Genomic DNA, 57,671 nt, shown 5'->3' with positions numbered 1-57,671 from the left:
ACTAGCAGAAAAAACGAAATCATTTGCTGTGAGGCTAGTTGATGTAATTCCTAGTAATGAAGCCAACTCTGTAGTTCCAATTTTTACTAAGGTGTCACGACCCTGTTGTAACAGTGTTAAAGCAGTAAACTGAGTAACACCAATCCCACCCAGTCCGATTTTATCAATGCCGATCGCAAAATCAGTCACAATATTCTTGCTAGTTGGCAGATTGGCGTTAGCAATCCAGAATTGATCGGCACCAGTACCACCACTGAGGCGATTACCGCCCTGTTGACCAGCAAATAGCACATCATCGCCATCGCCACCAAACAGGGAATCATTCACACTAGAGAAGAGTTTATCATCGCCAGAACCACCGTTGAGACGGTTATTGCTACCGCTACTGCTAAGGGTATCATTACCTGAGCCACCAAATAATGATTGACGAGAACCTTCAATTACTGAGAGAGTATCATCACCTGCCGCTCCAAGTAAATTATTACTACCACTGGCTTCCACTACGGTAATAAGATCATTACCATTGCCACCATCGGCAGTAGTATTTTGAACCGGGCCGTTTTGACCAATAAATATCTGATCGTTACCCTCTCCGCTGGACACTGAAGAGTCACTGCCGATTAGCACCGTGTCTTCACCGTTTCCAGTCTGGATTGTGTTACCCTTAGTACCCTCTACAAAATCTGCTCCGTCACCTGTAAATAGGGTTTGATTGGGCTGAACGGTAATATCATCGGTGCTAGTGGAGCCAAAATTAATTTCTTCAGCTTGAGGTTGACCTAAGCCAGGAGCAAGGTTAAGGGGCTTCTCCAACTTCAGTTGTAGAATTTCGTTGTTGTCTATGACTGGATTTTGAGGATCATTCCCAGGACGACCTGTAGAGAAGGGATAATTGTTGTCATTAGCTACCAAAATGGTATTTTTGTCAACAACTAGAACATTTTCAATGGTTTGGAATGGGAAGTCGAAGGTGGTCTTACCGTCCCCATTCAAGTCCTTGGGGTCTTGGATATTTAACAAGTCTGCAACTTCTTCTTTAGCTACATAGCCATTAGAATCTGTCTTAGACAAGTCTATTTTGTAAATCCTCTTAAATTTAGCCGCCGCCCCTTGATTGTTATCCCGTTCAATGACTAGGTACTCATTATCATTAATCACTGCTAAATCCCCGATGGAATTTGACGGATTATCCAATCTGTAGTAGCGTAGTTGGTCGCTGTATTTGTGGCTGGCTAAATCAAATTCGTTAATTCGCAAAGCACCGGGAGTATCGCCTTGAACCGTACCTTCTAGGAGGAAATAAAGCTTGGTTTTGCTGGCGTTAATTGCTCCACCTTCAAAACCTTTGGAACTACCCAAGTTAGCAAAAGCATCACCTGAAAGCACATCGGGATTTTGTGGCGATCGCACTACATTATACTGAGGATCATCTCTAAGTTGATCCCGTACTTTATCCGCGATATCTGGGAAATCACTAAATAGCGCGTCTACACCTAATTGATAGAATTGCTGAATTTCTAGCTCTAGCTTGCCTTTATAATCTGCCGCTAAGTATTGATCTTCCGCCCGGAAGGTGTAAGGATGAACCTGCAACCCGGCGTTATGAGCATCTTGAATTAAGGTAGTGGGAGGTAATGTTGTCTTATCAGCATCATTAACTACTCCATCCCCATTCACATCATCAGCTTTGCCATCACCATTAGCATCAGTACCTTTGACACTAACAATCATCCGTTTCCAAGGGCCAATGCCATCAGCATAAGTGGCAACTTCAGCCAAGCCTTCTGGAGTTCGCAAATCGCCATAAGTACGAGTGTCACCACTTACCTTCAGGTCATAAGGCTGACTTTCGATGATCTTGCCGTTAATATCAATGTCACTTGCATCTAGAAGTTGAACTAGGGGAATATCTACCCCTGCCGCCGGCATGATGGTATCATGCAGTTCTTTGAGGTTGCCCACTTCAAAGGACTGGATGAAGATGCGACTAGGGTCAGTGAAGTTATTTGCCTTCAGCGCATCAATTAGTAACTGACTGATGTTTCTGTTTATTTTGTCCGTGGTGCCGACATAAGTGGCTTCATCAGCCAAATAGGTCGGGTGCTTAGTTTCAGGATAGATACCAATCTTTTTACCTGTATCGGCTTCTACTTGCTTAACCAGGTTGATGATTTCCGTGAAGGTAGGAATTTCAAATTGATCGTCAAAGGAATGATCTCGGAAAGGTAGACGTTCTTCTGCGCGTAAAGTCTTGATTTCAGCTAAAGTAAAGTCTTCAGCAAACCAACCTGTAAGTTGGTTTCCATCTAAACTTACTGTTTTCTTGCGATCGGCAAACTCTGGATGCTTGTAAACATCTGTGGTTGTATTGTTAAAATTGACAGTGCCATCAGCGTTCAAAACTGCTAAAGCTGGCTCATGGCGAGCAATTAGCACACCATCTTTTGTAACTACCAAGTCAGGCTCAATAAAGTCAGCGCCTCGCTCAATTGCTTGCTTATAAGACTCTAAGGTATGTTCTGGACGATAGCCACTTGCCCCTCTGTGACCAATAACTTTAGGTGCTTCTCCATTTAAAGTTTTGAATTGGTCGGGTGTAGCAATGGGAGCCTCTAATAACTTACCAGTGGCATCAAAATGCAGCAGGTAAGGGCCAAACTCGTCTCCAACCCAGATTGTCCCGTCTTTATCAAAGACGAATGACTCGACATCAAAGTCTGCACCAGTCAGTAATCTTCCAGTAGTTTCCTCATTCACAATTTCAAAAGGAACTTTGTTGTTAGGGTCAGACAGTTGGATGTAGTCTAAAACTTTAACGCTACCGTCTCCATTCTCTGTTCCTTTAAAATTCGGGTCTAGACGATTGATTCTCAGTAGAAAGTCTGCACTATTATCTTTGCTACCGTAACCATTGTCTGACAGAAAGTACAAAGAGTTGCTGTTAGCAAATTGAACACCGCTAAAGCCTTGTATTGGCTGTCCTGGGAAAGGCCCGGTTCTGCCATTCGCTGAAACGTCTGCACCAGAAGCTGGCCCATCACTAAAGGTATCAGCAGGTAACGAGGCAAAACCGACTAACTCAACTTTTGGCACTATTGAAGCAAACATCGTTTGGTAGATGGACGCAGCAGGAGCCATTTGCCAGCCCATACCATCCCCAATCATAATCATGACGTTCTTAGCCATAAAAGAGAATCTCCCTGTGTTTAATTGTTGAGATGGTCTTCGCTCCAGTGGAATCAAAAAAGTAATATGGTGAGGAAAAACTGATAGTTTTAGGCTTCAAAGATGTAATTGACTTGTCAGATTGTTGAGTCGGAACTATTAAATATTAACCACCACTAAAATTGACATCTCACCAGAGCATTTTTGATACAAAAATAACGATGAAAATTGCATATTAATTAACATACATAGCCAAAGTTGTGAAAAAATTGTGGACTGGTTAAGAAATCTTGTATTGCCATCTTTTAGTTAATGTGTTATGTACAAAAGTATGCATATTTTTGATAATCTAAAAAAGTTTTTTCGCATCAGAAAAGAATTTTTTTCTAACCCTTATCTTTAGACGCTTTCGCAAGAATTAAGTACAGCTTCATTAACTTTGACTGTGTAATGAAGCTGTAAAAATCACGTTATACAAACAGGCTAAACCACACTAGCAGAGAAAAGGAAATCATTGGCTGTGAGGTTAGTTGATGTAATTCCAACTAATAAAGCCAATTCTGTATTTCCAGTTTTGACTAAGGTGTCACTACCCTGTTGCAATAGGGTTAAAGCAGTAAATTGAGTCACGCCAATACCACCCAGCCCGATTTTATCAATGCCGATCGCAAAATCAGTCACAATGTTCTTGCTAGTTGGCAGACTGCCGTTAGCAAGAAAGAATTGGTCAGCACCAGTACCACCACTGAGGCGTTGGCACAGCCCCCCGTAGGGATCGCCACCTCTTTGACTAGCAAATAGCACATCATCACCATCGCCACCAAACAGGGAGTCATTGACATTAGAGAAGAGTTTGTCATCTCCAGAACCACCGTAGAGACGGTTATTGCTGCCGCCATTTCTGAGGTTGTCGTTACCTGAGCCACCAAATAATGATTGACGAGAACCTTCAACTACAGAGAGAGTATCATCACCTGCCGCTCCAAACAAATTATTACTACCACTGGCTTCCACCACGGTAATAACATCATCACCATTGCCACCATCGGCACTGGTATTTTCAGCCGCGCCATTTTGACCAATTACAACTTGATCGTCACCGTTTCCCCCGGATACTGAAGAGTTACTGCCTAGAAGCACAGTGTCATCACCGTTCCCAGCCTCGATTGTGTTGCCTTCAGTACCCTCTACAAAATCTGCCCCGTCACCTGCGAAGAATGTTTGTCCTGGCTGAACTGTAACATTATCGCTGTTGCTAGAACCAAAGCGATCGCGGAAAGTAGGCTGTACAGTTGTCAGGTTATTGGGTAGTTCGAGAATACCGAGTTTTTCAGCACCCGTATTACCCGTAATGTTGAAGTCGTTGTCGTTAATCAAGGCTAGAGTGTTGGGTGCTACTAGTGCCAAACCTTCTAATTTTTCCACTCCGGTGTAGCCCAACTGAGCAGCATTAGCAATTAGGCTTTTGGTGACAGGGGTAATATTGGCAGCAGCTAACTCCGCAGAGGTAAGTTGTTCAATAGTCTTACCAACAGGCAAGGTAAAGTTAGCAGGGTTATTGATGTTGGTCGCCCCAGCTAAATCAATTTGGTAAATTAGTTTATTGCCAGCAGACGTACCATTGTCATCTCGCTCAACTACTGCAAATTTGCCGTTACCCAAAGAGACTGCATCGCCAAGCTTATCGGTTCCTGGTAGACCTTCTAGGCGATATAAATACTCTCCTGTTACCTGCTTGGTGACAATATCAAACTCCAGAATTCGGAGGTTGACAGAAGCTTTGGATGTCGCATCATTGGCGACATCTGGATTATCGATCGCACTCTGAATAAAGGCATATAATTTATTACCTTGGAGTGCTACAGCTTCAAATCCTCGGTTATTGCGGCGTTGGGCATAAACTGCTGGCAAGACCTCAGTCCCAAAAGTTCCCGCTGGTTGATCTGGGTTGGGTGCTGTGGCAGTTCCTTGAGGGATAAAGCGCTCAATCAGCTTTCCATTAGTATCAACGTGGTAAATGGAAGGACGATACTCATCTACCAGCCAGTAATCACCATTTTCCGCAACTACAATTCCTTCTAAGTCAGCACCCAAAGGATCGTTAGCTAGAACCTTGTTGTCTAAGTCAACGGCAATTTCATCTGTGTAGGCTAAACCGTTTGCTACACCTTGCAAGTTAGGCAGTCCTGTTAATGCCGTCGTTCCATCTTGGCAAAATAGTCCGGTTCTGTTGGTAATGCTGATTTCACCGGTGGTGCGGTTGAGTTCAAAGCTAACTATTTCTGGCTGGAAATCGGGTAATAAAAATGGTCTTTTGACACCATCAGGTTCTCCATTGGGGCCACGGTCTGTGTTGGTGACAAATTTCAGGTTGCCATTGGCTGCAAACCCTTGGAAATACAACCCAGAAAAACCACCCAAGAAAATATCTTGATTTTCAGAGGTTGTACCTAGTTTGGGTAGGTTTTCAAATTCATAGATAGTCAGCTTGGGTTGGGCGACTGGATTACGAGGCTCGTAACTAGTGGTGTCGATATTTAGAGAATTGGGGAAGGAATTGGCTATATTTTCCCAAGGCACCAGCTTAAAGTTAGAACTAACATTTTCGCCATCGATGGTCTTGGCAGGTTCATTAGAGCCGTCTTGGGTGACAAATAAACCAAATGGGAAGTTAGGCCCCAGTGGCACGTTAATGACATCAGCACCATCTGACTCTTGCACGCTGTCAATTGACCCATTGTTACCAATGGCAAAGTTACCCACGTATTCGTTGTTACCTTCACGTGTGTAGGCAACAAAGGTGCTATCGCCTTGGCTGGATGCTAGCAGGTAGCCTGTGCCGTTTTTGCCGTAGTAGATGGTCAACCCTTCGGCGTCGTCGGTGAGGTGAGAACCACCCTCAAAACGAACGCGATCGATCAGCTTGCCTGTTGTGCCTCCGTCCGGTTCTGCGTCGAATTTCCAGATACCTACATCTTCTTGGGCGATGTAGAGAAAGCCGGTTTCTTGGTCAACTACCATACCCTCTGTTTGGGAAGAACGCCCTGCTGTGGTGGGCGAGGGGATGGTGAACTCCCGCACTAGTTCAGATCCAATTTTGCCATTACCTTTGTCAATCAATTTGAACTGAGCTATATCTCCAGTTTGGCGGCGACTGGTAAAGACATAGTAATCATTAGTTACGGGACTACGGTATAAGGTAAGTCCGTAAGAACTGCGAGTTGATGCGGAATAGGGAGGTTCAAAAGGTGATGCTTGGAAGATTGTACCAATATTGCTATCAGTGATATCTTCCAAGTATTGTCCGGTGGGGTTGGGGTTAATTTTGAAGATTGCTAGTTGATCATTTTGGCGATCGCTAGCTACGGCAATATCAACAGATTGATCGCCTAATTTAAAACCGTATTGTAGGTCAATGTTGTTGTAGCGAATATTACCAGGATTAACTGTTTGCAACAAATTACCAGACAAGTCATAAACCCGCAGTCCGGCATTTTTGACTGAGGTTAGTACTAAACTATCGGCAGAATTTGTGCCATTAACATAGATGGCAGGGTCATCAGCATCAGCATTTTGATCTACAGCAGGTAGTGCTGGATCTTCATCGTCAAATAATTCGGGGCGGGTTTCTACTGTGGGTGCAGCAGTGGGAACTAAGTCTGCATCTAAGGTGAGGATTTGGGTAAATTGGCTTTGGTTGAAGTTGTTATCACTTACCAGCACAATCGACTGGCTACCATCTGCTAGTTTGGGGCCAAAGGTGATACCCTCGATGTTATCTGTACCGTTAGGCAAGTTTAAGTCATTTAAATTCAACAGCAGACGTTTTTGAGCAGGTTTGATCGCAGCTAGTTGTTCAGCACTCAAATTATTGAGGGAATTGTAGAAGCTAATGTCAGTTGCACCTTGCAAAGAAACTTCGTAGATTTTGATAGTGTTGCCTACACCTTGGGCAAAGGAGCGTTCCAAGGCCAGTAATGTGCCACGATTATCTATTGCTAATAAATCTGTCAAACCATTGTCAGCAGAGCCTGTGGTAGGATTGGGTGCTTGGGCGATTGCATCAGTAATATAGAGGTATTCCTTTTCTGGTTGTCCAGTAACCAGATTGTATTGCAGAATTCGAGAAGGGCTACCACTGGTGAGTGAAGCCTTTAATCCATCTTGGGACAGTGCGTTTTCGGTGGCGGTGAATAAGGTTTTCTGGTCGGGTGTGATCGTGAGGCTTTCAAAGGCTAAATTATTGTACACGCCTGATGTCTGCGTGTCACCTGCATCTACAACGCCGTTGTTATTGGTATCTTCAACTACTGGCAAAAACTTGCTGGGGACAAGTAGCGATCGCACTTCTTGCCCTGTAGTTAGCGAAAACTCTTTAATAAAGGGATCAGTAACGCGACCAGCAGTAGGATTAACTTCGCCTTCTGAAGAGATGAAGACCGTCCCATTGTTGGTTAAAGCAATACCTTCTGTGTCCAGGCTGTTGGTTGCAAAAAAGTTGCCGTTGGTATTTTTTAGGGGAGTAACATTAGTAAAAGTCACTCCAGAATCAGCAGTAAAGGTATAAAAACGGGCGGGTGCAACTTGGGAGCGATCGTCTGAGATCGCGTAGTAGCGGTTATTCGCAGCATCATAAGTGACACCAGAAAGTCCACCCACTGGAGTTTTTACGCCATTTACCGTTCCCGCTGCACCAGCAGGAATAAAGCCAGTAACGAAGGTAGTTTGTCTCAAAAATCCTACATTAGGAATGGTTTTACCTGCTTCAGTTGGCCCAGCTTGCACATCTGCGAACACCAAGCGATGGTCAGAACTGGGGAAGGGAAAAGTACCTACTGGGGAAAATGTTGGATCGCTATTCAGTGGCCAAAATACTCCTGAATTGGCAATTGTCAGGTCAGCAGAGGGTAGCACATAGTCAGTCCGCAGGTTTCCGGGAGTTGTATCAGCAAAGTCTGCGGTGTCAAAGCTAGGATTACCATTTTGACTAGCGTTTGCACCAGCTTGTAAGTCTGCTTGTTGGGGGCCACCCAGACTGCTAGGAATGACATTAGTATTGATATTGGGATTTTGCAACAGTTGGCGAATAGCGTTGTCAAAACTATCACCATCTAACGGATCTGCATTTTGATCGCCCACAATCACAAAGCTTGAACTAGCAGCAATACCACCCGTTTTCCCCTGATCATCGTAAATGTAATCACCTTTACTAGGGGTAATATAGTCTGCCCAAAAGCGGATCTCGTCATGATTGCGCTTACCGTTGCGGTCTTCCGCACCATCAAAGGTTGGGGGTGTAGGGTGGCTGGCGAGGATGTGAATTGTCTCGCCGTTTACCTGGATGGGTACATCCCAGTGACTTTTGGAAGAAAGGCGGAGAACTGCCAGTTCTTCGTCAGAATACCAATCATTTGGCTGTGGTGTTGTCGGATCATCGGGAAGCAAGGCGTTGGGCATATCCTTCCAAAGGAAGTTTTGGAAGGTGCGGACGTTGGCAGTGTCGATGGGATATTTGGACAGCAGTAATATCCCGTATTGACCAGGAAAATTCCCGAATCCCAAGGCATCATCGCCGTAACCTGCCGTACCTGGGGTTGTAACCGCTGTACCGTCGTTGTTTAAGTCAAACTCAGAGGCAATACCCGTATTGGAAGGAGCGATGTAGAAGTAAGGGTAATCAACGGGGGTTGCACCATTCTGGCTAACGGCTAAGTAATTTTGCCGGAATAGTTGAACAGCGTCCGGGGAGTAGTCAAACTCGTTAATTAGCAAGACATCCGGGTTATTACGCTGGATAATCTCAGCAACCGCCTTTGCCTGAGCATTGTCAGGGGTAGATAAGTCACTGACTAACTGACCTTCAGCATTACGATTCAAGGAAGCGTTGAACTGGGAAAAGCGAATTGTATTAGTAGTTACCATGTTTAATTCTGAGATAAATTCCAGACATGAGACTGCTTTGAAAATTGGGAGTGGGGAATAGGGAACCGCAGAGGCGCAGAGTACGCAGAGAAATCGGAGTTTGAGAAGATTTTAGGTAAGTCTTATTAAATCTGCGTTAAACAAAGACGAAACGAGTATCTGTTGCCAAATTGGTATTGCGGTTTAACCCGTTTTCTACAACAGCAATCAATTCCGCTCCATTGTTGGTGAAAATGCCTACAGCCGATCTAACTGACCCTAGTGAGTAATTGTTAGCAACTCCCTTAAGCTGAATCTGATCGTTTGCTTGGAAGTTGAGAACATCGGCGTAGTCACTGTTGCGGGAAGTCCCATAGAAAACTGAAGTGGCATCACCCAAGACGTAAACATCTGCACCCTGTTCGCCGTTGAGAAGGTCGATTTCGTTTGTACCACCTCCCCAACCAATGAGGCGGTCATTACCATGATATCTGTGGCAAAAATGCGATCGCGGTTAGGGCGATTCTTTCCATCATCGCTATTGCTTTGTGAGCCTAACCAGAAAATGCGATTGCCTACCTTGGTAGAAGCTTCGAGATCGACTTCTCGTAACACGCCAGAACCGTCAGTCTGTGTCAGTCCTAGAGAACTTGTGAAGTCAAAGCCAGTTACAGGGAGTCCCGATTTGCTGTCATCATAGAGGCGCAAAACTTGATTTTCGTCATCCGCTTCTAAGAAAAATGTCCCACCCACGGGGATAGCTGTAGAAGCATCACTCGTACCCGTTAAAAATTGAGTTGTGGCAGTACCGTCATTCGCCGATGCTGCATAAGCGATCGCATAATTTGCTGTACTAGTACCATCACTGACGGTAACAGTAATATTGGCATTACCAACACCTACAGGATTAATTTTCAGATTGCGGCTGACTCCAGTGCCAGTTAGGGTTAGATTGCCGTTAGGAACCACTGCGGCATTACTGCTAGTGACTGTAACGGTCAAATTTTCTACAGGGGTATCAGAGTCAGCGATCGCAAAGTTTACGCCCAGTGTCTTGGCCGGATCATTAACATTGCCGATCACGCCGCTAATTGCCCCAGTCCCTGTAGTGGACAAAGCACCGTTAGCGTCTAACAAGTCTGTGGTGCTGGCTGTGTCTAGTTGAATAGTTGGCGCTTGTCCCACCACTAGATCGTTATCAGTAATGGTGATGTTTTGGGTAGTAGTGCTGCCTAATATAATACCAGTGGTCGGGTTACTGATGGTTAAAGTAGCGGTTTCTGTACCTTCAACCAGAGGATCATCGACAACAGTGAAGGTGATAGAACCTGCGGTTTGTCCGTCAAGAATTGCGATCGCAGTGTTGCTGAGGTGGTAATCTCCGGCTGTGATGTTAGTTCCAGTTACACCTAAGTTAACTGTTTGATTACCAGAAACAACACTAGAAGCAGTAGCGGTGACAGTAATTTGGGTTGTCCCGGCTTCAGTTGCTGAGTTAGTGTTGACGGATAAGTTGACTGTGGGATTTCCACTGGCGATCGCAAAGTTTGTGGTATTCGGAACTGTCGTAGTATAGTCACCATTAACCGTATCGACTGTCCAATTGTTGATGTTATTAACAGGCAGTTTGTAGTTGGCAAAACTAGACTCTCCACTGCGTGCGCCATTATATACACCGTAATCAGCGCTACTATTGAGCAAAATTGAATTAGTCCCAATGGTTAAACCCGCAGCAGTTAAATCAGTTGTTCCTTGCGTATTAGTATCATTTGATATACCTGACAAGAATATAGTAGGACTATTGGCACTAGTGCCGAGATAAGCATAAATAGTCTCACCAGTTGCACTAAGACCATAGTTAGCACTACCAGAAACGCTAACCCGACTTAATGTACCGGTTGACGCCGCTAGATTAGGAACGTCAATTGCGCTGAAGCGAATTACAGTACCAGCAGTAATTGTACTAGCTCCTGAGTTCCACTGAAAATAAGACTCCCCAGTGTTAAAAGCTGTAAGGCTAGTAGCTTCGTTATCGGTGAAGTAAATGATCGTATTTGGGTCGATGTCTACAAACGTGACAATAGACCAGCCATCTTCATCGGCATTGAAAGAGATAAAAGCAATATCGCCTTGTGTCAAAGCCATTAATACGTCTCCTTCAATTTATTTTGTTTGAGAACCGCCTGAAAATCGGCTTTTCAGGAATAATTTCCCACCCTAATCAAGTCACATTGACAATCGCAATATCACATATCAAAAAAGCGATTATTATGTAGTAAAAAAAGACAAGTATTTTACTAGTATTAATCTATATTCAGCAACCTCAAGTTATCTCAGAAACGTTAAGAAACAGCTAGCAAAAGGTTAAAAAAACAAATATTTGGCATGGAGTTGGGCATCTCATCCGCCCATAAAAAAGGCGGACAAGATGCCCGCCCCACAAAAGTAGTTGGATATTTTTTATTTGAAAGTCATTTTGTATTAAAAGCCACTATTGCTTACCGGAAATTACGAGGATTTAAGCGAACAGAGTTAGGCTGAGATTGACGACGAATTGCTACTCCACTCCGCAAATTGTTTCCGGTGCCGCCATCTTTCGCATCAAGGAAAGGTTTCAAATTAATCCCACTTCTAGATGAACTAACCCGATTATTGCCACTGCCTAGAAGTGTGCGTCCTAAATTATATAATTCGTTGCCTCCACTACTGCGATCGCCATAAGTGTTAACGGCTATAGTTTGTTGTCCGCTGTCGGCAGTAGTCAAGTTCTGAAAAATGCTATTGCGGATAACAACAGGATCTTTCCCACGCGGTACTGTCAGCACAATTCTACAGGTCGAGTTCGCTTCAGTTGTGACGCAGACAGTATTTTCGTTATTTTCTACGGATGTCTGAAGTTCTTGTAAACCATCTGGGCGATAAAGTTCTAAACGACTGGCAATTGCTGCACAACGCCTTTGTGCGTCCCAACCACCACCCAAAGCCGCAGGTGCCGCCCAAGGAAAGAATTGCCCTGGTTGACTTTGTGGCTGATACATAACAGTGTACTGTCCATTGTAAGTCTGACAGGTAAACCGAGTTGTACCGTCAGATGTGGGTGAAGTTGGGATACCTGTCGATGTGTCTATTGGGACTGGTGCTGATGTGCCGTCTGATGGTAATGTTGGTACTACTACACCATCGCTAGTAGAATCATATTGCGCCATTGCTGCCGAATTGCCCAGACACAAAGATAAACCAAGAATACCCAAAGACATAAATCGCAGCATTTGTGATGACATAAATCATCCTCCAGGAGAAATAAGTAGGGAACTGATAGTTTAAGTGACGAATAATTCTAGTTTTTGATTCATCAAAAATGCAATTTTTTTTCCTATCTTGCTTTTTTCTCTGCGAGGAGCTTTTTCAGGCGTGCTTGAATTTCTGTATAAGGCTCCACTTCTTAGTAGGCGTAACGATTGTAGCTATTACGGGTAATCAGGTTTTCTAAATCACTCACTCGCTTACCACCGCTTGGGTGCGAGGAGTTCGTTTCATGCTGGGGCCACCTATGCATATATGCTAAGGCAAATTATTTGGATCGATACCTTGAGATTGTAAATAGGCAATTAGCCGTTCTTTTTGCTGGCGTTCCTGTTCAATTTGTTCCACTGCCCAAAATAACAAATTACCTCCCTCATCCCACCAGCGTAACCAGTAACCAGTTCTGGCTTCTTTTGTTCCTTGCCAAGTTCCCAGAAATAAACTCATTGAATCAATCCAATGACGTTCATCCTCTAGGTGAAAATCTGCGGGCAATGCCTCCCAAGAGATTACCCAATACGGTTCGGTTAAGGTGCATAGTCCTTAAAGATCCCCCTTAGTCCCCCTTAAAAAGGGGGAAATAGAGCTATTCTTAGCCCCCCCTTTTTAAGGGGGGTTGGGGGGATCAAGTCTTATCCGAACCGTATTGAGAGATTACCTGTTCTGTTGAAGATTTAGCTTCACCGAGTTGGGTTGCCATAAACAACCCCTTTTATTGATTTGTCTTTATTTTATGGCTGACCAGTGGTTTGTTGCTGACGGGGCGACAAAAAAGGCTAGGATGCAGATGAAATAAGTTCCATAGCCCTAAGATCGCGCTGATAATACTTACGCTTATTGCGACTCAATTAATTATGGTTGTGAATTCTGTTAGAGATTTGTGCTGAGATATTGGTCATCAATGTTGGGTTTCGTTCCTCAACCCAACCTACAACCTAGAAGCGATCGCACTCGCTATCAGTGACGCACTTGATTAACAATACAATATATCACTCGCCGTTTGGGATACATAAAACACAAAAAACCCCGGCGAAACTAGCCGAGGTAAGAGAGAGAAGTATGAATGACGATGAGATACAGCGATACTGAAATCTAAAAATCTTAGCTAACGCTAAAACCAACCAAAACTAAAGCAGTGACGATTAAAGTTGCAAAAAGACCCTGTAAAACGTATTTACGTTGTTCCCAAATTGCCGGGTACTCAGCGTAGTACATCTGAGGCTCTGCTGCGTAGTTGTTGAGAATGCCGTGTTCGTTAGTGGTGGTGTACATAGGTTTTTTCCTTTTTTGTTTATTTATGTAACCAAATATAACAGTATTGTTACAATTCGTCAACAGGACTTGACAAAAAAAGACTGATAGTAGTTATAAAACTGACTTATCAGCGATCGCAGATTCTTTTTGAACTGTGGCTGAATATTTGGGGAGAGTTCACGCTAATTGCATACGTTGAACGAAAAAATCAAGAAGCGTTATGGCTGACTTGCTATCTTGATCTACCAGGACGCCCACCAGAGTAGTTTTTTGAGATAGAACGAAGCAACACACTCTACTAAATATTGGAGAATTTATTTTTGAGGATTCCCTAAATATCTAATCCAACTACCATTAAATCAGGGGGATGTTCAACATTAAACTGGTAATATATCTCTCGTCGCTCTTGGGCTGGAAGAGTTAACAGCCATTCTAAAATCCCCATTTCACCAAGTTGAATTTGTGGGTTGCTGCGACTGAGACGTACTTTAATTTGCTCGTTGCGGCTAACTGGCAATTGTTCAGTTAGTTTCAGATTTACTTCTTTGTCGAGTAAGTTAGTAATTATCAACCGATAACTATAAGTAATCCGGCGCTGGTTGCTAATTAATTTTTTATCTACCTGACGCTCAACTAAGTCGCGCTCAATTTTTAAACCTTCGTCAATTCCTAAGTTCAGTTTGAATTCTTGCCCTGGTGCAATATTTTCTAACTGAGTTGTCCCTATAAAAACATTGTCGCGGAAAATATTCGCTTTACCTGGTAACAAAGTCGCACCGTTGGGATTATTTTTCACATTTGCTTGTAGATAAGCAAAGCTTACCAAGCGCGGCATTGCTACATAATCGAAGCTACAAGGATAATCATCATTGAAAATCGTAGTTTTATGGGGTGCGCCATCACTAGGAATGTTACCACCACTATTCAGTTTAAAGGTAACTACACTCCCTTCTTTAGATACTTCTGCTGTAACGGTTTCTGCTGCGATTAGACTATCCTCTGCAACTTCGTCTTGTTCTTGCCAATCTGCTCTGGCAGCAGAAGCAGGTGGTTCTGGTATGCTAGGCAGTAGTGGTGGCTGGACACCAAATCGTTGTCGCACTCTTCGGGGAAGTGGAGTATCAATATACCAGGGTTCAAGTTTGGGTGGAAGTGTACCTAATCCCGGTTTAGCGGTAGAAAGGGTGAGATTTGCACCAATCCAATCTTCGCCAGTGCTTTGGGTGATTTCTGCAAGGTAGCTCAGATGTACAATATCGCTGGTAGTACTAAAGCGCAAGTCATAAAGCGGATTCCAACTAGCGCGATTTACTATGTAGGACACCTCTAATTCAAATTTTCCTTCACCCGCGACTTCAACGGCGACAACTAAGCTAAAACTCTCTTTGGGATGTGGTGTTTGGATTATTTGCAATGAGGTGTGGAGTGCTTGCAGTTGTTTGTCTAATTCCTGCTGTTGAGTTTTGCACTCTCCAGATGCGATCGCATATTCACTATACTGGCTTCCAAGAAAGTTGAGGAAATCCAAAGTTTCGCTGAGGCTAAGATTTTTCCGAGACAAACTCTGTGAAAAGGGTTCTTCTGTTTTTTCACGTAAGCCGGCGATAAAACTAGATTGCAATGCTAAAGCATCCACTTGGGCTTGCAGATGGCGTTTTTCTGCTTCTAATTGCTGAATTTGCCTGGTCAAATGTGCTACTCGCTCCGCTACAGGTTCAGTAGTGTAGATGCGATCGCTACTAACTCCCACCAAGCGCACCCCTACCGTACCTGTACCGCTAACCCTTACAGACTCAGTTTCTAGAGTCATTGGCACTGGAGTAATTACTAATTCCTGTTCAATTCCTGTTAAATCAACTACACCCCGCCGTGTAACCAATGCTCTGTCAGCATACACGGTAACAGCTACAATCTCGCTTTGTACTGTTTTGCGCCAAGACGGTATTTCCGGGTTAACCACTACCAGTTTTCCCCCATTTTTAATGATTCTGCTGGTTAATTGTCAATGTTTCCCGGTCTAACCGTCAACCCCTTTAGGGAATTCTTAATTAGGAATTACGTTAGCGTCGCGGTAGCGAGTCCGCGTACCCTTTCAGGGAAGCAAGCTACGCTTTTAGCGTCTCCTAGAGAGCGTCATTACGAATTATCTTACCCGTGAATTGGTTCAAGCGTACTAGAAACAGGATCAGCATTTTGCTCGACAAAATTCTTTGCCGCAGCTAGTAGATACTCATAATAGGCACGAGCAACGATAGATAGCTGCTTGCCAGAGGGGTAAACCATGTACCAATTTCGCTGAATGGGAAAGTGTTGTACATCTAAAATGCTAAACTCTGAGGTGTCTGATAGTAAGGTATGACGGGATAAAACAGAAATTCCTAAACCACCTGCGATCGCTTGTTTAATTGCTTCGTTACTTCCCAATTCTAGCTTGACTTTTACCGTTACCCCTTGTTCTTCAAATAGCTTTTGGACGGCACGACGAGTTCCTGAACCAGGTTCCCGCATAATAAAAGGTTCGTTAGACAGGCGTTGTATCGGAATATTTTTTTCTTTGGATAACGGATGATTAGCCGGTGCAAAGACTATCAAAGGGTTTTCTAGAAATGGTTCACAAGTCACATCTATATTGTCTGGAATTTGACTCATAATATATAAGTCATCCAGATTCTGACTCATCCGTTCTAAAATTTGTTCGTGATTTGTTACTTGCAGCGAGATATCAATCCCTGGATAAAGTTCGCAAAATGGCCCTAACAAACGTGGAATAAAATATTTTGCTGTTGTAATCACTGCCAAGCGTAATTGCCCCTGTTTTAGCCCTTTTAAATCTGCCACCTTCATTTCATACTGGGCTATATTGTGAAAAATCTGCCGACAAGTGGCAAATAATTCCCGTCCTGCCTCTGTCAGATACAACCGCTTCCCCACTTGCTCAAATAATGGCAACCCTACCGATTTTGTTAGTTGCTTGATCTGCATAGAAACGGTAGGTTGGGTGAGAAACAATTCCTCAGCAGCACGAGTAAAGCTACTGTGCCGTGCCGCCGCCTCGAACACCTTTAACTGGTGCAGCGTCGCTTGGTTCAAGGGTGATTCTCCTGTATATAGCGATTAATAGATATAAAACTAGTATTGCTGAACAGTGGCAAATGATATAGCGATGCTCACAGAAAGTTACGAGTTTTATCATAGATAAAACTCTATTACTTATATTAAAATAAAGGTATTTTATTTATGGATTCAAGAAGGTATTATCAGAACAGCTAAAGCGTAAGATGCCTTCCATCACACGATGAATGCTGAATGATGATTTTCCAAAATTCATCTATCATCATTCATCATTCCATAATTCTTCTTGAACTTTTGTCGGTAGCTTGGTTAAGTCTGGTAATCTTAGTACCTCGATTTGGGCAACTTGTTCTTTAATATTCACTGGCAAGTTTAATGGTTCGCGTTCTTCTATCCAGCAGCTAGCTAATGGCAAGGTTAACTCCATTTCGTCTAACGGTCGGGGAATTACCATCACTGCATTCAATTCCCCAATGCGTTCTGCCTCAAACATTCCCGCTTCCACTGCTACCGCCACATTTGCTACGGAACCACGAATAATAGCTGTACATAAACCCGCACCAATTTTTTCATAAGCTGCCAAATGAACATCAGCAGCTTTGAGCATGGCATCACACGCTCCTACCATCGCGGGAAATCCTCGCGTTTCTACCAAACCAATTGCTTGATTACTCAGACGGCTGTAATTGCCCTCTTCCATCAATTTAGTAAAACGAGTTGTGATCGGAAGCACTATATCTAGGTTGGGATAAGGTCGGGGAATCACCAAACTAGAAACCAACTGACCAAACTGTTCAGCCGTTTGCACACCCGATTCTACCGCTAGACGCACATCAGCAATTCCACCCCGGACGATCGCAGTACAATGACCACTACCAGTTTTTTCATACCCAACGAGGTGAACTCCCGCCGATTTCAGCATCATATCCGCCGTACCAACGATCGCGGGAAAGCTGCGGGTAGAAACTAAACCCAAAGCAGTATCCTGAAAGGTTTCTTGATTACTCGCTCCCTGGATGGTACGAATAGACCGTTGATTATATGTTTCCATGATGAATTCTCCAAAATAAGGAAAAAGCCGACAACTTACAATTAACACTTACTCAGACTAATCGTCAGAGTTTGAGTCGCTCAAGGATTGTCTATGAGGAAACAGTGTAGTCAACAGTCTGCTTATGCTCCCTTGTCCATAAATTTGAGTCCCAAAACCGTTAGGGGGTTCTGTGGCGGGCTGACTGAGGTCTAAATTATGTTCTGTAGACGGTTGGGCGGCTGACTGCAAGCTGGAGTCAGCCTCATTGGTCGGTTCCTCCACGGGAGGAGACTGACTTTCTGGAGTGGCGGGAGATTTAAAATAAGAAATCGACTTGTTTTGTTTGAAATCTACAAAAGCCGAAGCTGAGAATTTAGTTGAGGAAATTACCTTTTCCTTAACTTCACCTGAGCTATTTTCCTCTGACTTCGGCGGTGGCGCACTTGTAGAGGCTGGGTTATTTGTAGATGGTTCGGGTTGCTTTGTTTGAGCAATCTGCCGACTGGTGTCTCCTAAAATGGAACCAGGCGCTACTACTTGTCCAGGTTCAACCGAATAGTTAAAAACTGTTGTCGCTGAACCAATGCAAGCATTTGCTCCAATTTTGCCCTTGCCAATCATCAAAAAACCGGCTCCCAGGTTTGCACCTGCTTCTACCTCTAGCGTGCCTTCATGGACTTGGAGTATTGCTCCCATGCCAATGCAGACCCCTGCCCCAATGATGATTTTGCTGTTTACAGCCGCTTGGAGGATCACCCCAGGTGCAAGTACCGCGCTTGGATGAATAGTCACCTCACCATTAATGTAAGAAGATTCAAAGTTATTGCTGAGGCGCAGTAGCGGCACAGACATGGAAATTTTAACCTCGCAAGCCAGATGTAGTTCTGAGTGCTGTTAGCGGATAGCTAGGGTTTAGCCCGTGTTGAGTGCTGAGTAATTAGTATGTTCCAAAATCTGAGTTTACAGTTGGTGTGACTGGTGTCTTTAAAGTGTTAACTCAGCACTCAGCACTTTTAACTCAGCACTACTATGGTCGCTGAATAATCGTTTCTAATACCCGACGCTTGGCTTTGGGGTCAACACCAATTAAGCGCACATACTCCCCTGGATATTCGCCGAGTTGTCTTTCTACGGCTGCGATCGCTTCTCTTTCTGAGGAGGCTTGAATTTGACCGGTACTAGTCCAGGAACCAGTCCGAAACCGCCGTTGATCTACGTGTTCAATGCTAATTTTAGAGCCGCCAGCCAATAATTGCCGGAGTTGGTCTACTACTTCAGAACTCAAGCGCGTACTGGTAGCTGTTGCTGTCGCAGTAGCAGAGGGTGCATTGCTAGTAAATGATTTCTGACTGCCAGAGGAGGCTACTTGACCATTTGGACGTTGGATAATAGTCTCTAATACCCGCCGTTTGGCTTTAGGGTCAATACCAATTAAGCGTACATATTCCCCCGGATATTCGCCGAGTTGTCTTTCTACGGCTGCGATCGCTTCTCTTTCTGAAGAGGCTTGAATTTGACCGGTACTAGTCCAGGAACCAGTCCGAAACCGCCGTTCATCCACGTGTTCAATACTAATTTTAGAGCCGCCAGCCAATAATTGCCGCAGTTGCTCTACTACTTCAGGACTCAAGCGGTTACTGGTAGCTGTTTCCGTAGCAGAGGTTGCACTGTTAGTAAATGATTTCTGACTACCAGAGAAAGCTACTTGACCATTTGGACGTTGGATAATAGTCTCTAATACCCGCCGTTTGGCTTTAGTATCAATGCCGATCAAACGTACATATTCACCTTGATGGCTTGCTATACATTCTTCCAAGGCGGAGATTACTTGATTTGTGGAAGTTGCTTCAATTGGCTGGCAACTAGTCCAGGAACCAGTGCGGAAACGACGCTCATCTACGTGTTCCATGCCAATTTTGTAACCACCTGCCAAGAGTTGGCGGATTTGCTCTAGAATTTCGCCACTGACTTTGCCACTGCTAGAAGTGTTCCCGTTACCATTACTGCTGCTGTAGCTGCTATTGCCACGACTAGCCGGAGCCTTAAAACTGGTAGCTGGTTTCGCATCCCCATCTGGACGTTGGATGATGTTTTCTAGCACACGCCGTCTACCTTTGTCAATGCCAAACAGTCGGACATACTCGCCGCTATGCTCTTGTAGACAGCCTTCTAATGCTGCGATCGCTTCACCGATTGATCTCGGTTCAATTGGCTGACAACTAGTCCAAGAACCCGTGCGGAACCGTCTTTGATCCACGTGTTCCGTACCAATTTTATACCCTTGCTCCAATAGATACCGCAACTGATCTATTGTTTCTGCACCCAAGCTATTGCTCGACACTTCACTACTCCTTTCTAGCTCTAAAACAGTAATACCATTACCTGTATAAGATTTAGCCATTTCATCCCGAATGGGTGCTATACATTTGCTATCCGCAGCACAGAGATAACCAGCTCGTAATGCCTGATTAATCCCAACCACATGATGAGCAAATTCCTTATCCTGATCTTGCACATCTGACAAGCGGTCAGCTTGCTGCTGGTTGGTAATTACCGCTCCCGAAGGTACATACTTACCTGGGGGAATCTCTACGTCTTGAATTAAAGCGTGCATCATCACGATGCAACCAGCACCCACCCTGGCATTAAACACCGTCGAGCGAAAGCCAATAAAGGAATTATCCCCTACATAAGCTGGCCCGTGAATTAGAGCCATGTGGGTAATGCAAGTGTTTTTACCAATCCATACTGAGTATTTATTTTGGTCATCGCCAATTACTCGGCCTTGCTCCAACCCGTGAATGACAACACCATCTTGAATATTGGTGTTGTCACCAAGATAAAAGGGTGTGCCTTCATCCGCTCTAATCGTAGTCCCCGGAGCAACGATTACATTTGCACCTATTCGTACATCCCCAATTAGATTGGAGAATGAATGTACAAAGGAAGTTTCATGGATTTGGGGTTCAGCTAAATTCCTTGACCACGGGGTTGGGGGTGCCGCCGTGCTGCGGACTGCCATCGCGAGATTCCTCCTGTATTGTCTGCCATTAGTCATTTGTCCTTTGTCATTTGTTGAGAACTAATGACTAATGACTAATGACTAATGACCAATGACTATCGATATTGATCTTTTTTGCTGTAAATGAGGCGATCTTCAACGTAAATAGTATCTATGATCGCCACCACTGCTGCATCCAATGGACGCTGTTCATTGCCAACAACTTGACGAGCGGCACTACCACGAGTGATGAGTACCCACTCATCTACTCCTGCTCCCACAATATCTGCTGCTACTTCATACTCTGGTAGGATATTGCCGTTTTCATCTACTAATTGTAACAACAGTAGTTTCACACCTCTAAGAGTTGGATCTTTTTGGGTGCTAACTACTGTGCCGCGAACTTTGGCAATTTGCATTACAAATTACGGTCTTCTACCGAAAGGACGAATTGCATTCACATTTTCCCGGAACTGCTCTACGTCTTCGGTATAACGAATTGGGAGGACGTATTCCAAGTTTTCGTGAGGACGAGCAATGATATGAGTAGACAGCACTTGTCCACCGTTGACTCGCTTTACAGATTCAACTCCTGCGGCCACAGAAGCTTGCACTTCCGAAACGTCACCCCGAACAATTACCGTTACCCGACCACTACCAATTTTTTCATACCCTACTAAAGTGACGCGAGCCGCTTTCACCATTGCATCAGCAGCTTCTACTACTGCTGGAAAGCCTAGCGTTTCAACCATTCCGACTGCAATTGACATTAGTTTTAATCCCTATTTCAAAGTTTTTAGCCTTGGACAAAAGTGATGCTCAATCGGATAAAGAGCGTTAATTACTTTGTTTAAACAGCTTTTAAGTACGGAATTGTTCTACCGCTTCTGTGTAACGTATCGGCAAGACGTATTCCAGGTTTTCGTGAGGACGAGCAATGATATGAGTGGATAACACTTCACCACCAAAGACTCTTTTTGCCGCTTCAACCCCAGCTGCTACAGAAGCTTGCACTTCCGATACATCTCCCCGAACTATCACGGTGACACGAGCGCTACCAATTTTTTCATAGCCTACTAAAGTGACACGGGCGGCTTTCACCATCGCATCAGCAGCTTCCACCACTGCTGGAAAGCCCTTCGTTTCAATCATCCCAACTGCAATTGGCATCGCAGAACTCCTACAAAATGAATCTAATCAGTACTGTTGCTTGAAATTTTTGACGGGGAGAGCTTGATCTTAGAGCTAAGAAAACACTTCCAAATTAAGCATAGGAAAGCTTGGCGTCCCTGGCAATATAAATTACTATAATAGTTTATGATAAGAAAGTTTTAAAAAACTTAACAAAAATTTATCTGTGCTTTTGGGCAATTAAAGTTTACTGATTCCTAGAGCAGCCACTTATGCTTTATAATTTCTTTATTACATTTACAAAACGACATTCATAACCAAGGCTAATCCGATCTGGCGAGGGATAAGCATCGGCTGTATCTTTTACTGTATCTATCTTTCCTCAAAGATTGACGGATGTAGAAGGACTAGGTGAAAAATATATAATTTTTTCAAATATATCGTATAAAGTACTTTGATCAAAGTAGAAATATAAATGTAAAAAGGTCGGTGATGTTAAGGCAAGTAAATACTTTTGCTTATGTAAAGTTATATTTTACTTATATTTAATGGGGTAAGATTAGGTAAAAGTACTCGTTGTAATGTAGTTGAAACAATATTAAAAAAACATCGGTATTTTGGTAAATTAATTTTATTAAATAAATAATTGTTTTAGAGCTTTTTTTTAAATCAAGGCTGAGTCGTTAAGGGAAATTTAAATGGATCAATTTCTATTTTCAACAAGTTGGTTTGTGCCTTTTTATAGCTTATTGGGCGCAATTTTGACCTTGCCGTGGGGAATAGGAATAATTCAGCGAACAGGGCCAAGACCTGCGGCATACTTGAATTTGTTGACGACCGTTTTAGCTTTTGTCCATAGCCTGTTTGTATTTAAAAGTATATGGGATAGAGAACCAGTAAACTTACTAATCAATTGGTTCAAAGCTGCGGATTTAGATTTATCTTTTGCCTTAGAAGTGTCGCCAGTCAGTATTGGGGCAACAGTTTTAATTACAGGGTTAAGCTTACTGGCACAAGTTTACGCTCTGGGTTATATGGAAAAAGACTGGTCGTTGGCGCGTTTTTTTGCGCTGCTGGGATTTTTTGAAGCAGCGTTGAGTGGTCTAGCAATCAGTGATTCTTTGTTTCTCAGCTATGCCCTTTTGGAAGTCCTGACGCTTTCGACTTACTTGCTGGTAGGGTTCTGGTATGCTCAACCCCTAGTAGTAACGGCGGCGCGGGATGCATTTTGGACTAAACGGGTAGGGGACTTATTGCTGCTGATGGCTGTAGTAACACTTTCCACCTTAGCCGGCAGTTTGAACTTTTCCGATTTATATGAGTGGGCGCAAACAGCTAATTTAAGTCCAATGACATCGACGTTGTTGGGGTTGGCATTAATTGCTGGGCCTGCTGGTAAATGCGCCCAATTTCCCCTGCACCTGTGGTTAGATGAGGCAATGGAAGGGCCCAACCCCGCTTCGGTAATGCGAAACTCGCTGGTAGTAGCTGGTGGTGCTTATTTACTGTATAGATTTCAACCATTGTTAGCCCTATCGCCAGTTGCGTTGAATGCCTTGGTAGTGATGGGTACGGTGACAGCGATTGGGGCAACATTAGTATCCATAGCTCAAATTGACATTAAGCGATCGCTATCTCATTCCACCAGTGCATACATGGGCTTAGTGTTTTTGGCAGTGGGGTTACAGCAAGGTGGTGTAGCCTTGATGTTGCTGTTAGCTCATGCGATCGCCAAAGCATTATTATTCATGAGTTCTGGTTCAGTCATCTTGACTACCCAAAGCCAAGATTTAACAGAAATGGGCGGTTTGTGGTCACGGATGCCAGCCACTACCACTGCCTTTGTCGTCGGTTCAGCCGGGATGGTAACAGTGCTACCACTAGGAAGCTTCTGGGCAATGCTAGCATGGGCTGACGGTTTCGTGAATATTAGCCCTTGGGTAATTGGGGTTTTATTATTGGTCAATGGCTTGACAGCATTGAACTTGACCAGAGTATTTAGATTGGTCTTCTGGGGGAAACCGCAACAAAAGACCCGTCGCACCCCAGAAGTTGCTTGGCAGATGGCCTTGCCAATGGTAATTCTCACAGTCTTGACTCTGCTTCTACCCCTGATGCTACAGCAATGGTACTTGCTACCCGATTGGAAAAGTATTAATTGGTATGTGGCGTTAGCGTTGTTTGGTTCTACCGTGCTGGGGGTAGGTCTAGGGTGTACAGTTCATCTTCACAAAGCTTGGTCAAGATCCAGAATCTTGGCGTGGAGATTTGTGCAAGACTTGTTAGGTTATGATTTTTATATTGACCGAGTTTATCTTGTAACCGTGGTGAGTGCAGTAGCACTGCTATCTAAAATTTCTGCTTGGAGCGATCGCTACTTAGTTGACGGGTTAGTAAACTTGGTTGGGTTTGCGACTATTATCGGCGGACAAACCTTAAAGTACAGCATTTCTGGGCAATCTCAGGGCTATATGTTGACCATCCTAGCAGTTGTCAGCGTCCTGGGTTTTTTCATCAGCTGGTCATTGGGTTTACTAGATAAATTGCCTTTTTAACTAAGTTAGGAGTTAGGAGTTAAAAGTTTTTATTCTCCCCCTGCTTCTCCTATTCCCTATTCCCTATTCCCTATTCCCTTTTATCTATGCTTAGTGTTTTAATTCTGGTGCCGTTAATCGGCGCAGCTTTAATTGGTTTCTCGCCCTCTGGCATCAGTGGTAAATTCGCCCGTGGCGTGGCTTTGGTCTTTGCCAGTATTGCTTTCTTGTGGACAATCGTACTAGCAATTCAATTCGATCCAGGGGAAATTACTCAACAGTTTGCCGAATCTATCCCTTGGGTAGATGCTTTAGGGTTGAACTATAACCTTGGGATAGATGGTTTATCTTTGCCGTTGCTGGTTTTAAATGGATTGTTAACTGCCATTGCCATCTACAGCAGCGATGAATCCCTACAGCGTCCTAAATTTTATTACTGTTTGATACTATTATTAAGCGCTGGGGTGACAGGAGCCTTTCTAGCACAGGATTTACTGCTATTTTTCCTGTTTTACGAATTGGAACTGATTCCGCTGTATTTGTTGATAGCCATTTGGGGTGGCGCGAAGCGGGGTTATGCTGCGACCAAATTTCTCATTTATACAGCCGTTTCGGGAATCCTGATTTTAGCAAGTTTCCTCGGCATGGTTTGGCTGAGTGGTTCCTCTAACTTTGCACTAGCAACCTTGAACACGACAACTTTACCACTAGCAACACAGCTTTTATTGCTAGCAGGAATTTTGGTAGGTTTTGGAATTAAAATTCCTTTGGTTCCCTTCCATACTTGGTTGCCAGATGCTCACGTTGAAGCTTCCACACCGATTTCAGTGCTGTTGGCTGGGGTGCTGTTGAAGTTAGGAACTTACGGCTTACTGCGATTTGGCATGAACTTGTTACCAGAAGCTTGGAATTATCTGGCTCCTTGGTTGGCAACCTGGGCAGTGGTAAGTGTGCTGTATGGTTCATCCTGCGCGATCGCTCAAACCGATATGAAAAAAATGGTTGCGTATAGTTCCATTGGACACATGGGTTACGTGCTTTTAGCGGCGGCGGCGGCCACACCTTTAAGTGTATTGGGTGCTGTGATGCAAATGATTAGCCACGGCTTGATTTCCGCAATGCTGTTTTTGCTGGTAGGGGTTGTGTATAAAAAAGCCGGAAGCCGAGATTTAGAAATTATTCAAGGATTGCTGAACCCAGAACGGGGTATGCCAGTAATTGGTAGCTTGATGATTGTCGGAGTCATGGCCAGCGCTGGTATACCGGGAATGCTAGGGTTTATTTCCGAATTCGTAGTTTATCGGGGAAGTTTTCCAGTTTTCCCAGTACAAACCCTGTTATGTATGCTTGGTACTGGTTTAACAGCAGTTTACTTTCTAATACTCGTCAACCGCGCCTTTTTTGGTCGCTTGTCTGCACAAGTTACCAACTTACCGCGTGTGTATTGGAGCGATCGCATCCCGGCGGCAATTTTAGCTGTGCTGATTGTGATTTTCGGCATTCAACCTGGTTGGTTAGTGCGCTGGACTGAACCAACAATTACAGCAATGGTAAATACTCAAAACGTAGTAGCAACAGTGTCGTTGGATAAAGCAATGGGGACTGGGGACTAGGGATTGAGGACTGTGGACTGGGGAAAAGTTTTCCCAATGCTCCATGCCCAATGCCGAATGCCCAATGCCCCAATCCCTATACTTTTTGGAGAGATGGCAATGGTAACTATTAAAAAGAAAGCTACTCACAATCCCTTAGCTGAGTATATTGAACGTCTGCAAAAAGGAGATGCATTACTCCCCGATAGTCCAGAAAATGTACTGGAAGTTGTTGGGATTCTTAAAAGCTATGGCGTAGTTTTAGATGCTTACTCAAAAAATCTTAACTATATTGCCGAGCATCAGTTTTTAGTATTTTTCCCATTTTTTAAATACTTTAATGGAGAGGTTTCTTTGCAGAAATTACTCCGTCACTGGTGGCATGACCGAATTAATTTTGAATATGCCGAGTATTGCATGAAAGCCATGATGTGGCACGGTGGCGGCGGACTAGATACGTATTTAGATACACAAGAATTTCAAGAAAGAGCGCAAGCCGTTATCGCCGCAAAATTTCAAAATAATCCCTTTATTCCCGGTATTAACCAACTATTTCCAGATTTCTTAACAGAACACTTACGCGTCTCTGCTTACTACACTGGTTTAGGTCAATTCTGGCGAGTAATGGCTGATATGTTTCTCAGCTTATCAGACCGCTACGACCAAGGTGAAATCAAATCGATTCCGCAAGTTGTAGACCACATTAAAACAGCGCTAGTGGCAAATGCTTCCAACCCAATTACCTACGCCGTCAAAATTCGAGGTAAGGTCTATGAAATCATTCCCAAAAGCGTTGGTTTGACCTTCTTAGCAGATACAGCCATACCTTATGTAGAAGCAGTATTCTTCCGAGGAACTCCCTTCCACGGGACAGTTTCATACAACGCCCAAGGATATCAAATTCCCCCAGATCAAACCCGATTTCAATATGGCGCACTGTATGCCGATCCTTTGCCTATTGGCGGCGCGGGTATTCCTCCCACCTTGTTGATGCAGGATATGCGTCATTATCTTCCAGAGTATTTGCATGAAATTTATCGTCGCAGTCTTCGAGGTGAAGATGATTTGCGAGTCCAAATTTGCATAAGTTTCCAAAAATCCATGTTTTGCGTGACAACAGCAACGATTTTGGGACTGATGCCTCATCCTTTAGATACTAAAGATCCAAATGAGCAAAAAGATAATCGAGTTTATTTAGAGAAGTGGATGAGTCGGTTACAAACTTCGCGGTTGCTTGATGTGAATAAATAGTTGATTTTTGGTCAACATTATGCTTCTGGTTCAATGCCGAGCGATCGCAATTGAGCAACTAGGCGCTCATTTCTTTGACGTTCCTGTTCGGCTCTTTCCTCACCAGTCAACAACAAATTACCTTGCGAATCCCACCAGCGTAGCCAGGGTAATTCCATATTATAATACTCTCCCTGCCAAATACCTAACTCAACCCCTAAAGGTTGTATAGCATAATGCCCACGTTCATTTGCTGTTAATAACAGATATTGTCCACCAATTAGTTCATAAACTTCCACACTAGCTTTATTCACTTCATAAATGCCGTAGAAGGGAGGACGAATCACCTGCTCATAAATCCAAAATTTCCCCTTCCAAGGGGTTTTGTCTCGCTCCTCAGTACCATTCGCAGAAACAAACTCCAATGCAATCAATGGGGCAATAAACTCTCGCCAGAGTACATAAGACCTGCGCGTTTGCCCATTCAGAGTAGGTGGTACATTCCCTACATAGAACCAGTCTGGTGCTTCTGCGCCTTTTTCTGGGGGGTCAGTGATGCGCCAGTAGATACCGCTATCTTGACCAATACAGTATTGCCCATCAGGATGACGTTTTTGCAATATCGGTTTAATCGAGTCTGTTAGGAGAATGCTTTGGGGATGTTCCTGAAAGTTTTTCACGAAAGTACCGTCAGACTCTGGTAGCTGAGTATGGTCTGGGAACGGGGTGAGGGCAGTGGATGGATCGGTTGCAGAGGTCATAAGACTACCTTTGCAGGAGTAAGGGTTATTTTTTAGTTTAGCAAGCATAGACGTAAAGCAGTTGGTCGTGAGGCATCTAGGTAAGAGCGATCGCTATCTAAATATTCTCCACCCAGAGAAGATTCTTTGCGTAGCTACTGGTTTTCAGAGCATTGTAAAATTTTTCATCTGCTGTCACCATTTGGCATTTTTGTGTAATAGCCAGCGCTAAGTATAAACTGTCATACACTGCGCGATCGCTCTGGATGGCAATATCTAAAGCAAGCGGCATTAACGGTCGAGATAAGTACACTTCTAGAGGAATCGTATTTAAATCTGCCAAAGTTTGTTTTGCATTATTGGCTGTGTCTTCACCCCTACGGACTCAATACGGTTCGGTTAAGGTGCATAGTTTTTAAAGATCCCCCTTAGCCCACGCCAGTCGCTCATGGGGGAAACCCCCAGACGCTCTCTACGAGACGCTGCGCGAACGCGGACTCGCTAACGCTGCGCTATCGCTTTTAGCGTCTCCCCTTCTCCCAAAGGGAGAGGCTAGCGCCAAGGAAGAAGACCGCGCTGGCTCCCATTAAAAAGGGGGAAATAGAGACATTCTTAGCCCCCCTTTTTTAAGGGGGGTTGGGGGGATCAAGTCTTATCCGAACCGTATTGCCGACGGACTCGTTTCCACAAGACATTTGCCACTTCTGCGAAGAAAAAATCTGGAACTAAAAAAGTATAGTTACTTGTCAGCAAACGTCTAGCTTTATCAGAGTGGACTTCAAGCACGAACCATTTTATGGCAACACTGGCATCTAAAACATAGCGCCTCACCGTTCTCTATCCTCGCGGATGAGTTCAGCACTGCCACTGAAAAATTTTCCTGTATATCGAAAAATTTTCCTGTATATCTATATCTTATCTATATCTTCCTGTATATCTATCAAAAATTTTCCTGTATATCTCTCTGTATACCTGTATAACTGAAAAATTTTCCTGTATATCTACTGAAAAATTTTCCTGTATATGATATAAATGTTTACATGAAAGCTTTATATGTTACATTTTACAAGTCTCGACGCGAGAGAAGAGAAAATATTAAAATAGTGATTGTACTTTAAGTGATTCTTATAATCATACAGGTTAGCGGGTAAGTGTCCTCTCGGAAACTGAGGTATAGTATCGTATTTTATCCCTGACATCTCCCACTGCCCCGACACTCTCCACTCCACGCGATCGCCGAAGCGACAGAAAGCTTCGTATCTCAACTCGTCATCCCTCACTCTACCACCAAAGCGAACATAAACATATATCCATTTTATTGGCGCAAGAACCTTCGTAAAAGGTGAACTTGTTCGATTTCCTTCTAAGATTCCACCTACACTAAGATAAATTTCTTTCTGAACACTAAACCCAAAGTGTCCATCGCTGTAATCGACCCATAATTTATCAATAATTCTCAAGTCTTCACAGGGAAATTCCCGAATGTCATCTAGATCCAAATAGCCTTGTTTTTCCTGTCCCGCTACTTCCAGCATCACCTTAAATGTTTCCTCATCAGCCTCTTTCCACTTACCTGCTGCTAAGTAGTAGGCAAGTTGTGCATAACGAGTAGGTACTTGAAACCGCAGAAGTTTAATTTTACCATCAGCATTTTTGTCATCTGCTTGTCTGTAACAGATTCCTAGTTCAGCTAATTCTTGGTGACTTCTTAAACTCAACCAAGCACAAAAACTATTAGCATCCCAAAAACTAATATTAATTACAGACTGTTGAACTTGTCTTTTATTATTTAAGGTACTTGGCGTACTTGTTTCATTTAAAAATAGCTGATATTCTGCATAAGTTATGTAGCTATCATCAATTTTTTCAGAATTGCTAGAATTACTTTCATTTCTTAGTAAGTCATCATTTAATCGACTCAGACGGTCGGCAAGCTTGACCTCTGCTGCTAGAGTAAATTCATCTAGCTTATCAGATTCTAGACCCTGCTCAAACCTATTTTTTAGCTCTGTTTGTACGCTTGGATGTATTTGTGGTTTTTCCTCTCTCCAGCACTGGTATACCAGGGTAAGCACTGCTATTGTTGTATGACTTAGGGCATATTTAATTAACTTAGTTGCATCTGCCTGGGCAACATAAAAACGAATTGTTTCCCGCCACCAAGCCAGCTTTTTCTCATCAGATAATGCCTGTTCCAATATAATTTCTTGTTTAGTTTCTTTGATTTCAAGTGCTGCTAAATATTCTTGAAAAGTTTTGTGAGCAAATTCATAAATTCCCTCTTGCTGTCTCTGACTTAATATCTCTCGCACACCTAAATTATCTTGAGTGATGAATTCTTCTGGAGAAATTGGCTGTGCCGTTCGTGTCAATGTAGCTAACTTTTCTTGAATAAGCGTTTGAGCTTTGAATATCTCGTCATCATTTAAAGATGCGTCTAATGTAAAAGCTTGAGTATTTTCTTGCATCAATTTTAGTGCCAAAGAACGCAGAACTATCTGTTTATCTTTAGCAAGGAGAATTAGAGGTATTTGTTTTGCTTGTTGACGTTTCTCTAATAAGACTTTAAATATTTCTTCGTACAAATCTACTTTACTTGTAGACAAAATACCGTTTGACTGGTAGCTAATGGCAATCATATTTAGCAGTAGAGGATTTCTTGCCATCACTTTTAAAGATGGAGATTTCTCAATTTCTTCTATCAGCTTCTTTGCTGCCTCAGTCGCCTTTTTCTTAACATCTTTTGAGTCTGATTTCTTAGCATCTTGTTGTATGTAACTTTGATACCAATTTTCCAGAAACCTATAGCGTTCATCTTTGTTAAATGGCTGGACTTCTAACTCTAAGATGTTCTCTTGCAGTTGTGCTTTTCTATAACCTTCTGGGCGTGAAGTCAGAATAAATAGAGTATTGCGGTATTCCTTAATTTGGCTATCAACCCATCTACTGACTTTCTGTCGTTCGGTATCATTAGAAATTTCATCGAGTCCATCCAGCATCACCAAACACTTGTCTTGCTGGAGTTGTTCGGTAAACCAACCTTTAATGGGTGAGAGCTTTTCGACAGTCTTTTCAATGACTTCTGCTAATGTTGGCTGTGGTTCTTGAATGATATTTGAGTAAACTTCCCGCAGTATTAGTAAAACTGGAATTAGTTTAGGAGCTTTACGATGTAACTTACTTTGTTGGCTTGTAGCATACCTTAAAGTAATGTATCTGAGGAGAGTTGATTTTCCAGAACCAGGCGCACCTAAAATAGCAAGTCGTTTACATGCGTTATTACTTGCCAAAAATAACAAATCACCAATTTTCTGCTGCTCTAATGTGTTGAGTCGATTTTGCTGAGGCGGATTAGGATTTTGATAAATTTCTTCATCGTCTGGCTGCGCTGTCAGAATATTCTGAGACATTTTTTCCAGAGCTTTTTGCTCCATTTTGAGTGGAACAAAAACATCTTCTAACTTGAATCCGCCCTTATTTATGCCCCGATTTTCATACTCGGTGCAGTCATCCTTCAATTGCTTCTTATATTTGTATTGAAAAGGGGAGGTTTGCTTTTCCCACCAATCAACAAGCTTTGCCCATAAATCCGAAGCTATTCTATCAACATTACTGAATATCCAATCTAGTAGTTTCTCTATGCGTTGCTCGATGCGTGGAATTAGCTTTTTAGCAAACCAGACAGCGCCAGCCGCTACTATACACAACCCAGCTTTTTTCCATTCCGAGTTGCCAGCAAAATGAATTGCAAGCCCAAACAAAGCCCCAGAAATACCGAAACTAATGAGCTTAGACTTAACGAGTTGCTTAACACTTTCCACCGTTATGGCTGTGTTCTGGTCTTTTGGGTCTTCCGCCATCGATCGCAAACCTATTGCAATTTATAATAGTATAAGCGATCGCTAAAAATGAAAATATACTTAATAAATGATTTAAGCAAATTTTAATGAGATACTATAGCAGTTCTTGCTTGAGTGAAGTAGAAGAACCCCACCCCCAACCCCCTCCCCGCTCTTCGAGAGGGGGCTATGATTTACCTCATCTGATTAAGAAACGCTATAAGCTTCTGGTTCTACGCCGAGCGATCGCCCAAAAGAGAGCTAATATAATATTTATCGATTGGTTCACCACCTAACCAAGAATCTCCCGAATTTCAATCGGGAGAATGTCAGAAAACCTAAATGTATTGTCTTTATAAAGTAACAACCTCTTGCTTAAGCTTCCGCACTGGACGCTTGCGTTCGCTGCGACGAACGCCCCCTGCCATTTTGTACTCATCGCTATTCTTGCCATACTTTGCAGCTACGCTGACTAACATATGTTCTGTTAGTTCCATCAGCGACTTTTCGGCTAATTCTAAGGCTCCCTGAGTTAGATCCACAGTGGAAAGGCTGGAGTTATAAACTTCTAACTTGTCCTGTGTTTTTTTGATGGTGGTGGCAAAGGTGTCAATAGTGACTCCATTACCTAAATCTAAGGTGGGACTAATCGATTTTAAAGCCGCAATGCGACGCTGTGCTCTATCAAGTACTTTAGACCCACGTTTTGGACGTGACATAAATAACTTCCCTTTTTTTAATCATGCACTAGGATAAAAACTGACTTATATCCTTGTCTTTACACCATTAGGATAAACAAAATCTGGGTGATTAACACCCGCGATATCCAGTAGTAATTAAAATAATTAATACAAAAAATACTATATTTGCTGCGTAAATCTATTGATAGCTATCCGAATTCAATAAACAACTGCCCGAATTCAATAAATAACTACCCGAATTCAATAAACAACTGCCCGAATTCAATAAACAACTACCCGAATTCAATAAACAACTACCCGAATTCAATAAACGACTGCCCGAATTCAATAAACAACTGCCCCAATTCAATAAACGACTGCCCGCTTAATTGCAATATGGAACTCCTATTTAATTTTTGCGAAGCTCGGTGGGCCTTTATCTCGCTTCGCTCATGAAGATTCCCTGCGATCGCCTTCCGCCAAACACCTCAACTTCTGGTTCAACGCCGAGCGATCACCTCTGGAATAAAATTACTCAACGAAGCAGAAATTGAAGAAGAGGTTGCTGAACGTCGGGGCGGATACCGTGAGTTGATAACCCGTCATAGACATTGCTTATCTTGCAAGCTGGATTTCTAATGTCAAATATACCGTGCTAGTTAAACCTCTGGTTCCACGCCAAGCGATCGCAATTGAGCACTTAAGCGATCGGCTCTTTGGCTTTCTAGTTGCGCCCTTTGGCTTTCTAATTCTGCCCTTTGTCTTTCCTGTTCAGCCCGTTGGCTTTCTAATTCTGCTCTTTCATCACCAGTCAACAACAAGCTACCCTGCAAATCCCACCAACGCAACCAGGGCAATTGAGCGTTTTGATATTCTCCTTGCCACAAACCTAACTCAACTCCCAAAGGTGCAATAGTATAATGTCCGCGTTCATTTGCTGTTAATAACTGATATTTTCCACCAATTAATTCATAAACTTCTACACTGGCTTTATTTACTTCATAAATGCCGTAAAAAGCCGGATGAATCACCTGCTCATAAATCCAAAATTTACCCTTCCAAGGGGTTTTGTCTCGCTCATCACTACCATCTCCAGAAACAAATTCCAAGGCAATCAAAGGGGCAATATACTCTCGCCACAGTACATAAGACCTTCGCGTTTGCCCATTGAGCAAGGGCGGTACATTTCCTACATAAAACCAATCTGGCGCTTCTGCCCCTTTTTCTAGGGGGTCTGTCAAGCGCCAGTAAATACCTAAGTCCTGACCTATGCAATATTGCCCGTCAGGATGACGTTTTTGCAATACTGGTTTAATCGACTCGGTTAGTAAAATGCTTTGGGGATGTTCCTGGAAGTTTTTGCCTCCGGCACGCTCCGCGAACACGAAAGTACCGTCAGACTCTGGAAGCTGAGTATGATCTGGGAGTGTGATGCTAGTAGCTGGATTAGTTGCAGTCATAGGGCTACCCTCGCGTTTTTCGTGAGGTTTGTTATTTAGTCTACCAAGGGCAGGCGCAAAGAGAAATCTGAAAAAAACTAAGTCTTCTAGCCTGCGGGAACACCTGATGCCGAGCGATCGCTAAACGATAATCTCAAAGTACACGCAGTAAGCTAGGAATGCTTTCGATCGCTGACAAATTCCGAATTTCTGCCAAAGCTTGCCGAAAGTTACCTTCTGGCACATCATGGGTAACAACCACAATCTCTGCTAGTTCCCCTTGAAAGCCAGTTTGAACAATTGACTCTAAGCTAACGCCATAATTACCAAAGCAAGTACCCAATTTACCGATGACTCCAGGTTGGTCATTGGTGAGAAAACGGGCGTAAAACCGAGTTATCAGTTCTGCCATCGGCGCAATTTGGCAATATTCCTGATGCCCACAAGCTAATAAGGGATTTGCAACTGCTGTATTGGTTTTCAGGACAGCAACTAAATTCAAAATATCTGATGTGACAGCACTGGCGGTTGCACCAGCACCAGCGCCGGGGCCAAAAAACATTACCTGGCCGATGGGTTCTCCTTCGACAAGAATGGCGTTGTAAACGCCGTTGATGCTAGCCAAAGGGTGGGCTTGAGGCACTAAGGTCGGATGAACTCTGACGGAAAGGGGGGATGAGGGAGTATCACGTTTAGCGATCGCTAATAATTTAATCACAAATCCCAATTTTTCGGCGTAGGCAATATCTGTTTTACTGACTTGCCGAATCCCCTCAGTATAAACATCTTGTAAGTTAATGCGTCCACCAAAGCCTAATGATGCGAGGATGGCAATTTTATCGGCTGCGTCTAAGCCATCGACATCGGCTGTAGGGTCAGCCTCAGCATAACCCAATCGCTGGGCATCAGCTAAGACATCATTGAAGTTGCTGCCTTCTGTTTGCATCCGCGTCAGGATGTAGTTAGTTGTACCGTTCACGATGCCTGTTATGGTGTGAATACGGTTAACACTTAAAGACTGCTTTAGGGGTTGAATCACCGGAATACCACCACCCACTGCGGCTTCTAGCATGACGTATACGCCGGCTTGATTGGCAGTTGTGAAAATTTCTGCCCCAAAGCGGGCGATCGCTGCTTTGTTGGCGGTGACTACATGCTTACCATTACTTAAAGCTTTCAGGATTAGCGATCGCGCCGGCTCCAGTCCACCCATCACCTCGACAACTATATCTACCGCCGGATCGTTGACAATTGATTCTAAATCTGTAGTTAAGACTTCCCTAGACAATTCTACTGCACGGGGTTTATCTAGCGATCGGACTCCCACCCGATAAATTTCGATCTCTTGCAACAATGGGTGACGCCCAGCGCTATCTTGCAACAACTGCACTGTACCCGTTCCCACTGTGCCTAATCCCAGTATTCCTAGTTTCACACCCACAACTTTTGTACCCAATTCATTTTTAAGTGCTGAGTGCTGAGTGCTGAGTGCTGAGTAGTTATCAGTACTTAGTACTTGACCACTCAGAACTGAGAACTCTTTCCTCAGCTATTTACAATATTCATAACAAAACAATTGTAGGGTGAGCATTGCCCACCCTACTAATTCATAACTTAGAACTCAGCACGGACTAAACGCCCCGCTCCCGCTAAACAGCACTTAATAAGTTTCTACGTGCCAGCGATGGGCTTTCTTGAGTTCCTTCTGGTAAACACTCCAGGTTACGCCTTCCTTAGCAGCGGCAGTAGTTAAGGCTGCATCAATACCTTCTTCCATACCTCGCAAACCGCAGATGTAGGTGTGGGTTTTTTCATTTTTAATCAACTGCCACAATTCATCTGCATGTTCCGCTACGCGGTCTTGGATATACATTCTACCGCCTTGGGGATTTTTTTGTTCGCGGCTGATGGCAGGAGTGAGGCGGAAGTTATCAGGATATTTTTGTTGAATTTCTTCCAGTTCTTCCTTATATAAAAGGTTTGGAGTTGTCGGCACACCAAATATTAGCCAAGAGAATCCTTTAAATTGGTATTCTGGGTTTGCGGCTCTTTCTGTATCTTTAAACTGACGCCAGAGATAAGCTCGCATGGGGGCAATACCTGTTCCGGTTGCCATCATGATCACATTAGCATCAGTGTCATCGGGTAACAACATTTCCTTACCCACAGGCCCTGTAATTTTTATGTCTGCCCCTGGTTCTAGGAAACACAAGTGTGTAGAGCAAACACCGTAGACTGTTTCGCTAGTTTCTGGGTGCTTGTATTCCAATTGGCGGACGCACAATGATACTGTCTTATCATCCACATCATCGCCATGACGAGTTGAGGCGATGGAATAGAGTCTAAGTTTTTCTGGCTTGCCGTTCTTGTCTAATCCTGGTGGAATAATCCCAATACTTTGACCTTCTATATACTTCAAATCCCCGGCGGAAATGTCAAATTTGAGGTGTTGAACAATACCAATACCACCTTCTTTGACTAGGGGTTCATTAGATACTACCTTGCCAATGAACGGAGCATTGGGACGGTAAGTGTTAACAGGAACGTCACCGTGGTCTTTTTTGGCTTTCGCTTGAGTCATGGTGTTGCCTTTCTTGTCCTTGTTCTTGAGCTGTTCTTCAGCTGATGGTTTAGAGAAACCTTTGGTTTCACTATGAGCATTTACAGGTGTGGCTTTACCATTCCCTTCACTGTTAGCAGTTTCCCCAGATGTAGCTAATTCGCTGACTTCGCTTGTAGCATTCCCAAGTGAGGCTTTACCATTAACTGGCTCTAGAGCAGTTACGGACTGGATGCTAACAATTGTGCCGCCTAGACGAGTGATACGTCGCATTTCTTGATTCATGCGGTTGTAAGGCACTCTGATGAACACACTGCCACTTTTCCGAATTGGGTAGTTAGTTTGATCAGTTTCTTCGCTCTGACGCAAACCCACCACTTCATAAAGGAAGATGCGGCTACCTAATTCTGTGTTGGCAGCACCCTCAACAGCACCTTGATTGTACATTCGTTCTACCACTCCGATAATTTACTTAACCGTTTTTCAAAAAAAAACTATTCCCATCCCATGCCAGCTTTAGTTTACCGGATTTTCGTTTCACAAAACTGGAGAAAGAAGGAAAAACGGCATCATTAAATTAATGCCTTGCTAAGTACACTCACCAAAGACATGCAGGCATAGCAAAAAACACACCTGTTCACCTTCTAAGGTAAAGGATAAGTCTTGTGGAGAATGTTAATAATGAGTCAATTTAATCTTTTTTTAGTTTACTACCACCCCCATTAGGGAGATAGCTTTTTACCTTACTACCCAATGAGCAACTCACAATAGCAGATATTATCAGAGGGCTGCTTTGATTGGTGGAAGCTACCGCTGAGTTTACCTCCAAAAGCTACCGTTGTACTTGCTTACTCTAGGGGTTGAAATCACAGAATGCCAATCTCGGAAGGTTTTCTTTTGATTGGTTTTACTTTTCCAAATCTACTACTCTGGCGGAATGTTTTTAGCTATCCTCATTACCTGTCTATGGATAATTACATGACTAGGACAACTCCAGCTATAAACATAACGAGATAGAGAATCGTAATTCAAGCAACTGTAATTAGTTTCACTTGATGTGAAAAATCTGTCAACCTTGTATCAGTAGTTTGCCATAACGTCAACGCTTCTATATGAGCATATCTCTAAATTTACAGCCAAGAATTTGACTAATGCAAGTTGTTTCCTCATTCGTTGGATAGATTTTTGCTTTGAATAGATTGAGTATTGTCGAGCAGGAATTACAATTTAGGAAGATTAGAAAATTCGCGGCAATATAAATTATACCTTATAGTCTGGATTATATAGAGTCACAAGTAGCAGACTGATAAAGGTGCAACGCTGATGGGCGGTGCTGATCCCCATTTTTAAATTAACAACTAAATCAACAAAAAAATGATTGATGAACCAGGCTAATTCTTCTTGACAGCAATCTTGTATGGGATACCCCCCTTCTGTTAAAATCAAATATACCACTAGGATTAAATACTTACCGGCACCAACATTCAGGCTAGTCCGACGAGTAGCAACTTAATTACTTTGTTGCCTACCCGCTTGGTGTCTTATAGATGTGCTAGGTAGCAAGAACGCAGGATAAACCAAAGGGGTAAACTCCTGGCTTCAGAATCTGCTGTGTGAAAAATTATTGACACAACTTTAGTATTTTAGAGGAGATTTATGACAAGTAAGCCGGAACGCGTGGTACTGATTGGAGTAGCCGGAGACTCTGGGTGCGGGAAATCTACGTTTTTGCGTCGTTTGATAGATTTGTTTGGTGAAGATTTAATGACAGTCATCTGCTTGGATGACTATCACTCTCTGGATCGTAAACAGCGTAAAGAAACTGGGATAACGGCACTAGACCCCAGGGCGAACAATTTTGACCTAATGTATGAGCAAATTAAAGCGCTCAAAAGTGGTCAAGCGATTGATAAGCCGATTTACAACCACGAAACCGGCTTGATTGATCCGCCAGAGCGGGTAGAGCCGAATCACATTATAGTTGTTGAAGGGCTGCATCCTTTATATGATGAGCGGGTGCGATCGCTAATCGACTTCAGTGTTTATTTTGACATTAGCGATGAGGTCAAAATTGCCTGGAAAATCCAGCGAGATATGGCTGAACGGGGTCATCGCTACGAAGATGTCTTGGCGCAAATCAATTCCCGCAAACCTGACTTTGATAAGTTTATCGAACCACAAAGAGAATTTGCTGATGTGGTTCTCCAGGTATTGCCCACAAACTTGATCAAAAACGACACCGAGCGCAGAGTCTTAAGGGTACGTATGCTCCAACGGGAAGGTAAGGAAGGCTTTGAGCCAACCTACCTGTTTGATGAAGGCTCAACAATTAATTGGACTCCCTGTGGACGCAAGCTGACCTGTTCTTACCCTGGTATGCAACTCTACTACGGTTCAGATGTTTACTACGGCCGCTATGTCTCAGTACTAGAGGTGGATGGTCAATTTGACAACTTGGAAGAAGTAATTTATATCGAAACCCATCTCAGCAATACATCCACTAAATATCAGGGTGAATTGACTCATTTGTTACTCCAGCACCGTGAGTATCCAGGTTCCAATAATGGTACTGGTTTCTTCCAAGTGCTTACAGGTTTGAAAATGCGTGCTGCCTATGAGCGGTTGACTGCTACAGAAGCAAAGTTAGCGGTTCAGGTTTAAAGCAGCAGTGTTTGTGTCAAAGCTTGTGGGGACGCTTCCGGGTGTCCCCTTTTTTTGTATCGTTAAATACATTTTAACCAGAAAATAATCAGCATACATTTATCTTACTTACGGATATTTACCTGATAGTTAGTGGTTTTTATCAATATCAAAAAGATACTAACGACTGAAGTATAAATATTGTTATGATTTCATAAATTAGTAGTTGAACTAAATACCCACATTTAGTCAACGAAAAAACTCTCGATGGAGGAATTTCCTTTGTCTCGTCGATATCTATTTACCTCTGAGTCAGTTACCGAAGGTCATCCAGATAAAATCTGCGATCAGATTTCTGATACCATTCTGGATGCCTTACTGACACAAGACCCTAGCAGTCGTGTCGCCGCTGAAGTAGTAGTTAATACTGGTTTGGTGCTAATCACTGGTGAAATAACCACCAAAGCCAATGTAAATTTCGTCAATCTCGCCCGGAAAAAAATTGCCGAAATTGGCTATACCAATGCCGACAATGGCTTTTCTGCTAACAGCACCAGCGTTCTGCTGGCTATAGACGAACAATCACCCGATATTGCCCAAGGCGTTAACACCGCCCAAGAAACCCGCGAACAAGATAGTGACGAACAATTTGACAAAATTGGTGCGGGCGATCAAGGTATAATGTTCGGTTTTGCCAGCAACGAAACACCAGAACTGATGCCCCTACCCATCAGTCTTGCCCACCGCATTGCTCGCCGATTGGCAGCAGTCCGCAAAACAGGTGAATTGTCATACCTGCGTCCTGACGGTAAAACCCAAGTAACTGTGGTCTACGAAGATGGACGCCCCGTAGGTATTGATACGATTCTGATTTCCACCCAGCATACAGCCACTATTGGGGAAATCACGGATGAAGCGGCTGTACAAGCCAAAATTAAACAAGACCTCTGGTCAGCAGTGGTCGAACCTGTTTTTGGCGACATTGACGTTAAGCCTAATCAGGAAACACGTTTTTTAGTCAACCCCACTGGCAAATTTGTCATTGGCGGCCCTCAAGGAGATTCTGGTCTGACAGGACGGAAAATAATCGTTGACACCTATGGTGGTTATTCACGACATGGTGGCGGCGCTTTTTCTGGCAAAGACCCCACGAAGGTAGACCGTTCTGCTGCTTATGCGGCTCGCTATGTGGCGAAAAATATTGTCGCTGCCGGGTTAGCAGACAAAGTTGAAATCCAGTTATCTTATGCTATTGGTGTAGCACGACCAACAAGTATCCTAGTGGATACCTTTGGCACTGGCAAAGTGGATGAAGAAACCTTACTGGAATTAATTAACAAGCACTTTGAACTCCGTCCAGCAGGGATTATCCATACCTTCAACTTACGCAACTTACCAAGTGAACGAGGCGGACGTTTTTATCAGGACGTCGCGGCTTACGGTCATTTTGGGCGGGCTGATTTAGACTTGCCTTGGGAACAGACCGATAAAGCCGAATTGTTGAAGCAAGCAGTAAAGGAGTCACTTTCGGCAGCAGTTGCTCAGGCACTGACTTAGACTTCTACGCTACTGTAAAAACTTAGTTTATCTATGTGAGGGTATTGGTAACTTTTCAAGTTATCAATACCCTCATTTTTTAGTAACCACCTGAATATCGAACTCGGAACCCCAAAGAGCCAATAACGCCGCGACCCTTAAAACATGGAAGTTGCACTTTTTAGCCTGAAACTTTGAGTTTGATTGTTGACAAATGACCAATGACCAATGACTAAATCCAAAAATAAGCCAGGATGAGAGTCAGGACAGTTAGCGGTAGACCAAAACGTAGATGTTCCCAGAATGACAATTGATAACCAAGTTTTGCAACAGCCTCAGCAACAATTAAATTAGCAACTGAACCTAACAAAGTTAGATTACCTGCTAAGGTAGATCCTGCTGCTAATAGTAACCAGGTTTTTGTGTCTGGATGAGGAAGTAAATGTTGTAGTAACAATACTGCTGGAACATTAGAAACTAAATTTGAAAGCAGAGCAGTAATTCCTAATATGTTCAGGGGAGTATAAACTAAACCGCTAAATAAATTCAATATTCCTAATTTTTCTACTCCAGCGGTAACAATAAACAGTCCAGAAAACATCACCAGTAAATCCCAATCTACTTTATTTAAAACTCGTTGCGGTTTGATTCGCCTAGTAATGAACAGTAAAGCAGCAGCTACAAGTGTTGCTTGGGCTGGAGGTATCCCAATTAAAAATGCAATTAATAATCCTCCAGTTATCAATAGGCTTTTAGTAAGTAACGGTTTAAATATGCGGTAACGCACGGGGGTTACACTCGGACAAGACTTAGTAGAACGGACATCAGGATAAAGCCACCACAATAACGCAATTTGGATCAACAAACTTACTAATGCAATGGGAGTCAATGCTTTCGCAAAATCAAGATAGCTGATACCAGAGAAGGAACCAATCAAAATATTTTGCGGATTGCCACTTAAGGTAGCTACTGAACCCAGATTAGTTGCTCCCGCCAAGGCAAGCAAGTAAGGAATCGGATTGAGGTTCAAAGTTTGGGTTAAACCGAGAACCAAAGGAGTAAAAATTAGAGCGATGGTATCGTTCAGAAAAAAAGCAGAGAGAATTCCACTGCCGAAAGTTAAAACAATTAGCAAACCCAAAGGGCTGCGGGTAAAGTGTGTAACTGTATCAAGGGTTAATTGGAAAAAACCAGCGTAAGCTAAGTTTGTGCTGATTACCATCATGCCAAACAGGAAAATCAGCGTTTTATAGTCTATCGCTTGCCATGCTTCTTTGAGGTCTAATACCCCGAATGCCATCAGCAAAGATGCACCAACTAAAGCAATACTGGCTCGGTTCATCCGCAAACCAGGGAGATATCCTAAACCCAAACCTATATAAGTCAGACCAATGATGATGTATCTGAAAACAATCATGATTTCGCTAGATTCTTTTGATGTGATGCCTTTGACTCTAGACAATTAGGGAGAGAGGGCAAAAAACTGCTAAAGCCACAACTGCGTAGGCATAGCCCGCCGCAGGCATCGCTGCTAGAATCAAAACACCAACATTGTAACCAGCACTTTTAACCACAAACCCAGCCAAGACGTTGCTTAAACCCGCACCAAGACGAGTATCCCTTGAGTAACATTAAAGCGTCCTGTACCTTTAGTCAAATCAGCTACCATCAACACGGAAAGCACACCAAAAATCCTGCCTCCAACACCATCGCGCACATCTGCCACAAAGACATTCAAGTAATCAAGCGATCGCATCGCAAACTCTTCTCACTCGGTCTTCGCTGTTTTTGTATAAGTCTTTAGTGATATTTTGTCAGCTATGGAGAGGTAACAATACTCTTATGCAAAAATCGTGCCAAATCTACTGAGAGAGAACCGCTATATTTTCACAACTAATGTAGAGACGTTGCACTGCAACGTCTCTACAGAACGCTATTGCCATAAGAAACCCCCTCTGCTTTTGTCATAGTAAAGTGATTACAACGCAGAGGGGTTTCATTTATCTTAATATTTTTGTAGAGGCAGGTTTTAAGGATAATTCTGGCAAAAAACTAGTTTATTTGATTTAAAACCCGCCAAAACCTATGTTGTATTGATTTTAAGCTGTGTACTCAGTTGGGCCTATTTCCAATCGGGAATCTCGGCATCTTCTCCACCAATCCCGATTCCAGTGTTAAATATTTCCGCATCAGTAAGATTTAGATCGTTCATTGATGCTTGATACACATTAGAATCGTGAATCGTAGCACGAGTAAAATTTACTCCGTTGAGATTGACTTGCTTCAAATTCACATTGGTTACATAAGCAGATGTTAGGTTAGCACCTGCCAAGTTTGCACCAGTTAAGTCAGCACCTTCGAGGTTAGCTCCTACAAGGTTAGCTCCTTGGAGCTTCGAGCCTCTCAAGTCAGCACCAATTAAATGAGCGCCACTGAGGTTAGCTCCTGATAGTTCGCACTTAACACATTCCCCAGTTGAAAGCAGCTTTTGTAAATCCTGTGGATTCTCGGCTCTAACCGAGCTAGCGAAAAATAGGGGTGTTGCTAAGGCCATGGCCGCTAATAGCTGGAGTTTCATAATTTTCCCCCTTAATAATCGAGTTGCGTCCGTTCTGTCCCTCACAGCTCTATTATCTCACTAAACTTCGTGAGGTCAATGTATCTTGTGACAATCTATCTTTTGACAAGTTAGTTGTGATCTGAAACACAGATAAAAGTGATGTCAAAAATGCCATTAATTCCGAATTTTTGGCGATTTTTACCGAATAATTCCTCAAAAAGGCCCACTGTTAAATCACTATTAAATCTTTTTAAAAGTAAAAGCTGGCGCTATTCGCTATAGCTGGTTTGATGAGTATTTATACTTGATTTATCAATTGATAGTTTAGCTTAAGTCCTGAGAAATTCTTGCATATACTGATTAACCAATTCCGGCTGTTCTTGCTGCACCCAATGGCCACAATTAGGAATGTACTTAATTTGAAAATCCCTGACGTATGCTGCGGTGTCGTAGGTTAGTTCTTTGCCAAGTGCAGTGTCATTTTCTCCCCAAATCATCAGTGTTGGCACTTCCAGAACGCCCCAGTTTGGATTTAGCATTCTCTGTTGAAAAATGTTGCGGTAATAGTTCAACATTGCTGTGAGGGCACCGCGTTTTGCAGCAGCATCTTTGTACGCGTCAATATCCGCTTTAGTGAAAGCACTCTTGTTAACTGCTGTACCTTTAAAAATTGTTTCAATTGCTTGGTAGTCTGAAGATTGTAAGAATAATTCTGGCATCCAGGGTAGTTGAAAGAGGAAGATGTAGTAACTACGCTGCAACTGTTGAGGAGTGCGTAAGCCTTGGGCAAATTTGGCAGGATGAGGCAGGTTAAGAATAATTAATCGCTCTACCATTTCGGGATAAGCATAAGCAAAAGCCCAAGCGATCGCACCACCCCAATCATGTCCAACTAATACACATTTTTGGTATCCTAACGCTTTAATTACTCCCTCAACATCTTTGATAAATTCATCCATGACATAAGCTGATTGCTCCTGTGGTTTATCACTATCGTTGTAGCCACGCAAGTCAATGGCAACTACTTTAAAATCTTGGGCAAATTCTGGTATTTGATGCCGCCAAGAGTACCAAAATTCAGGAAACCCATGCAACATCAACATTAACGGGCCTTCACCTTGGGTAACGTAGTGTAGTTTTACCCCATTGGTAGTTATATATTCGTGTTTCCAAGAACTTCCTATTATAGACATAATTAATCTAAAATTAGCATTAGAAAACACTAAGTATAATATTATTTTGAGCAACCTCACATCTATTAAAAGACAGTATTCCAATAGTTATTTATGAGAACATTATTAGACAATTTGCCTTGGGATAGATGTGAATTGTAGGTAAATATTGGTAAAATGTCCAGTCAATGTTTAGATGGTGCAGTGCCGAGAATTTTAATTTATAGAAATGACAATAATAGAAACTCGTGGTATCTGGCTGACCACTACTGATAGTAAAGTTCTTAGATCGAAGGAAGGCATTGCCGAGGCGATGGATTTCCTGGCCGAGACAGGATTTAATGTGGTGTTTCCCGTTGTTTGGAATAAGGCAGTAACTTTATATCCTAGTCAAACAATGCGGCAGACTTTTGGCGTCGAAATTGATCCTATGTCTGTAGGCCGCGACCCTTTAGAAGAAGTGGTGATTGAAGCGCGGCGAGTTGGGTTGAAAGTTATTCCTTGGTTTGAATACGGTTTTGCCAGTTCCTACAATTTGAATGGTGGTGTACTTTTACAGAAAAAACCGGAATGGGCTGCGCGTGATTGTAATGGTAACTTACTGAAGAAAAACGGCTTTGAGTGGTTGAATGCACTCGACCCACAGGTGCAGGAATTTTTATTGAACTTGGTGCTGGAAGTTGCGAATAATTACGATGTTGATGGTGTTCAAGGTGACGATCGCTTGCCAGCATTACCCTCTGAAGGTGGCTATGATCAGGGTACTGTTACCCGCTATCGCCAGGAATTTGATCGCAATCCGCCACAGAACCCCAAAGATAGGCAATGGTTACAGTGGCGTGCAGATATTCTCACTGAGTTTTTGGCGCGTCTTTACCGGGAGGTGAAAGGGGTGAATCCTAATTTATTAGTTGCGATCGCACCTAATATTTATGATTGGGCATTCCAGGAATATCTGCAAGACTCCCCCGCATGGCTGAAGCGGGGAATAGTTGATATGATTCAGCCGCAGATTTATCGCCGTGACTTTAGGAGTTATTCTGCGATCGCTGATAAAATGGTAAACCAGCAGTTTACAGATGCGACACTGCCCAAGTTAGCACCGGGAATCCTGATGAAGCTTGGCTCTTACTGTATTAGTCCAGAATATCTGGTACAGGCAATTGAATACAATCGTCAACTTGGCATTCAAGGAGAGGTATTCTTTTTTTACGAAGGTTTGCGCGAGAATAACAATACCCTAGCTAAAGTTTTGCGAAATGGGCCTTATGCTAAGTCTGCATCATTTCCCACTCTGTCAGATTTGAGTGCGGGTGGTGTGGGTAACAAGAGGACATCTTCTATTTGGCCAGGAGTGAAAAATTTGTTAAAAAAGATTTTTTAAGGGAAAATGCGCGTGGAATTTAAATTGCCAGTGGAACGGGTAATTAAGACTTTAAAAGAAGATTTGCCGACACTTTTTGAAAAAGATATTTCATATCAAATTTATACACAGGATATCTATTTTAAAGACCCGGTGAATACATTCAAATACAAATTTAACTATCGCATTATCTTTTGGACTTTACGATTTCACGCTCGGCTATTTTTTACCCAAATTTACTTTGATGTGCATGAGGTTTATCAGTCAGCCGAAGACACGATTTTAGCAAAGTGGACGGTGCGGGGAGTGTTGCGCGTTCCCTGGAAAGCAGGGTTACTTTTTAATGGCTATTCAACGTATAAACTCAATCAAGATAATTTGATATACGAGCATATCGACACCTGGGATAGAAAGCCAGGAGAGATTTTACGGCAGTTTTGGCAAAGGGAAGGAGATAGCTGATTAGCTATTATATGATTAACAGACTAGTAGGGTGCGTTACGGACTTTGTCCAAACACACTCTACTACTCTATGAACAGTGCTGAGTTCCACTAGCGGTAGCGGGGCTTTAGCCTGTGCCTCCTAATAAGAATGACGTACAGCTTAACCTAACTCCGATAAAGCTGTGCTTTATCTGCCCTCTCATTGAGTTCGGAGAGAAGTTTCGATATGTACTTCATGTATCTGGGAACCGCTACATCTCTTCTATGCTTTCTTGGTAGGTGCATTGATCGCTCGTCCATCTACAATGTCTTGCGATACGTTGGGGATAAACCAATTCACTTCACCGCTTTTCAATATTTTAGTACCAGCTTGATTGAATTCAATCACCCCAGTATCTGGATTTGTCTTCAAAACTAAGTTAGTTCCATTTGGAACCTTAATCACAAAGCCACCCGCCAATTCTTGCCCTTGTTTATCTCTTCCCAAAGTCATGGCTGTAGCGTCATTTGGTAGATAAACTCCCTTGCAATTCCATCTATCTTTAGTTGTCTGGCCATTACCCAGAAAATACAGTGCAGCGCCCTCGGAATATTCATCATCGTCAATATCTGGTTCTGGCCCATAGATAGCTAGAGTCTTGCCTGTTTGATTACTACACTGACCCCAATCGATTCCTGACTCAAAAGCATATTTTTGCAACTCTAACTCGTTGATTTTCTGGTCGATTTGCTCTGGTGTATAGCCCTCTAATTGAGTTTGTGTTTTTTCCGCCATTTTCAAATTATTCACTTGTTGAGTCAGTGTTATATAATCAGGATTTTTGCTATATTTCGGGCGATCTGCTAATGAAGGTTGAGCAAATACTAAACTTGCGAGTAATACAACCACTATCAAAATGTATCTGAAGCTTTTCATATTTTTTTTGTCCCAATATTTTACAAATTGCAGCTAATAGCTATTTAAACAGTATTGTCAACATTCTAACTAATGTTAAATATTGAACTTTTGTAAAAAATGCTTGCGGTAATACTTCGACTTTCTTTTGAGCATTCATTTAAGTTTTAGCGTACCATTTTAACTGCCTTTTGGAAATATTACCTTTAGGAGATTTAATTTAATACATTTAGCTTTTAAGTAACAGTGTCGCATCAAATTGTCTTTATATATTAGACATCTGAGTGACAATGACGTAGACACAATACCTTCTCCTAACGGAGATGCTACGCATAGCTTGCTTCCACTAAGTTGTACGGTAAGCCTTCGGTTATATGAATTCTGCCTACCAAGGATTTTGGACAACGCATAATTAGTTTATGAATCAGTCTATTTGCATTCAGATTGTATTTGAATAATTGCTAAATATTTAGGTGTATTAGTTTTAACTCTCTATACAGTATTTATAATGATACTCATTCATAAAAATGAATTTGAAGTGCTTCCATATATTTAATTTATTAATGCAAGTTTATCTTTGTGAATAAAAAGGAAGATCAGATTTTTAGCAATACTTGATTCTGGGAAATACATCGGTTAGTATTAAATATATCTTGAGAAATACAACCAAAGATAGATGTATTAACTTAGAGATATATCGATATCTGTCAGTAGAAGTCACAGACTGGTAAAGAGAAAATTTTAATCAAAAACTAACCCATCATTCCCTATATCTCTATCGATATATGTCCCATTGCACACATCAAAACTTGCTCAATAAAAAAAGAAAAATCATCCCATCAAAGTATTTATGCTTGAAAACCACATTGTCTTTCTTTCTCGGAAATACTGGCGCCATCTTTTCCTGTAATTGCACCTACGACAATACCAGCATCTAGTATTGATTTAATCTTTGCACTTTCAGGAAACTTAATCAGACTGAAGTTAGAATTCATCCCGGCTTCTGGCTCCTAAATACCCTTTTACGTGGGTATTGCACGCGATCATGAACAGCTATATCTGTAGTCAGTAGTAAAATTCTCAATTAAGTTTTAAATAATACAAAAAATATCCTGGCATCTTGATATACATGTAAAAAAAGAGGAATTAAATTTGACTATTTTAGAATTTTCATTATTAATTTGGATTGGATCATTTAGCGCTGGTTTATTAGGGGCGCTAACTGGATTAGGGGGTGGAGTAGTAATTGTTCCCTTATTAACTTCAGTATTTGGCGTTGATATTCGATACGCTGTTGGTGCTTCACTGGTATCTGTAATCGCCACTTCTTTGGGTGCAGCATCTACCTATATTAAAAAAGGCTATACCAATTTGCGATTGGGAATGTTTTTAGAAGTAGCGACAACCATTGGTGCGATCGCAGGAGCAATGATCGCGACTTTTGTCTCTGTGAAAGCGTTAACTATCGTGCTAGCGATCGTCCTCATTTATTCAGCATACCTTTCACAACGACCCAGAATAGAACACGCTGAAGATGAAGCAGCAGATCCGATAGCAAATTATCTAAAACTGCATAGCAGTTATCCAACTCCTGATGGAGTGATGTCTTACCAAGTTCATTCAGTACCAATGGGGTTTGGTGTGATGTTAATAGCTGGGGTGCTTTCTGGGTTGCTTGGTATTGGTTCTGGGGGATTCAAGGTATTGGCGATGGATCAAGTCATGCGTCTACCCTTCAAAGTTTCTACCACCACTAGCAATTTTATGATCGGCGTGACAGCAGCAGCATCAACCGGAGTTTACTTAGCACGAGGCTACATCGATCCGGGATTATCCATGCCGGTGATGTTGGGGGTATTACCTGGTGCTTTCTTGGGCGCACGAGTCCTTACAGGCGCTAAAACGCAGATTTTGAGAATTATTTTCAGTGTTGTGCTGGTGGTAATGGCTTTGAAGATGGTCTACAACAGTTTAATAGGGGGGCTGTAAAATGTATAAATTTAATAGTAGCTTTTATTGGGCATTACTGGCACAGCCAGATAGTGAAGTGGTTACACTAACCTTACCGCAGGAAAATCCAGACTCTAATATCAAACAATTAAAAGAGCAGCGCACTGGCACAGTAGCACAATCGCCTAATGAATGTGAAATTGATGCTAACAATAACGCCACAAAAACATCAAGTGAGCAGCAATTAGAATATTTGCTCAGTAACCTGATGAAATATGGTGTTTTGATAGCTAGTGCTGTGGTTTTGCTGGGGGGTATACTCTACTTGATTCATCACGGTAATGAACCTGCGGAATATCACTTTTTTCGGGGAGAACCATCGGAATTTCGATCACCAATAGGTGTAGTAAAAGCAGCTTTATCAGGTAGCGATCGCGGCATGATTCAACTCGGACTGTTACTACTAATCGCTACTCCAATTGTGCGCGTTTTTCTTTCCCTATTGACTTTTTTACTACAGCGAGAATTTATTTATGTGATTGTTACTTTATTAGTAATGGCTAGCCTTACTTACAGTCTTGTCGGAGCATATTATTAGTAGTATTTTCAAAGGTTAAGGGTAAAATCCACCTTTTACCCTTAACCTAAAATTATTGAGATGGGGTCAGAAATCAATTTTTTCCACTAATTACGAACCTTGCAAAAGCTCATTAATTGAACTTATACTCTGTTTTATTTGTTCTGTCAGAGAACTTCTCAATAAGTCCAGATTTACGGCTGAAAGATTGAGTAATCCCAAAGCATATAATAGGCTCGAAATACCAATAAATAGAGCCAAAAATCTCCCAAAACAACCGGGATTGATTTCAATAAAAGCTAATTTAGATTGCCCGATGACAGCAATCGTTATAAAAATAATTCCTGCTATTAGAAAGGTGCTATTTGGAGTTAAATCTGTCATTTTCCGATTAAGATGCCTCAGTAATTTTATTGTAGCTATTATTAGTTCAAATTTCTGCCGCTGCTATATGCAAAAATATAAAAGTTTTGCAACTCAACATCCACCTACCCCAACCTAATGAAGCTCTGGCTATTGCAGTATCGGTGTTGAAACTCATCGTGTGCTATCATTTAGAAGGACATATTTTGATTTTAAAACTTATTGAGTAACAAATAGCGCTGATGTGTCTCAATTGTGTATAAATTATTCTATTTTGCTCAGATATTCAAGGAAAAACCCAGATTCTGCAAGACGCGAACTAACTCATGTGTCTCTGCTAGAAATCAGATATTGTGAAGTTGCAGCTGATTTAAACCTCAATTTTGCTTTTTACTAAGTAGTCAGACAGAATTAGTTACACAATGTCATTGCCAATGGAGCGTTCGCCCTTGGCGTTCCCGCAGGGTAGCGGAATGAAGCAATCGCAAGGGCTGGGATTGCTTCTCTTCGAGACGTTCCGCGAACGCTTCGCTCCATTCGCAATGAATGTAAATATTTTTGTCCGACTAATTATTTTGCTGAGACTATGCAGTGGTAAAAATTTCAGCATCAAAAAGCCAAAATATCATCACTCGTGTACTAGACGTTGATTTAATTTATATATTAAACTACACTAAGACGAGAGGAATAGTGGGTTTTTATGGAAAACGTCCAAAACGTTAGTCAAGAGTTGAATGTAACAGGAGACACAGCACTAGAGCAATTACAACAGTCTACTCCAGAAGAGTTCAAAAAAGACATTTTCAAAAAACTCAGAGGTGGATTTTTTCTGGTACTGGGATATTTGTTGTCACCACTATGTTGGTGGAATGATCTACTATTCAATCTGCCAATAGCTTATGGTTTTGGGTATGCATGTAGTTTACTTTCTCCAAAATTACTTCTACCTTGTTCAATCATCGGATACTGGCTTTCTAATATTGTGGGAATTCTCTTGATGCAATTCGGTTCTAAGGACATTTTTCAAAAAGAACCTCAAGAACATAACCTCAAAAAAGAATTATTCACGGGTCTAATTTCTTCAACAGTTTATACCCTGTTGATTATGCTATTGATCCAGTTGAAGATTCTCGACTCTCCCATTTTATTCTCCAACAGCTAATTTAGTTTATCAGGTTTCTATAAAGGAATCGGTTGTAGGGGTGTACATCTGTGCGCCCCTACTATGTGGATGTAGCAGATATTTCGTGAAAAAGAAGATCAATTCTCGTCAAATTTTAAAAACTCACTTAAATTCAACAATTTTGGAGCCTCCTTACTTACAATTAATGGCAGCTTACCATTCCATTTTTCTATTGCTTGCCTTTGCAGAATTTCTGGAGTTAAACCATCACGTAATAATCTGTGGATCTCAGCCTCTCCTTTGGCTAAATTAACTTTTGCTTCAGCCTCTTTTGTTGCTTTCAGTGCGATAAACTCTGCTTGTTTTGCTTCTTGTTCAGCAATCTGCTTCGCCTCCACCGCCTCACCAAATCGTTCTGAAAAATGGACATGAACTAGAGAAATATCATCAACCGCAACGTGATAGCTACCCAGTCGTGTGGACAATGCATCATCTATTCCACTTTTCACTTCTCCTCGTTTAGTAATAATTTCTTCAGCAGTATACTTTGCCATTACTGCTTTTAGCACTTCTTCAACTGCTGGGTTAATAATCCGAATAACTACATTTTGTTCATCTCCAATTTCTTGAAAAATGACATTTGCTTCTTGAGGAATAATATGCCAATTGAGAGCTACATCAGCGAAAACATTTTGTAAATCTTTGGAAGAAGCCTCAGCAGAAATTTCCTGTTTTTGGACTCGAATACTCAATTTTTTCACAGTATTGACTACAGGAATAATTACGTGAAGCCCTTCTCCTAATATCTGGTTTTGTACTTCGCCAAATTTCATTAATACACCACGTTCTCCTGCATTTACAATCACACAAGGTGTGAGGAAGAGAGTTATCAAAAACAAAAGAGCAGTCAGTTTACCGGCACTGTTAAAAGTTGTAATTTTTATCATCTGTGTGAATCATGTATGCATCTTGCATAGAGACACATATTTAGGAGTTATGGGCTTCTTTCCGTCATGATTTTAGCTCGACTTTCTCCAAAATTAAGAACATTCTCGACTCAATAGCAACTGCCCATTATTCAGCCGATATACACCAGTAGGTTCGATAATCGGATCGCCTTTCTTCCAAGGACGGAATGTAGTTTCGACACCTCTCACCTCACCAGTTGTGTAGGTAGAAACCAAAACACCAGGACGATTAGTAGTCAAAGCACCAGAACCTGTGATGGTAAAAGAGTTATCTTGTCGCTTGGTGCCGCGTGAAATGCAACTATTGGCGATGAGTGCGTTGGTATCGATGACTGGGGATAATTCGGTGAAGCTGTTTTGAATGGAACTATTGTCAGGGGAATTAACCTCAACAGTTCCCGATAAACCGACTCCAGAAGTCGCTGTAATATAGTTGAAAACATCACTAGGTTGAGTACCAACAAATACGCCTTTGGCGTTGACTACAACTCGACCACCGCGAGAATTGTCTGAGTTAGCGCTGATGCGGCTATTTTCCAAAGCGATTAAGAATTTTGTTGTATATATATTGATATTGCCACCAAAGACATTTTCGCCTGTGGCATTGGTAGTAATGCTGCTACCATCACGAAGGGTTAAATTTTGGGTGTTGAGGTTGATGGTTGCTTGTTCTCGGTTGGGATCTTTATTTGGGCTACGGGTGTTAGCGTTGAGAGAAGCTTTGTTGTCTAGGTTGATGCGATCGGCGTTGATGGTCATAATACCTGCGTTACCTGTTCCTGTATTTGTTACAGAGACACTAGCCCGATCACGGAGAATTAACTGAGGGGTGTTAATGGTCAAGTCTCCTGCATTCCCAGTTGAGTTTAGATTAGCAGCAGCACCCAAGCCAGTAATAAACGGACTATCAGCAGACCTACCAATCACTTGCACGCTACGGGAAGCATTTACAGTTAGATTCCCTGCGTTTCCTTGACTCAATGTCGATGCACCAACCTGTGCCCCATCTTGCACGAGTAAATCTTGGGTTTTAATTGTCAAGTCACCTGCCTTCCCGGTTGAACCTTGGTTAGCAGAAGCACTCAAGGTACTTGAAAAACAACCATCAACAGAGATACCAGTTAGTTGCACCCGATTGGCAGCATTGATGTTCAAATTCCCTCCCTTACCAGCACCAGATGTAGCAGTGGTAACTAACGCCCCTCGCACAAGTAAATCTTGGGTTTTAATTGTCAAGTCACCCGCGTTCCCGGTTGAGCCAGAAGAAGCACTCAACTGACTAACAAAACCATTAATAGACGTACCAATCACTTCTACGCTACCATCACTATTGATGGTCAAATTTCCTCCTTTGCCTGCACCAAACGTAGAAGTGGTAACTAACGCCCCATCACTAATGCTTAAACGACCCGTATTAATAGTCATAGTTCCGACATCTTCAGACCCTAAAGTGCCAGCAGAGATAGTGCTAGGAGTATAAGTAGGTGAACGTCCTACAACCTCTACTGAGTCTTTGGCATTGACATTCAAATTACCTCCCTTACCTGCACCAAGCGTGCCAGCAGAAATAGATGCCCCACCTTGTACTAGTAAATTTTGGGTGTTAACCGTCAAATTACCTCCCTTGCCTGTACCAAATGTGCTAGCAGAAATAGATGCCCCACCTTGCACAAGTAAATTTTGGGTGTTAACTGTCAAATTACCTCCCTTGCCTGCACCAAACGTAGCTGCATCGACTTGCGCCCCATCTTGCAACAGTAAATCTTTAGTGGTAATCGTCAAATTACCCGCATCTCCAGTTTGACTACTTGCAGTGGTAATATCTCCACGATCAAGAACGCTCAGTAGTTCTGTATTAATAGTTAATGGCCCACTATTTCCAGCACCAATAACGCTGGTTCCTAGTCTACTTCCTGTAGTAAAATTTTCTCCAGTTTGTGGATTAATCAGCGTTGCTATGCCGCTCAAGCTAACGGAATCTCAAGCATTAACTAATAAATCGCCACTATTACCACTTCCTGACGATTGCGTACCAATGTTTCCACCGTTAGCAAGTGTAAGCGATCGCGTCTGAAGTTGGATGTTACCACCATTACCTTTACCAGTAGTGGAAGATGAAATGGACACGAAGCCATTTAAAGAAATCAAATCATCCGCGATAATTTGAATATTACCTGCCTTACCATCATCCAGATTTGTGGAAGTAATAAAGGTATTTGCACCACCGTCAATAGAAAGTTTTTTCGCACGAATTTCAATATCCCCACTTGATTCGCTATTAACTCCACCAAAACCGGATGCATCAGAATTACTAGTAATAGTATTCCCGTCAGAGAGCGAAATGGTATCCTCAGCTTTTAGAGTGATTTTTCAGCCTCGTCCTTGCCCTAAAGTACTAGAAGTTATAAACCCTTGGTTATTCAAGTTAATTGTTTGAGCCGTAACCGTAATATTTCCACTATTCCCCAGTCCCGCATTGCTGGTATTCACTACAGCGCCATTGGTCAAATAAACCGACCTCGCAGAGATTTGGATATCGCTACCATTGCCCACAGCCCCTGATTCTACATCGGCAAATATCCCACTATTTGTACCTGTAAAAGAAATGATGTCCTTAGCCTTGACAGACACGAGTCCCGCATTTCGCTGACCTCCAGAATAGAAACCTGCTTGCAATTGCGCCCCATCACTTAAGGAAACTGTTCTCGCTGAAATCTCAATATTACCAACATTACCCTTGGCTGGCTGTCCTTGAGGACTGCCAATATTGCTGGCAATCAAACTATTATTATTGGCGGATAAATTGTCTTGAGCCTGCATCAGTATATTACCTGCATTCCCCTGTCCCGCATTACTAGAGCTAATAATCGCTTGGTTGCTTAAGTTAATCGTTTGAGCATTAACCTTAATATCTCCAGCATTTCCATTTGAATCTGGTTTAGCAGAAGAATCTAAGCTACCACCAATTAATTGAACGCTACCAGATGCGTTGAATGTCAAATTGCCCCCATTGCCCTTACCAGATGTACTAGTACTAATAAATGCCCCATCGCGCACGAGTAAATCTTTTGTGGAAATTGTCAAGTTCCCACCATTTCCAGTCACACCTGGATAAACTTGAGCGGCCAAAGTACTTGGAGTATTGTTAAGTTCCACCGACTCAGTAGCATTTACAACTAATCCTCCACCATTATTTGCTCCCAATGTGCTAGCTTCTATTGCTGAACCATCACTCAACGTGACATGCTTACCAGTCACCTGCACCACTCGCGTCAACTGATGCTTTTTGGGTTAATTGAATATTGCCAAAATTTTGCACCCCACCATAACCTAACGAAAACCCTTTATCCGTGGGACTCAAACTAAGCAAACCTTTTTTTCAGTTGGCTTTGTCCGCGACTCGATACCGAAGATACCTCGCGAGTTAATTTCGACGTTTCCCCCATTAGCAATAGCACCAAAGTTTACGCCACTCTGAATTCTACTGCGTTGTTTGTCACTACTAATACCGTCTCTAACCAAAATGCGATCGCGAGCGTTAATAACTACATTACCTGCATTTCCTCGTCCACCAGTTATTGCTTGTATTACGCTGATATTAGTTAATGTTAGCGAGCCAGTATTAATGCGAATATCTCCACCTGCACCGTCACTCCCTTGTCTCACCTGATTTGCAATACCAGCCCTGTTATTTAAAGAAATTAGATTGCCTGCTGTCAGAAAAATATTGCCTGCATTTCCTGTAGTTCCTTGTGCAATGTTTAATATTCCGGCATCATCGAAAGAGATGCTATCTTTGGCTTCAATTTGCACATTGCCTGCATTTCCCCGTCCAAAGGTATTAACCTCCAGTAAAGCGTCATTCTTGGCGTATAGGTTTCCTGTACTAATGCGAACGTTGCCACCATTGCTATCTACTGCGAAACTATTTACCTGTGCATTACTATCTAAAGAAACTAAGTCACGAGCATCAAAAATAATATCTCCTGCGTTCCCCTTTGCAGCAGTAAAAGTATTTACCGCAGCATTATCAGTTATAAATAACGAACCTGTATTGAAGCTAATATTGCCTCCAATACCATCACCAGTATCTTGAATGCCGTTATTAACACGAACATTTTGACCTAAAGAAATGCGATCATCGCCTGCATTTATAACAATATCCCCAGCATTTCCTTTACCGTAAATACTATTGGATAGTCCAGCCCCATTTGTTGCAGAAAATGACGCTGTATTTATACGAATATTGCCACCATTGCCAGTTCCTTTAACTTCAGCAAAGATATCTGCACCCATATCTAAGGAAACGCGATCAGCTGCTTCTATTAGTAGATCGCCGCCATTACCTTGTCCAAAGGTAGTCGTCTTCAATTGTGCATTATCAGATAGAAATAGCGAAGCAGCAGTAATTCTAATATCTCCAGCATTACCTAAAGCACCAGTATCTACAACATTTGTAATCTGGCTTTCTTCTTTTACTCGCACTGTTCCTGTTGCATTGAGTATAATATCTCCAGCTTGAGTATCAGGTTTTGTTAGTAATCCTGCCAGGATACCTCCTCGAATCAGGCTGTCTCCCCTAACATCTAAATTACGAGCATAAATCGCAATATTACCACCACCGAAATCACCATTAGCGATCGCAAATATTTGTGCATTGTTTTGTAACACCACATCAGATCGTGGTACAGCTTCTGAAAAACCTAACTGTAATCCATTTCCATTGGAAATTAATTCTACGCTTCCACTACCCGATACACTTCCTATTTCAATGCTACCCCCTCTAACACCCATCTGTGTGCCATCAAGTATTACATTGCCTCCAACTAACAACAAGCTTTTACTTGGGGAAGCAAAAAGCCCCCCCCCATTTCCTAGTCTAGATTGACTAGCGATCGCCGCATTCTGATTAATCTGATTAAACAACAACGCCGAAGGATCAATAGTCAATAATGGCACGGCTTCGGGATTGATGGCACTAAAAACACCTTGATTGCCAAACTGTATCCCGTTTGCAGTTGTTCCCACAAACGAACCCTGCACATCTAAACTGGCATCTTTTCCAAGCACAATCCCATTAGGATTTATCAAAAACAAATTAGGATTAGAACTACCAAATGTGCCGAGTCTTCCCAAAATTTCTGAAGGGTTATTACCTGTAACCCTTGCCAAAATATTCTGGATATCTGCGCTAGGACTTAAGAAATATGCCCCCCGTTCCTCGCTGATATTAAATTCTCCAAAGCTGTGAAACAGATTGATTTGGCGAGTTACACCACCTGTAATAACTTCTCTCGGTTGTCCCTGAAAGTTGCCTATAACTTGAGAGGACTCAGCACCAAGTGTGTTATGTCAGGTACGATATTACTTTGCTGTGCTTGGGTTTTAACAGTGAAGATACTGACAATTAACCAGCCCAGCAAGCCTGCTAAGGGACTTCCAAAAAATAAATTAATCAACAAAAACCAAAAATATACGCTTAAACAATAATGATAATCATTTTAAGGGGGGAGAAAGATACCATAGGGAGTTACAGTTGTTTTTGGATTAAAATCATGGTCTTCAGTCTCGGTTAAAGCCCTGTTTCTACCACCCCTATCAAAAGG

Annotated in this window: 43 protein-coding genes and 1 pseudogene (1 of these 44 running past the window's edge); 10 read left to right on the top strand and 34 right to left on the bottom strand. The window is 42.4% G+C overall.

What is annotated here, in order from left to right:
* The 14 genes and pseudogenes from V7K62_RS12090 to V7K62_RS12025 all read right to left on the bottom strand — a co-directional run.
* Positions 1-3,093 carry the 5' portion of an esterase-like activity of phytase family protein gene (locus tag V7K62_RS12090; protein WP_334864419.1) on the bottom strand. The gene continues 9 nt to the left of window position 1, outside the view, so the window shows 3,093 of its 3,102 coding nt (coding positions 1-3,093); it begins with the start codon at positions 3,091-3,093; its stop codon lies off the left edge, out of view.
* A gap of 555 nt (positions 3,094-3,648) precedes the next feature.
* A complete protein-coding gene (locus tag V7K62_RS12085) occupies positions 3,649-9,087 on the bottom strand; it encodes a phytase (RefSeq protein ID WP_334864164.1) in 5,439 nt (1,812 codons plus the stop codon).
* A 258-nt stretch (positions 9,088-9,345) separates the two neighbouring features.
* Complete coding sequence (locus tag V7K62_RS12080) at positions 9,346-11,211, bottom strand: beta strand repeat-containing protein (protein WP_334864163.1); 1,866 nt, start codon at positions 11,209-11,211, stop codon at positions 9,346-9,348.
* A 353-nt stretch (positions 11,212-11,564) separates the two neighbouring features.
* Positions 11,565-12,347, bottom strand: coding sequence for a COP23 domain-containing protein (locus V7K62_RS12075; protein ID WP_334864162.1), 783 nt, complete (start codon positions 12,345-12,347; stop codon positions 11,565-11,567).
* A gap of 280 nt (positions 12,348-12,627) precedes the next feature.
* Positions 12,628-12,843, bottom strand: a pseudogene (locus V7K62_RS12070) (hypothetical protein); the annotation flags it as partial.
* Positions 12,844-13,470: 627 nt separating this feature from the next.
* On the bottom strand, positions 13,471-13,641 hold the full coding sequence (gene psb34, locus V7K62_RS12065) for a photosystem II assembly protein Psb34 (protein ID WP_334864161.1): 171 nt from the start codon (positions 13,639-13,641) through the stop codon (positions 13,471-13,473).
* Between the two features lie 313 nt (positions 13,642-13,954).
* Entirely contained in the window at positions 13,955-15,583 is a 1,629-nt protein-coding gene (locus tag V7K62_RS12060) for a mucoidy inhibitor MuiA family protein (protein ID WP_334864160.1), read from the bottom strand.
* 188 nt (positions 15,584-15,771) lie between these two features.
* Entirely contained in the window at positions 15,772-16,713 is a 942-nt protein-coding gene (locus V7K62_RS12055) for a LysR family transcriptional regulator (protein ID WP_334864159.1), read from the bottom strand.
* Positions 16,714-16,957: 244 nt separating this feature from the next.
* Complete coding sequence (locus V7K62_RS12050) at positions 16,958-17,746, bottom strand: BMC domain-containing protein (RefSeq protein WP_334864158.1); 789 nt, start codon at positions 17,744-17,746, stop codon at positions 16,958-16,960.
* 57 nt (positions 17,747-17,803) lie between these two features.
* Positions 17,804-18,580 carry a transferase gene (locus V7K62_RS12045; RefSeq protein ID WP_334864157.1) on the bottom strand — a complete coding sequence of 259 codons (777 nt, stop codon included), beginning with the start codon at positions 18,578-18,580 and terminating at the stop codon, positions 17,804-17,806.
* Between the two features lie 175 nt (positions 18,581-18,755).
* Entirely contained in the window at positions 18,756-20,750 is a 1,995-nt protein-coding gene (locus V7K62_RS12040; protein WP_334864156.1) for a ribulose bisphosphate carboxylase small subunit, read from the bottom strand.
* A 95-nt stretch (positions 20,751-20,845) separates the two neighbouring features.
* Positions 20,846-21,148 carry a EutN/CcmL family microcompartment protein gene (locus V7K62_RS12035; RefSeq protein WP_094327600.1) on the bottom strand — a complete coding sequence of 101 codons (303 nt, stop codon included), beginning with the start codon at positions 21,146-21,148 and terminating at the stop codon, positions 20,846-20,848.
* A gap of 6 nt (positions 21,149-21,154) precedes the next feature.
* The gene (locus V7K62_RS12030) at positions 21,155-21,499 is read right to left on the bottom strand and encodes a carbon dioxide-concentrating mechanism protein CcmK (RefSeq protein ID WP_010995041.1); all 345 of its coding nucleotides are present in this window, start codon (positions 21,497-21,499) and stop codon (positions 21,155-21,157) included.
* A gap of 91 nt (positions 21,500-21,590) precedes the next feature.
* Positions 21,591-21,899, bottom strand: coding sequence for a carbon dioxide-concentrating mechanism protein CcmK (locus tag V7K62_RS12025; protein WP_012410633.1), 309 nt, complete (start codon positions 21,897-21,899; stop codon positions 21,591-21,593).
* Between the two features lie 659 nt (positions 21,900-22,558).
* On the opposite strand from V7K62_RS12025, the gene V7K62_RS12020 reads away from it, so the two are divergent.
* The 3 genes from V7K62_RS12020 to V7K62_RS12010 all read left to right on the top strand — a co-directional run bounded on the left by V7K62_RS12020 (position 22,559) and on the right by V7K62_RS12010 (position 27,237).
* The gene (locus V7K62_RS12020) at positions 22,559-24,415 is read left to right on the top strand and encodes an NAD(P)H-quinone oxidoreductase subunit F (protein ID WP_334864155.1); all 1,857 of its coding nucleotides are present in this window, start codon (positions 22,559-22,561) and stop codon (positions 24,413-24,415) included.
* An 86-nt stretch (positions 24,416-24,501) separates the two neighbouring features.
* Positions 24,502-26,007: an NADH-quinone oxidoreductase subunit M gene (locus V7K62_RS12015; protein WP_334864154.1), complete on the top strand. Its 1,506-nt coding sequence runs from the start codon at positions 24,502-24,504 to the stop codon at positions 26,005-26,007.
* Positions 26,008-26,106: 99 nt separating this feature from the next.
* Complete coding sequence (locus tag V7K62_RS12010) at positions 26,107-27,237, top strand: CO2 hydration protein (protein WP_334864153.1); 1,131 nt, start codon at positions 26,107-26,109, stop codon at positions 27,235-27,237.
* Positions 27,238-27,254: 17 nt separating this feature from the next.
* Here the strand turns inward: V7K62_RS12010 and V7K62_RS12005 are convergent, their stop codons facing one another.
* From V7K62_RS12005 to petH, 8 genes are all read right to left on the bottom strand, one after another.
* Complete coding sequence (locus V7K62_RS12005; RefSeq protein WP_334864152.1) at positions 27,255-27,977, bottom strand: Uma2 family endonuclease; 723 nt, start codon at positions 27,975-27,977, stop codon at positions 27,255-27,257.
* A gap of 97 nt (positions 27,978-28,074) precedes the next feature.
* Entirely contained in the window at positions 28,075-28,299 is a 225-nt protein-coding gene (locus V7K62_RS12000) for a type II toxin-antitoxin system VapC family toxin (protein WP_334864150.1), read from the bottom strand.
* Between the two features lie 302 nt (positions 28,300-28,601).
* A complete protein-coding gene (locus tag V7K62_RS11995; RefSeq protein ID WP_334864149.1) occupies positions 28,602-28,787 on the bottom strand; it encodes a type II toxin-antitoxin system VapC family toxin in 186 nt (61 codons plus the stop codon).
* Between the two features lie 218 nt (positions 28,788-29,005).
* Complete coding sequence (locus V7K62_RS11990; protein WP_334864148.1) at positions 29,006-31,816, bottom strand: GUN4 domain-containing protein; 2,811 nt, start codon at positions 31,814-31,816, stop codon at positions 29,006-29,008.
* A gap of 332 nt (positions 31,817-32,148) precedes the next feature.
* The gene (locus V7K62_RS11985) at positions 32,149-32,514 is read right to left on the bottom strand and encodes a hypothetical protein (RefSeq protein ID WP_334864147.1); all 366 of its coding nucleotides are present in this window, start codon (positions 32,512-32,514) and stop codon (positions 32,149-32,151) included.
* Positions 32,515-33,134: 620 nt separating this feature from the next.
* Positions 33,135-33,935 carry a Uma2 family endonuclease gene (locus V7K62_RS11980; RefSeq protein WP_334864146.1) on the bottom strand — a complete coding sequence of 267 codons (801 nt, stop codon included), beginning with the start codon at positions 33,933-33,935 and terminating at the stop codon, positions 33,135-33,137.
* A gap of 133 nt (positions 33,936-34,068) precedes the next feature.
* Positions 34,069-35,355: a homoserine dehydrogenase gene (locus V7K62_RS11975; protein ID WP_334864417.1), complete on the bottom strand. Its 1,287-nt coding sequence runs from the start codon at positions 35,353-35,355 to the stop codon at positions 34,069-34,071.
* A 219-nt stretch (positions 35,356-35,574) separates the two neighbouring features.
* A complete protein-coding gene (petH, locus tag V7K62_RS11970; protein ID WP_334864415.1) occupies positions 35,575-36,921 on the bottom strand; it encodes a ferredoxin--NADP reductase in 1,347 nt (448 codons plus the stop codon).
* Positions 36,922-38,130: 1,209 nt separating this feature from the next.
* On the opposite strand from petH, the gene V7K62_RS11965 reads away from it, so the two are divergent.
* Positions 38,131-39,135 (top strand): phosphoribulokinase, encoded by a 1,005-nt coding sequence (locus V7K62_RS11965; protein WP_334864145.1) that lies wholly within the window; start codon positions 38,131-38,133, stop codon positions 39,133-39,135.
* Positions 39,136-39,396: 261 nt separating this feature from the next.
* Positions 39,397-40,671: a methionine adenosyltransferase gene (gene metK, locus V7K62_RS11960; RefSeq protein ID WP_334864144.1), complete on the top strand. Its 1,275-nt coding sequence runs from the start codon at positions 39,397-39,399 to the stop codon at positions 40,669-40,671.
* 211 nt (positions 40,672-40,882) lie between these two features.
* Here the strand turns inward: metK and V7K62_RS11955 are convergent, their stop codons facing one another.
* The 4 genes from V7K62_RS11955 to V7K62_RS11940 all read right to left on the bottom strand — a co-directional run bounded on the left by V7K62_RS11955 (position 40,883) and on the right by V7K62_RS11940 (position 44,403).
* Positions 40,883-42,067 (bottom strand): anion transporter, encoded by a 1,185-nt coding sequence (locus tag V7K62_RS11955; RefSeq protein WP_334864143.1) that lies wholly within the window; start codon positions 42,065-42,067, stop codon positions 40,883-40,885.
* Between the two features lie 177 nt (positions 42,068-42,244).
* Positions 42,245-42,406: a hypothetical protein gene (locus V7K62_RS11950; protein ID WP_334864141.1), complete on the bottom strand. Its 162-nt coding sequence runs from the start codon at positions 42,404-42,406 to the stop codon at positions 42,245-42,247.
* A 366-nt stretch (positions 42,407-42,772) separates the two neighbouring features.
* A complete protein-coding gene (locus V7K62_RS11945) occupies positions 42,773-43,228 on the bottom strand; it encodes a pentapeptide repeat-containing protein (RefSeq protein ID WP_094353507.1) in 456 nt (151 codons plus the stop codon).
* Positions 43,229-43,539: 311 nt separating this feature from the next.
* Complete coding sequence (locus tag V7K62_RS11940) at positions 43,540-44,403, bottom strand: alpha/beta fold hydrolase (protein WP_334864140.1); 864 nt, start codon at positions 44,401-44,403, stop codon at positions 43,540-43,542.
* A 208-nt stretch (positions 44,404-44,611) separates the two neighbouring features.
* Between V7K62_RS11940 and V7K62_RS11935 the strand changes: the two genes are divergently transcribed.
* The gene (locus V7K62_RS11935; protein WP_334864139.1) at positions 44,612-45,766 is read left to right on the top strand and encodes a glycoside hydrolase family 10 protein; all 1,155 of its coding nucleotides are present in this window, start codon (positions 44,612-44,614) and stop codon (positions 45,764-45,766) included.
* Between the two features lie 6 nt (positions 45,767-45,772).
* Entirely contained in the window at positions 45,773-46,207 is a 435-nt protein-coding gene (locus V7K62_RS11930; RefSeq protein WP_442937260.1) for a DUF2358 domain-containing protein, read from the top strand.
* A gap of 244 nt (positions 46,208-46,451) precedes the next feature.
* On the opposite strand, the gene V7K62_RS11925 is transcribed toward V7K62_RS11930, so the two are convergent.
* Entirely contained in the window at positions 46,452-47,105 is a 654-nt protein-coding gene (locus tag V7K62_RS11925) for a hypothetical protein (RefSeq protein ID WP_334864137.1), read from the bottom strand.
* An 827-nt stretch (positions 47,106-47,932) separates the two neighbouring features.
* Complete coding sequence (locus V7K62_RS11920; protein WP_334864136.1) at positions 47,933-48,079, bottom strand: hypothetical protein; 147 nt, start codon at positions 48,077-48,079, stop codon at positions 47,933-47,935.
* A gap of 157 nt (positions 48,080-48,236) precedes the next feature.
* On the opposite strand from V7K62_RS11920, the gene V7K62_RS11915 reads away from it, so the two are divergent.
* Both V7K62_RS11915 and V7K62_RS11910 read left to right on the top strand, forming a co-directional pair.
* On the top strand, positions 48,237-49,073 hold the full coding sequence (locus V7K62_RS11915) for a sulfite exporter TauE/SafE family protein (protein ID WP_334864135.1): 837 nt from the start codon (positions 48,237-48,239) through the stop codon (positions 49,071-49,073).
* 1 nt (position 49,074) lies between these two features.
* Positions 49,075-49,632, top strand: a complete 558-nt coding sequence (locus V7K62_RS11910; RefSeq protein ID WP_334864134.1) for a DUF1634 domain-containing protein — start codon at positions 49,075-49,077, stop codon at positions 49,630-49,632.
* Positions 49,633-49,722: 90 nt separating this feature from the next.
* Here V7K62_RS11910 and V7K62_RS11905 read toward each other — a convergent pair whose 3' ends face one another.
* A complete protein-coding gene (locus V7K62_RS11905) occupies positions 49,723-49,995 on the bottom strand; it encodes a hypothetical protein (RefSeq protein WP_334864133.1) in 273 nt (90 codons plus the stop codon).
* Positions 49,996-50,674: 679 nt separating this feature from the next.
* On the opposite strand from V7K62_RS11905, the gene V7K62_RS11900 reads away from it, so the two are divergent.
* Positions 50,675-51,136 carry a hypothetical protein gene (locus V7K62_RS11900; RefSeq protein WP_334864132.1) on the top strand — a complete coding sequence of 154 codons (462 nt, stop codon included), beginning with the start codon at positions 50,675-50,677 and terminating at the stop codon, positions 51,134-51,136.
* 98 nt (positions 51,137-51,234) lie between these two features.
* Here V7K62_RS11900 and V7K62_RS11895 read toward each other — a convergent pair whose 3' ends face one another.
* The 5 genes from V7K62_RS11895 to V7K62_RS11875 form a co-directional block, all read right to left on the bottom strand.
* Positions 51,235-52,044 carry a prohibitin family protein gene (locus tag V7K62_RS11895; protein WP_334864131.1) on the bottom strand — a complete coding sequence of 270 codons (810 nt, stop codon included), beginning with the start codon at positions 52,042-52,044 and terminating at the stop codon, positions 51,235-51,237.
* Positions 52,045-52,137: 93 nt separating this feature from the next.
* Entirely contained in the window at positions 52,138-54,033 is a 1,896-nt protein-coding gene (locus V7K62_RS11890; RefSeq protein WP_334864130.1) for a beta strand repeat-containing protein, read from the bottom strand.
* 12 nt (positions 54,034-54,045) lie between these two features.
* Complete coding sequence (locus V7K62_RS11885) at positions 54,046-54,192, bottom strand: hypothetical protein (protein ID WP_334864129.1); 147 nt, start codon at positions 54,190-54,192, stop codon at positions 54,046-54,048.
* A gap of 243 nt (positions 54,193-54,435) precedes the next feature.
* Positions 54,436-55,323: a hypothetical protein gene (locus V7K62_RS11880; protein WP_334864128.1), complete on the bottom strand. Its 888-nt coding sequence runs from the start codon at positions 55,321-55,323 to the stop codon at positions 54,436-54,438.
* Positions 55,324-55,422: 99 nt separating this feature from the next.
* Positions 55,423-57,294 carry a two-partner secretion domain-containing protein gene (locus tag V7K62_RS11875; protein ID WP_442937267.1) on the bottom strand — a complete coding sequence of 624 codons (1,872 nt, stop codon included), beginning with the start codon at positions 57,292-57,294 and terminating at the stop codon, positions 55,423-55,425.
* Positions 57,295-57,671: the final 377 nt, after the last annotated feature.

It is taken from the genome of Nostoc sp., from assembly GCF_036917935.1.
Taxonomy (GTDB): Bacteria; Cyanobacteriota; Cyanobacteriia; order Cyanobacteriales; family Nostocaceae; genus Nostoc.
Note: the sequence above shows the minus strand (reverse complement) of the source record. Positions and strands in the feature narration are given on the sequence as shown.

Excerpts from the sequence above, each read along its gene's own strand:
- V7K62_RS12085 (WP_334864164.1), bottom strand. The coding sequence starts at position 9,087 with ATGGTAACTACTAATACAATTCGCTTTTCCCAGTTCAACGCTTCCTTG.
- V7K62_RS12080 (WP_334864163.1), bottom strand. The coding sequence starts at position 11,211 with ATGGCTTTGACACAAGGCGATATTGCTTTTATCTCTTTCAATGCCGAT.
- V7K62_RS12075 (WP_334864162.1), bottom strand. The coding sequence starts at position 12,347 with ATGTCATCACAAATGCTGCGATTTATGTCTTTGGGTATTCTTGGTTTA.
- psb34 (WP_334864161.1), bottom strand. The coding sequence starts at position 13,641 with ATGTACACCACCACTAACGAACACGGCATTCTCAACAACTACGCAGCA.
- V7K62_RS12050 (WP_334864158.1), bottom strand. The coding sequence starts at position 17,746 with ATGGAAACATATAATCAACGGTCTATTCGTACCATCCAGGGAGCGAGT.
- V7K62_RS12045 (WP_334864157.1), bottom strand. The coding sequence starts at position 18,580 with ATGTCTGTGCCGCTACTGCGCCTCAGCAATAACTTTGAATCTTCTTAC.
- V7K62_RS12040 (WP_334864156.1), bottom strand. The coding sequence starts at position 20,750 with ATGGCAGTCCGCAGCACGGCGGCACCCCCAACCCCGTGGTCAAGGAAT.
- V7K62_RS12035 (WP_094327600.1), bottom strand. The coding sequence starts at position 21,148 with ATGCAAATTGCCAAAGTTCGCGGCACAGTAGTTAGCACCCAAAAAGAT.
- V7K62_RS12030 (WP_010995041.1), bottom strand. The coding sequence starts at position 21,499 with ATGTCAATTGCAGTCGGAATGGTTGAAACGCTAGGCTTTCCAGCAGTA.
- V7K62_RS12025 (WP_012410633.1), bottom strand. The coding sequence starts at position 21,899 with ATGCCAATTGCAGTTGGGATGATTGAAACGAAGGGCTTTCCAGCAGTG.
- V7K62_RS12020 (WP_334864155.1), top strand. The coding sequence starts at position 22,559 with ATGGATCAATTTCTATTTTCAACAAGTTGGTTTGTGCCTTTTTATAGC.
- V7K62_RS12015 (WP_334864154.1), top strand. The coding sequence starts at position 24,502 with ATGCTTAGTGTTTTAATTCTGGTGCCGTTAATCGGCGCAGCTTTAATT.
- V7K62_RS12010 (WP_334864153.1), top strand. The coding sequence starts at position 26,107 with ATGGTAACTATTAAAAAGAAAGCTACTCACAATCCCTTAGCTGAGTAT.
- V7K62_RS12005 (WP_334864152.1), bottom strand. The coding sequence starts at position 27,977 with ATGACCTCTGCAACCGATCCATCCACTGCCCTCACCCCGTTCCCAGAC.
- V7K62_RS11990 (WP_334864148.1), bottom strand. The coding sequence starts at position 31,816 with ATGGCGGAAGACCCAAAAGACCAGAACACAGCCATAACGGTGGAAAGT.
- V7K62_RS11985 (WP_334864147.1), bottom strand. The coding sequence starts at position 32,514 with ATGTCACGTCCAAAACGTGGGTCTAAAGTACTTGATAGAGCACAGCGT.
- V7K62_RS11980 (WP_334864146.1), bottom strand. The coding sequence starts at position 33,935 with ATGACTGCAACTAATCCAGCTACTAGCATCACACTCCCAGATCATACT.
- petH (WP_334864415.1), bottom strand. The coding sequence starts at position 36,921 with ATGTACAATCAAGGTGCTGTTGAGGGTGCTGCCAACACAGAATTAGGT.
- V7K62_RS11965 (WP_334864145.1), top strand. The coding sequence starts at position 38,131 with ATGACAAGTAAGCCGGAACGCGTGGTACTGATTGGAGTAGCCGGAGAC.
- V7K62_RS11955 (WP_334864143.1), bottom strand. The coding sequence starts at position 42,067 with ATGATTGTTTTCAGATACATCATCATTGGTCTGACTTATATAGGTTTG.
- V7K62_RS11950 (WP_334864141.1), bottom strand. The coding sequence starts at position 42,406 with ATGCGATCGCTTGATTACTTGAATGTCTTTGTGGCAGATGTGCGCGAT.
- V7K62_RS11945 (WP_094353507.1), bottom strand. The coding sequence starts at position 43,228 with ATGAAACTCCAGCTATTAGCGGCCATGGCCTTAGCAACACCCCTATTT.
- V7K62_RS11940 (WP_334864140.1), bottom strand. The coding sequence starts at position 44,403 with ATGTCTATAATAGGAAGTTCTTGGAAACACGAATATATAACTACCAAT.
- V7K62_RS11935 (WP_334864139.1), top strand. The coding sequence starts at position 44,612 with ATGACAATAATAGAAACTCGTGGTATCTGGCTGACCACTACTGATAGT.
- V7K62_RS11930 (WP_442937260.1), top strand. The coding sequence starts at position 45,773 with ATGCGCGTGGAATTTAAATTGCCAGTGGAACGGGTAATTAAGACTTTA.
- V7K62_RS11925 (WP_334864137.1), bottom strand. The coding sequence starts at position 47,105 with ATGAAAAGCTTCAGATACATTTTGATAGTGGTTGTATTACTCGCAAGT.
- V7K62_RS11920 (WP_334864136.1), bottom strand. The coding sequence starts at position 48,079 with ATGAATTCTAACTTCAGTCTGATTAAGTTTCCTGAAAGTGCAAAGATT.
- V7K62_RS11910 (WP_334864134.1), top strand. The coding sequence starts at position 49,075 with ATGTATAAATTTAATAGTAGCTTTTATTGGGCATTACTGGCACAGCCA.
- V7K62_RS11905 (WP_334864133.1), bottom strand. The coding sequence starts at position 49,995 with ATGACAGATTTAACTCCAAATAGCACCTTTCTAATAGCAGGAATTATT.
- V7K62_RS11900 (WP_334864132.1), top strand. The coding sequence starts at position 50,675 with ATGGAAAACGTCCAAAACGTTAGTCAAGAGTTGAATGTAACAGGAGAC.
- V7K62_RS11895 (WP_334864131.1), bottom strand. The coding sequence starts at position 52,044 with ATGATAAAAATTACAACTTTTAACAGTGCCGGTAAACTGACTGCTCTT.